The sequence below is a fragment of the Deinococcus carri genome (genome assembly GCF_039545055.1).
In the GTDB taxonomy this organism is placed as follows: domain Bacteria; phylum Deinococcota; class Deinococci; order Deinococcales; family Deinococcaceae; genus Deinococcus; species Deinococcus carri.
The window spans coordinates 1-57,671 of the sequence record NZ_BAABRP010000004.1; the positions used below are offsets into that span (position 1 = coordinate 1).

Annotated in this window: 43 protein-coding genes and 5 pseudogenes (1 of these 48 running past the window's edge); 26 read left to right on the top strand and 22 right to left on the bottom strand. The window is 67.9% G+C overall.

Going from position 1 to position 57,671, the window contains the following annotated elements; all coding sequences use genetic code 11:
• Window positions 1-169, bottom strand: a pseudogene (locus ABEA67_RS07450) (IS5-like element ISDge6 family transposase); the annotation flags it as partial.
• Between the two features lie 124 nt (window positions 170-293).
• Here ABEA67_RS07450 and ABEA67_RS07455 point away from each other — a divergent pair.
• Window positions 294-1,008 (top strand): annotated as a pseudogene (locus ABEA67_RS07455) (IS6 family transposase).
• Between the two features lie 157 nt (window positions 1,009-1,165).
• Here ABEA67_RS07455 and ABEA67_RS07460 read toward each other — a convergent pair.
• Together ABEA67_RS07460 and ABEA67_RS07465 are read right to left on the bottom strand one after the other, a co-directional pair.
• On the bottom strand, window positions 1,166-2,638 hold the full coding sequence (locus tag ABEA67_RS07460; RefSeq protein ID WP_345463217.1) for an eCIS core domain-containing protein: 1,473 nt from the start codon (window positions 2,636-2,638) through the stop codon (window positions 1,166-1,168).
• Window positions 2,639-2,815: 177 nt separating this feature from the next.
• The gene (locus ABEA67_RS07465) at window positions 2,816-3,460 is read right to left on the bottom strand and encodes a TetR/AcrR family transcriptional regulator (protein WP_345463220.1); all 645 of its coding nucleotides are present in this window, start codon (window positions 3,458-3,460) and stop codon (window positions 2,816-2,818) included.
• Window positions 3,461-3,661: 201 nt separating this feature from the next.
• On the opposite strand from ABEA67_RS07465, the gene ABEA67_RS07470 reads away from it, so the two are divergent.
• From ABEA67_RS07470 to ABEA67_RS07490, 5 genes and pseudogenes are all read left to right on the top strand, one after another.
• A complete protein-coding gene (locus ABEA67_RS07470) occupies window positions 3,662-4,366 on the top strand; it encodes a CoA transferase subunit A (RefSeq protein ID WP_345463223.1) in 705 nt (234 codons plus the stop codon).
• Entirely contained in the window at window positions 4,366-5,019 is a 654-nt protein-coding gene (locus ABEA67_RS07475) for a CoA transferase subunit B (RefSeq protein ID WP_345463226.1), read from the top strand. The genes ABEA67_RS07470 and ABEA67_RS07475 overlap by 1 nt, the downstream gene beginning before the upstream one ends.
• Window positions 5,016-6,317 (top strand): annotated as a pseudogene (locus ABEA67_RS07480) (acyl-CoA dehydrogenase family protein). The gene ABEA67_RS07475 and the pseudogene ABEA67_RS07480 overlap by 4 nt, the downstream one beginning before the upstream one ends.
• 62 nt (window positions 6,318-6,379) lie before the next feature.
• Window positions 6,380-6,628, top strand: a pseudogene (locus ABEA67_RS07485) (acetoacetate decarboxylase family protein); the annotation flags it as partial.
• Window positions 6,625-7,518 (top strand): diacylglycerol/lipid kinase family protein, encoded by an 894-nt coding sequence (locus ABEA67_RS07490; protein ID WP_345463229.1) that lies wholly within the window; start codon window positions 6,625-6,627, stop codon window positions 7,516-7,518. The pseudogene ABEA67_RS07485 and the gene ABEA67_RS07490, both read left to right, overlap by 4 nt.
• Before the next feature lie 39 nt (window positions 7,519-7,557).
• Here ABEA67_RS07490 and ABEA67_RS07495 read toward each other — a convergent pair.
• Together ABEA67_RS07495 and ABEA67_RS07500 are read right to left on the bottom strand one after the other, a co-directional pair.
• Window positions 7,558-7,977 (bottom strand): annotated as a pseudogene (locus ABEA67_RS07495) (transposase family protein); the annotation flags it as partial.
• Window positions 7,978-8,049: 72 nt separating this feature from the next.
• Window positions 8,050-8,418 (bottom strand): MerR family transcriptional regulator, encoded by a 369-nt coding sequence (locus tag ABEA67_RS07500; RefSeq protein ID WP_345463232.1) that lies wholly within the window; start codon window positions 8,416-8,418, stop codon window positions 8,050-8,052.
• Between the two features lie 134 nt (window positions 8,419-8,552).
• On the opposite strand from ABEA67_RS07500, the gene ABEA67_RS07505 reads away from it, so the two are divergent.
• The 3 genes from ABEA67_RS07505 to ABEA67_RS07515 are packed head-to-tail and all read left to right on the top strand — an operon-like array spanning window position 8,553 to window position 9,968.
• A complete protein-coding gene (locus tag ABEA67_RS07505) occupies window positions 8,553-9,020 on the top strand; it encodes a DMT family transporter (RefSeq protein WP_345463235.1) in 468 nt (155 codons plus the stop codon).
• Window positions 9,017-9,496, top strand: coding sequence for a DMT family transporter (locus ABEA67_RS07510; protein ID WP_345463238.1), 480 nt, complete (start codon window positions 9,017-9,019; stop codon window positions 9,494-9,496). The genes ABEA67_RS07505 and ABEA67_RS07510 overlap by 4 nt, the downstream gene beginning before the upstream one ends.
• Window positions 9,489-9,968 carry an NUDIX hydrolase gene (locus tag ABEA67_RS07515; RefSeq protein ID WP_345463241.1) on the top strand — a complete coding sequence of 160 codons (480 nt, stop codon included), beginning with the start codon at window positions 9,489-9,491 and terminating at the stop codon, window positions 9,966-9,968. Before ABEA67_RS07510 ends, ABEA67_RS07515 begins: the two co-directional genes overlap by 8 nt.
• 24 nt (window positions 9,969-9,992) lie before the next feature.
• On the opposite strand, the gene ABEA67_RS07520 is transcribed toward ABEA67_RS07515, so the two are convergent.
• From ABEA67_RS07520 to ABEA67_RS07530, 3 genes are read right to left on the bottom strand one after another with little or no spacing between them, the layout of a single operon-like run.
• Window positions 9,993-11,303, bottom strand: coding sequence for a sensor histidine kinase (locus ABEA67_RS07520; protein WP_345463244.1), 1,311 nt, complete (start codon window positions 11,301-11,303; stop codon window positions 9,993-9,995).
• A complete protein-coding gene (locus ABEA67_RS07525; RefSeq protein WP_345463246.1) occupies window positions 11,288-11,944 on the bottom strand; it encodes a response regulator transcription factor in 657 nt (218 codons plus the stop codon). Before ABEA67_RS07525 ends, ABEA67_RS07520 begins: the two co-directional genes overlap by 16 nt.
• Before the next feature lie 39 nt (window positions 11,945-11,983).
• On the bottom strand, window positions 11,984-14,143 hold the full coding sequence (locus tag ABEA67_RS07530; protein WP_345463249.1) for a glycoside hydrolase: 2,160 nt from the start codon (window positions 14,141-14,143) through the stop codon (window positions 11,984-11,986).
• A gap of 67 nt (window positions 14,144-14,210) precedes the next feature.
• Here ABEA67_RS07530 and ABEA67_RS07535 point away from each other — a divergent pair, with 67 nt between their 5' ends.
• The gene (locus tag ABEA67_RS07535; protein WP_345463251.1) at window positions 14,211-14,339 is read left to right on the top strand and encodes a hypothetical protein; all 129 of its coding nucleotides are present in this window, start codon (window positions 14,211-14,213) and stop codon (window positions 14,337-14,339) included.
• A 113-nt stretch (window positions 14,340-14,452) separates the two neighbouring features.
• Here the strand turns inward: ABEA67_RS07535 and ABEA67_RS07540 are convergent, their stop codons facing one another.
• Window positions 14,453-15,391, bottom strand: a complete 939-nt coding sequence (locus tag ABEA67_RS07540; RefSeq protein WP_345463253.1) for a cyclase family protein — start codon at window positions 15,389-15,391, stop codon at window positions 14,453-14,455.
• A 72-nt stretch (window positions 15,392-15,463) separates the two neighbouring features.
• Here ABEA67_RS07540 and ABEA67_RS07545 point away from each other — a divergent pair, with 72 nt between their 5' ends.
• Window positions 15,464-16,336 (top strand): LysR family transcriptional regulator, encoded by an 873-nt coding sequence (locus ABEA67_RS07545; RefSeq protein ID WP_345463255.1) that lies wholly within the window; start codon window positions 15,464-15,466, stop codon window positions 16,334-16,336.
• A 267-nt stretch (window positions 16,337-16,603) separates the two neighbouring features.
• Here the strand turns inward: ABEA67_RS07545 and ABEA67_RS07550 are convergent, their stop codons facing one another.
• Complete coding sequence (locus tag ABEA67_RS07550) at window positions 16,604-18,412, bottom strand: tetratricopeptide repeat protein (RefSeq protein WP_345463258.1); 1,809 nt, start codon at window positions 18,410-18,412, stop codon at window positions 16,604-16,606.
• 184 nt (window positions 18,413-18,596) lie between these two features.
• Between ABEA67_RS07550 and ABEA67_RS07555 the strand changes: the two genes are divergently transcribed.
• Complete coding sequence (locus tag ABEA67_RS07555; RefSeq protein ID WP_345463261.1) at window positions 18,597-19,457, top strand: IclR family transcriptional regulator; 861 nt, start codon at window positions 18,597-18,599, stop codon at window positions 19,455-19,457.
• 265 nt (window positions 19,458-19,722) lie between these two features.
• On the opposite strand, the gene ABEA67_RS07560 is transcribed toward ABEA67_RS07555, so the two are convergent.
• The 5 genes from ABEA67_RS07560 to ABEA67_RS07580 all read right to left on the bottom strand — a co-directional run bounded on the left by ABEA67_RS07560 (window position 19,723) and on the right by ABEA67_RS07580 (window position 28,077).
• A complete protein-coding gene (locus ABEA67_RS07560) occupies window positions 19,723-21,342 on the bottom strand; it encodes a S8 family peptidase (protein ID WP_345463264.1) in 1,620 nt (539 codons plus the stop codon).
• A gap of 774 nt (window positions 21,343-22,116) precedes the next feature.
• A complete protein-coding gene (locus tag ABEA67_RS07565; RefSeq protein WP_345463267.1) occupies window positions 22,117-25,521 on the bottom strand; it encodes a carboxypeptidase regulatory-like domain-containing protein in 3,405 nt (1,134 codons plus the stop codon).
• Between the two features lies 1 nt (window position 25,522).
• Window positions 25,523-26,095, bottom strand: coding sequence for a hypothetical protein (locus ABEA67_RS07570; RefSeq protein WP_345463270.1), 573 nt, complete (start codon window positions 26,093-26,095; stop codon window positions 25,523-25,525).
• A 2-nt stretch (window positions 26,096-26,097) separates the two neighbouring features.
• Window positions 26,098-26,949, bottom strand: a complete 852-nt coding sequence (locus ABEA67_RS07575) for a hypothetical protein (RefSeq protein WP_345463273.1) — start codon at window positions 26,947-26,949, stop codon at window positions 26,098-26,100.
• A 246-nt stretch (window positions 26,950-27,195) separates the two neighbouring features.
• On the bottom strand, window positions 27,196-28,077 hold the full coding sequence (locus ABEA67_RS07580; RefSeq protein ID WP_345463276.1) for a hypothetical protein: 882 nt from the start codon (window positions 28,075-28,077) through the stop codon (window positions 27,196-27,198).
• Window positions 28,078-28,651: 574 nt separating this feature from the next.
• Between ABEA67_RS07580 and ABEA67_RS07585 the strand changes: the two genes are divergently transcribed.
• The 5 genes from ABEA67_RS07585 to ABEA67_RS07605 all read left to right on the top strand — a co-directional run bounded on the left by ABEA67_RS07585 (window position 28,652) and on the right by ABEA67_RS07605 (window position 37,800).
• Window positions 28,652-30,934, top strand: coding sequence for a hypothetical protein (locus ABEA67_RS07585; RefSeq protein WP_345463279.1), 2,283 nt, complete (start codon window positions 28,652-28,654; stop codon window positions 30,932-30,934).
• Window positions 30,935-31,042: 108 nt separating this feature from the next.
• Window positions 31,043-32,767, top strand: a complete 1,725-nt coding sequence (locus tag ABEA67_RS07590; protein WP_345463282.1) for a S8 family peptidase — start codon at window positions 31,043-31,045, stop codon at window positions 32,765-32,767.
• Window positions 32,768-33,105: 338 nt separating this feature from the next.
• On the top strand, window positions 33,106-33,312 hold the full coding sequence (locus ABEA67_RS07595; protein WP_345463285.1) for a KGG domain-containing protein: 207 nt from the start codon (window positions 33,106-33,108) through the stop codon (window positions 33,310-33,312).
• 362 nt (window positions 33,313-33,674) lie between these two features.
• Window positions 33,675-34,679, top strand: coding sequence for an SDR family oxidoreductase (locus ABEA67_RS07600; RefSeq protein ID WP_345463287.1), 1,005 nt, complete (start codon window positions 33,675-33,677; stop codon window positions 34,677-34,679).
• 136 nt (window positions 34,680-34,815) lie between these two features.
• Window positions 34,816-37,800: an ATP-binding protein gene (locus ABEA67_RS07605; RefSeq protein ID WP_345463290.1), complete on the top strand. Its 2,985-nt coding sequence runs from the start codon at window positions 34,816-34,818 to the stop codon at window positions 37,798-37,800.
• Between the two features lie 4 nt (window positions 37,801-37,804).
• On the opposite strand, the gene ABEA67_RS07610 is transcribed toward ABEA67_RS07605, so the two are convergent.
• On the bottom strand, window positions 37,805-38,791 hold the full coding sequence (locus ABEA67_RS07610; RefSeq protein ID WP_345463293.1) for a sugar-binding transcriptional regulator: 987 nt from the start codon (window positions 38,789-38,791) through the stop codon (window positions 37,805-37,807).
• Between the two features lie 193 nt (window positions 38,792-38,984).
• Between ABEA67_RS07610 and ABEA67_RS07615 the strand changes: the two genes are divergently transcribed.
• From ABEA67_RS07615 to galK, 5 genes are all read left to right on the top strand, one after another.
• Window positions 38,985-39,821, top strand: coding sequence for an MIP/aquaporin family protein (locus tag ABEA67_RS07615; protein ID WP_345463295.1), 837 nt, complete (start codon window positions 38,985-38,987; stop codon window positions 39,819-39,821).
• Window positions 39,822-39,885: 64 nt separating this feature from the next.
• Window positions 39,886-41,394: a glycerol kinase GlpK gene (glpK, locus tag ABEA67_RS07620; protein WP_345463297.1), complete on the top strand. Its 1,509-nt coding sequence runs from the start codon at window positions 39,886-39,888 to the stop codon at window positions 41,392-41,394.
• 181 nt (window positions 41,395-41,575) lie between these two features.
• Complete coding sequence (locus ABEA67_RS07625) at window positions 41,576-43,132, top strand: glycerol-3-phosphate dehydrogenase/oxidase (RefSeq protein ID WP_345463300.1); 1,557 nt, start codon at window positions 41,576-41,578, stop codon at window positions 43,130-43,132.
• Between the two features lie 230 nt (window positions 43,133-43,362).
• The gene (gene galT, locus ABEA67_RS07630; RefSeq protein ID WP_345463303.1) at window positions 43,363-44,454 is read left to right on the top strand and encodes a galactose-1-phosphate uridylyltransferase; all 1,092 of its coding nucleotides are present in this window, start codon (window positions 43,363-43,365) and stop codon (window positions 44,452-44,454) included.
• A 242-nt stretch (window positions 44,455-44,696) separates the two neighbouring features.
• Window positions 44,697-45,755 (top strand): galactokinase, encoded by a 1,059-nt coding sequence (gene galK / locus ABEA67_RS07635; protein ID WP_345463306.1) that lies wholly within the window; start codon window positions 44,697-44,699, stop codon window positions 45,753-45,755.
• Between the two features lie 201 nt (window positions 45,756-45,956).
• On the opposite strand, the gene ABEA67_RS07640 is transcribed toward galK, so the two are convergent.
• Both ABEA67_RS07640 and ABEA67_RS07645 read right to left on the bottom strand, forming a co-directional pair.
• Window positions 45,957-47,543 (bottom strand): sensor domain-containing diguanylate cyclase, encoded by a 1,587-nt coding sequence (locus tag ABEA67_RS07640; RefSeq protein ID WP_345463309.1) that lies wholly within the window; start codon window positions 47,541-47,543, stop codon window positions 45,957-45,959.
• Window positions 47,544-47,581: 38 nt separating this feature from the next.
• Window positions 47,582-48,436: a VOC family protein gene (locus ABEA67_RS07645; protein WP_345463311.1), complete on the bottom strand. Its 855-nt coding sequence runs from the start codon at window positions 48,434-48,436 to the stop codon at window positions 47,582-47,584.
• A 95-nt stretch (window positions 48,437-48,531) separates the two neighbouring features.
• Between ABEA67_RS07645 and ABEA67_RS07650 the strand changes: the two genes are divergently transcribed.
• Complete coding sequence (locus ABEA67_RS07650) at window positions 48,532-49,401, top strand: tryptophan 2,3-dioxygenase (RefSeq protein WP_345463314.1); 870 nt, start codon at window positions 48,532-48,534, stop codon at window positions 49,399-49,401.
• An 84-nt stretch (window positions 49,402-49,485) separates the two neighbouring features.
• Here the strand turns inward: ABEA67_RS07650 and glf are convergent, their stop codons facing one another.
• From glf to ABEA67_RS07665, 3 genes are all read right to left on the bottom strand, one after another.
• On the bottom strand, window positions 49,486-50,622 hold the full coding sequence (gene glf, locus ABEA67_RS07655) for a UDP-galactopyranose mutase (protein WP_345463317.1): 1,137 nt from the start codon (window positions 50,620-50,622) through the stop codon (window positions 49,486-49,488).
• Window positions 50,623-50,668: 46 nt separating this feature from the next.
• Window positions 50,669-51,868: a glycosyltransferase family 1 protein gene (locus ABEA67_RS07660; protein ID WP_345463320.1), complete on the bottom strand. Its 1,200-nt coding sequence runs from the start codon at window positions 51,866-51,868 to the stop codon at window positions 50,669-50,671.
• Window positions 51,869-52,203: 335 nt separating this feature from the next.
• Window positions 52,204-53,433, bottom strand: a complete 1,230-nt coding sequence (locus ABEA67_RS07665) for a beta-glucosidase (RefSeq protein WP_345463323.1) — start codon at window positions 53,431-53,433, stop codon at window positions 52,204-52,206.
• A 165-nt stretch (window positions 53,434-53,598) separates the two neighbouring features.
• Between ABEA67_RS07665 and ABEA67_RS07670 the strand changes: the two genes are divergently transcribed.
• The 3 genes from ABEA67_RS07670 to ABEA67_RS07680 all read left to right on the top strand — a co-directional run bounded on the left by ABEA67_RS07670 (window position 53,599) and on the right by ABEA67_RS07680 (window position 56,707).
• Window positions 53,599-54,741 (top strand): GGDEF domain-containing protein, encoded by a 1,143-nt coding sequence (locus ABEA67_RS07670; protein WP_345463326.1) that lies wholly within the window; start codon window positions 53,599-53,601, stop codon window positions 54,739-54,741.
• A 322-nt stretch (window positions 54,742-55,063) separates the two neighbouring features.
• The gene (locus tag ABEA67_RS07675; protein WP_345463329.1) at window positions 55,064-55,513 is read left to right on the top strand and encodes a response regulator; all 450 of its coding nucleotides are present in this window, start codon (window positions 55,064-55,066) and stop codon (window positions 55,511-55,513) included.
• Between the two features lie 117 nt (window positions 55,514-55,630).
• Entirely contained in the window at window positions 55,631-56,707 is a 1,077-nt protein-coding gene (locus tag ABEA67_RS07680; protein WP_345463332.1) for a helix-turn-helix transcriptional regulator, read from the top strand.
• A 248-nt stretch (window positions 56,708-56,955) separates the two neighbouring features.
• Here ABEA67_RS07680 and ABEA67_RS07685 read toward each other — a convergent pair whose 3' ends face one another.
• Window positions 56,956-57,671, bottom strand: the 3' portion of a protein-coding gene (locus ABEA67_RS07685; RefSeq protein WP_345463728.1) for a bifunctional metallophosphatase/5'-nucleotidase. Its footprint extends 847 nt past the window's final position; the window shows 716 of its 1,563 coding nt (coding positions 848-1,563); its start codon lies beyond the right edge, outside the window; it ends in the stop codon at window positions 56,956-56,958.

Below are 57,671 nucleotides of genomic sequence, written 5' to 3' on the forward strand. Positions count from 1 at the left end.
TGCCCGCCCCGATACGCCTCACCCGTCCGGCGCGCAGCAGGGAACGGCGGTGGGCTTGTTCCCACAACGGCTCCAGTTCACTCAGGAGCTGGTCAAACTCCATCGGCGTTAGCCCCACCAGCCGCTCGAAGGAACGCGCTCGGGACTTCAGCTTCTCCAGCCGTAACACCCCTGAACCTACCTGCTCCTACCTCTACTGCGCAACGGGTCTTGAGAGCTCGCACCTGGATAGAGTGAGTGAATAGCTGTGCTGACGCGGTTGTGGGAAGTTGTTGGGGTAGGGTGACACAGTGTTGAGTGGCCAGAAGCTCCCTGGCTACCGGTTTCCCCTCGCGGTCATTGGCCACGCCGTGTGGCTCTACCACCGCTTCAGCCTCCGCTACCGATATATCGAAGAACTGCTGCTGGAACGAGGAATCGCCGTCACCTGCGAGTTCATCCGCAGCTGGTGCATCAAGTTCAGCGACCTGTTCGCCCAGGGCCTCCGTCATCGGGAACCACGACGTGGTTCCCGGTGGCACCTTGACGAGATGTACGTGGACGTAGGCAGTCTCAAACACTGGTTGTGGCGGGCCGTTGATGAACACGGCACCGTGCTGGACGTCTTCCTTCAGAAACACCGCGATACCGAGGCCGCCAAATCGTTTTTCCACCGGCTCCTGGGGGAATACGACGTGCCAGAGGTCATTCATACCGATAAGCTCTGGAGTTACGGTGTTGCCCTACGGCAACTTCCCGTGCTCCACACCGTGGAGCACATCCAGGTTGTCTCCACGGCGCGCTGCAACAACTTGATTGAACAGTCTCATCGGCCTACCCGGTGGCAGGAACGTCAGCAGTGCGGGTTCCGATCACGACGACGGACGGGCGCAAGGCTTTCTCGATCTGCACGCCCGCTTGGCGAACCTGAATCATCCTGCTCGCTCCACCTTTCCCCCTCGCCCTCGGAGTTCCCACCAGCAGGCTGCGTTCAAGTCCTGGCGGGAAGTGGTACAGCAGGTGGCCTGAGATGCAGGCCACCTGCCTTTTCAGGGCCTCCCGCTTTCTGCGCGCCGACAACTTGCCACAACCCTCGCCGGATACTTCTTCAACCAGGCCCCTGTTTCCGGCTTCCCGCTATCGTCGGTCAACAGCGCCTTGAATGTGCCGTAATGAACCAGCAAGCCTAGGGATAGAAGGCGGCTTGCAGGTCATTGTGCAGACTGCGGCCGGTACGCGACTGGTAGAGCTTGGCCGTCTCCTGGAGCTTCTGTGCGGTCTGGAGGGAATTGAGGGTCCGCAGCAGGTCAGTCAGCTTGTCCGCGCTCTGGCTCACGGTGGTGCGGGCAATCTGCTGTTCGAGGGAAGCCTCGACGGTCTTGGGCGTCTGGGCGGGCAGAGGCCCGCCGGGCATCACCCAGGGCGCACGGGGAAGCTTCTGCGTGGTGTCGTGGTTCAGGAGTGGTTCAGCGGCCTTGCGTTGCACGGCACTGGGGCCAGGCGACCCAGCGGACTGCGGGGAAGCTGTGGCGGGGACAGGCGCAGTCGCCAACGGGGCGCTCCCCAGAACTTCCCCTATTCGTCGGGCCTCCACCTCCAGCCCGGCGTCTGGGTCCACCCCAGAACTGACCTTGCCCTGCACCTGCTGAACAGTGTGCGTCGCTTCATGCGCGACCAGCTTTAGTCCGTCCGCACTCGTCGGGTCATAACGGTTGGCCCCAAAATAGATGTCCTGCCCGCTGGTGAAGGCTTCTGCCTGCACGCTGGCCGCCAGCTTCGCCGCCTCGCCATCGGTATGCACCCGCACCCGGCTTAGGTCGGCGTTCAAGCCCTGTTCCAGATGTCGCTGCACGGCGGCTGGGAGCGGCTCGCCGCCCCCTCTTCTGGCCTGCACGCGCTGCGTCACCGTGCCCAGATTCGCTTCCGTCTGCCGCTGCACCGCCTCGTCCAGCCGCCGTTGCAATCCCAGATGTGCCCGCTGCAAGGTGTACCCCTCGCGCACCTGGGCTTCCCGGGCTTCCTTCTGCCGCTGGAGACTGACCGCACGCTGCACCGCTTCCTGGTCCTGAGGCGTCCGGGTCAGTTCAGACAGTCGGTCATAGAGGGCCGGACCATCTGCCCCCTGCCCCACAGCCCGCTGAAGCGCACCCATCGCCAGCTCCGCACGGGTGGCTGCGGGGAGAACCTGGGCATCGCGCATGAAAGCCCCCGTGACCTGCTGCTGTCCCGTCTCGGTGGCGAGTTGACGCTGCAAGGCCGTGAGGACAGTAGGAGCGGGGGAGGGAGGTGGGACAAAGCGTTGCAGTGCTGTCTCACTCTCCGGACGTAAGCCGCGCTCCGCCAGGGCAATACGGGAGGCTTCCAACTCGGCCTGACTCGCCTGAACCTCTGAAGTGGCACGTTGCATAGCAGTCCTGTCAGCGGCGAGGAGGCCCGCTGCCGTCAGTGCGGGAGCGACGCGGGCACGCTGGACAGCGGAAGAAGCGGAACGGGAGTTGCTCAGGGTAAAGGGGTCGTGGTGCCTGGCCACGGGTGCGGCGACCACTGGCGCGGTGGCCAGCGGAGCGGGTGCCCGCAGCTTCACGCGCTGCACCGGCTGGGTTGTGCTGGCCGGGGCCGCTCGGCTCGACCCGGTCTTCGTCTTGTGGTCGAAGGTCATTACCCACCCCCTGCGGCCAGGGTACAGGCTGGCTTGTGACCATGTGGTGAAGATCTGCCCAGAGCATAGGCAAGTGGGCGACGGTGATGCCGTTGGCGTCCTGCTGGGCGACGGTTTCCTTGCCCTAGCCTCGACGCGGTGCCCGGAGCATTCCACCCACTCGGACACCACGAATCTTCACCCGGTGCCAGCTCGCTCGCCTGGCAAGGCCCCCCCGAGCAGCCCGACGACTTCCAACCGTACCAGCCAGCGGGCCACCTGGGCGCGCTCTGGCGTCAACCCGGAGCGCAACCACCACAACATGATCGAAATACCCATACTGGCCAGCACGGGCGCACACAACGCCGGCGGCACGGGTGCCCGCGACACATCCAGCAGGTGCTGCCCCAACAACCGATCCAGAAACTCCTCCAGCCGCCCATGCACCTCCAGAAAGAACGCGGGCATCCCGTTCGCGCCCAGCATCAGGCGGTAGAAGTCGGCGTTCTTCTCCACATGCTCCAGAAACACCAGCGCCAACTCGGGGGGCGCTGACGCCGGGTCCAGCCACGTCTGCGGTATCAGCGGGCCGCTCAACCGTCCGCGCGCCGCCTCCAGGCATTCGCTCAGATCATTCAGAACGTCCTGAACGATGTCGTACTTGTCCTGGTAGTAGCGGTAGAACGTCGTGCGGTGGACGCCTGCGCGCTCGGCGAGGTCCTGGACGCTCACGTTCGCGTACCCGCGCTCGCGCGTGAGATTCACCAGGGCCTGCCGCAGCGCCTGCCGTGTGCGGTCGCTGCGAACATCCTGCCGGGAAGCGCGGGGGGAACGGTCCACCATACCGCGAAGCACCATAGCGTTCCGGCGCGACAGAAGCTGCCCTTCTGTCGCGAAAGTAAACCGCCCACGTCCACCGCTGGACAGGCGAGGGTACAGTGCCCGCATTGGGCCTGGCCGGGTCAGGTGGCGGAGAAAGCGCCGAGCCGCACCGGGGAGCAGACGAGCCGTGCTCCGCGCCCGGCACACCCCGGAGGTCAACCCATGAACAAGGTGTATGAAACAGCCGAGGCGGCCCTGCGTGACGTGTTGCGTGACGGTGCGTCCCTCGCTGTCGGTGGCTTTGCGGCGGCGGGCGTGCCCACACTGCTGCTCGGCGCGGTGCATCGGCTGAATGTCCAGAACCTGTCCCTGATCTGCTGCTCCACCCAGCGCAGCGAGGACTATGGCGTGAACCGCTTGATCACCCACCGGCAGGTGGCGAAGCTCACCACCAGTTACCTCGGCCCCAACGACGCCGTGAAGGGGTTGTACGCCAGCAGGGAACTTCAGGTGGAGTTCGTCCCACAGGGCACCCTGGCGGAACGCCTGCGGGCGGGTGGGGCGGGCATCCCGGCCTTCTTCACGCCGGTCGGGGCGGGGACCGTGGTGCAGGAGGGCAAGGAGACGCGCGAGATCACGGGACGGGCCTGCATTCTGGAAGAAGCCCTCGTGCCCGATGTCGGCCTGGTCAAGGCCTGGAAGGCAGACCGTTCCGGCAATCTGGTGTACCGCCGCACCGCGCAGAACTTCAACCCGCAGGTCGCCGCCGCCGCGCGCGTCACCATCGCGGAGGTCGAGGAGCTTGTGGAGGACGGCGAGATCGACCCGGATCAGGTGCATACGCCGGGCGTGTACGTGCAGCGGGTCGTCCTGGACCCTCACCCCGACAAGACCATCCGCAACCTGAAGCTGAGGGAGGAACGCTGATGCCCTGGACCCGCGATGAAATGGCCGCCCGCACGGCGCAAGAACTGCGCGACGGCATGTACGTGAACCTGGGGATCGGCATCCCCACGCTGGTCGCCAACCACGTACCAGAAGGCATGCAGGTCTTTTTCGAGAGTGAGAACGGCATGCTGGGCCTCGGCCCCTACCCCATGCCGGGCGAGGTGGACCCCGACCTGCTGAACGCCGGGGGGGAAACGGTGACGTTCGTGCCGGGCGCGAGCTGCTTCAGCAGCGCGGACGGCTTCGCGATGATTCGCGGCGGGCACATCGACCTCGCCATTCTCGGCGGCTTGCAGGTCAGCGAAACCGGCGACCTCGCCAACTGGATGGTGCCGGGGCAGTTCGTGACGGGCATGGGCGGCGCGATGGATCTGGTGGCCGGTGCCCGGCGCGTCCTGGTCCTGATGGAGCACGTCAACAAGCGCGGCGAGCCGAAGATCGTGCGCGAGACGCACCTCCCTCTCACCGGACAGCGCGTGGTCAGCCGCATCATCACCGACCTGTGTGTCCTCGACGTGACGCCCGCCGGATTGGAACTGGTGGAACTCGCGCCCGGCGTGACCCTCGGGGAATTGCAGAGCAAGACGGCGGCCCCCATCCGCGTTCCCACCCCCTCCAGGAGTGCCTCATGACCCCCGGCGAAACGAACCTCGATGCCCTGCTCGCCCGCCTCTCCAGGCTCGGCCCCGCCGAACTGAAGCAGGTGCAGGCCCACCTCGCGCGGCAGCAGCAGGACGCCAGACCCGCACGTGAACTTCCCCCCGTCAACAGCGACTTCTACGACCTCGCCAGCACTCTGACGGAGAGGCAGCGCCGCGTGCAGGAAAAGGTGCGCGCGTTCATGCATGCTGAAGTCGCGCCCATCGCCAACGAATACTGGGCACGGGGCGAATTTCCCCGGCAACTTATCGGCAAGTTCCGAAAACTCGGCCTGGGCCGGGACCTCTGGCGTGAGGACGGCACCCGCGACCCGGAGGATGTCCTCGCCGGCTTCCTGGCGAGCATGGAGATGGCGCGGGTGGACCCCAGCGTCGCCACGTTCTTCGGGGTCCACAACGGTCTGGCGTCCCTCAGCATCCTGCTGTGCGGCAGCGAGGCGCAGCGCCGCGAATGGATGCCCCGGATGCGCGACCTCGACGTGATCGGGGCCTTCGCCCTCACGGAACCGCTGGTCGGGTCCGGCACAGCGGGCGGCCTCACCACCACCGCCCGGCGCGAGGGGGACACCTGGGTCCTGAACGGCGAGAAGAAGTGGATCGGGAACGCCACCCTCGCGGACGTGGTCGTGGTCTGGGCGCGTGACGTGGCGGACAACCAGGTGAAGGGCTTCCTGGTCCGCACCGAGAACCCCGGCTACCACGTCGAGAAGATCGAGGGCAAGGTGGCGCTGCGGATCGTGGAGAACGGCCACATCACCCTTACGGGTTGCCGCGTGCCGGAAACAGACCGCCTCCAGAACGCAAACAGCTTCAAGGACACCGCGAACGTCCTGCGCGCCACCCGCGCCGGTGTCGCCTGGATGGCGCTGGGCTGCGCGATGGGGGCCTACGAACTCACGCTGAAATACAGCCAGGAGCGGCAGCAGTTCGGACGCCCCATCGCGAAGTTCCAGCTCGTGCAGAACCACATCGTGAAGATGCTGGGCAACATCACGGCGGTGCAGACGATGGTGATGCGCCTCGCACAGCTTCAGGCGGAGGGCCGCCTCCGCGACGAATAGGCCAGCCTCGCCAAGCAGTTCGCCGCCGCGCGGGGCCGCGAGGTAGTCGCGCACGCCCGCGAGGTGCTGGGGGGCAACGGCATCCTGCTCGACTACGGCGTGATCAAGTTCTTCTGCGACGCCGAGGCGCTGTACAGCTACGAGGGCACCGAGGAGATCAACACCCTCGTCGTGGGCCGGGCCGTCACCGGTGTCGGCGCGTTCGTCTGAAGAAAACTGACCGAGGTGAAGCAAAGACGTGTTGAAGCAGGTCACGACGTACCGAGGCGGGACAGGCCATCCGCGTGAACTTCCAGAGCGAGGAAGGTGAGTCCCTGCACACGATGGACGTGGACAGCCACCCCGCCATCGCCAGTGGGCGCGAGGTGAGCGCCTACCCGAAACCCGACCTGTTCGTGGATGCAGACACCCCAGTCACCGTTCCGACATCTTGTGCAACCCTGCATAGTGGAGCTGGAAAAGCCATGACGCGAGTTCCCCGTACCCTCCCCGCTTCTCCTGCCCTCACGGTGCAGGAATGACCGGGCCTGATTGTGCCGTCAAGCTGCTGGTGAACATGCAGTCGCGTCGGGGGGCGGCCTCCCTCCCAGCGGCGGTGAAGGCCCTCGCGGCGGCAGGCCTTCCCGTGACCCCACTGCCCGTGCAGGAGCCTCACTCGGCGGAGGTCATCCTGCGGGCGGAGGTGGCGCGGGGTGCCCCCCTGGTGATCGTGGGGGGTGGTGACGGAACGCTCTCCCATGCCGCCGGGGTTCTCGCGCAGACGATAACGGCCCTGGGCATCCTGCCGCTCGGAACCGGCAATACCTTCGCCCGCAGCGTGGGGGTCCCTCTTGACCTGTCCGGTGCGGTGCGGATCATTGTGGAGGGAGAGACAGCGGCGGTCGACGTGGGGATGCTGAACGGGCGGCCCTTTTTGAACAGCGTGGCCCTGGGTCTCTCCGCCGAGATTGCCCGCAGCCTAACGCCCTCCCTCAAGCGTCGCCTGGGGCTGCTGGCCTGGCCCGTCGTGGGCACGCGGGTCCTGAGACGACACCACGCGCTCGACCTCACGCTCACGTCCCCGGAGGGCACGCTGCGGCTTCACACCCACCAGCTCCTCGTGGCGAACGGGCGGTATGTGGCCGGGCCCCTGCGCGCCGCCCCGCACGCCTCGGTAGCGGACCGGCAACTCGACGTGCTCGTGTTCGGCAAGGGCCGGCTCGTCAGCCTGCTCCAGGCGGGAACCCTGTGGACACTGGGGCGACCCGTCCTGGAGTTCTCGGCCCCTCAGGTTACGGTGCAGACGCGAGGAGGTGCCCGCTGGGTCAGCGTGGACGGCGAGGTGACCGCCTGCACCACCCTGAAGCTCTCGGTGGACGCTGCCGCCCTGCACGTCCGGGTGCCCGTTGGTTTCGACGCCCGGCGCGCGTGAGGGTCTGGGAACGGCCCAGCTCAAGACCTGTTGCGCAGGAGCTGAAGGGGCAGCGGGGCGACGTTGCCAGCGGAGATTGACGAGTCCAGCGGCACAGCCCCAGCTCACGCCATGCTGTGAGGGCTGGTTCCTGAAGAACTCCTTGCAGGCGCGGAACTTCTCGATCCGGTTGAGGGCATTCTCGGCGGTGCTCCGCACCTTGGACAGCAAGCGGTTGAGTTCACGTTGCTCCACTCGCCTTTCTTCGGGCGCTTGGCGGGCACGATGGTCTCTAGACCTTCTCCATTCCGGTGTACCCGCGGTCCCCCCACACCCGGACATGCCTGGGGAGCCGGGTCATCAGCCGGGAACGCCGCAGCACTTTCATGTCGTGGGTGCGACCGCCACCTGCGTTTTGAGGGTGTGGGTGCCCTGCTTGACGCTGTAGAAGCGCTTCTTGTCCTGAGGTCGCCCCAGCGCGTCACAGGCCTTCACCTATCACCGTGGTCAGGCCCCCATAAGCGACAAGCCCCCAGGACCACATCCTGCTTGTCACCCATTCCCTGGTGGTCGCACCGCCTTCAGATAAGCGTTCAGGGCGTCCTGATTGCGTTGGAGGCAGGCAATGCGCGCCGCGATGCGGTCCAGCTCCAGCTCCAGGCGCTCCAGCATCTCCGGCTGCACGTCCTTCAGGTGAATGGCCTGAGGCGTGTCGAGGAAGGGCAGCACCTCCTTGATCAGGCTGATGGGCAGTCCGGCCCCCAGCAGACCACGCAGTTGCAGGACATGGGGCACCACCGAGTCCGGGTAATCCCGGTAGCCGTTCGCCAGGCGCGTGGAGGTGAGCAACCCCTGTTCCTCGTAGTACCGCAGCAGGCGGGGAGAGACGTTCACGCGCCGGGCCAGTTCACCGATCCTCATTCATCACTTCCTCCGGAGGCCTTGACCCTCACATCAGTGTGAAGCTTTCAGGATGGGGGCATGTTGATGTCCCCGCCTCTCCAGCAGCCCCTGAAAACCTCTGGACCCACTCTCATTTTCGGCGGGAGGCACTCATGCTGAGCCGTCACAGCACCGGGCGCGCCTGGCTGCTGCTCCTGGCCGTGGGGGCTGGCCTGCTCCTGCCGATGCAGTTTGCCACGAACGGCGCGCTGGCAGCGTCCTTCCATTCCGTGACCCTGACAGGTGCGACCTCCTATCTGGTGGGCAGCCTGCTCCTGCTCGGCCTGCTGGCCTGGCAGCGGACACGGCCGAACTGGCAGGCCGCACGTCAGGCCCCGACCTGGAGTTGGCTGGGCGGGGTCGTCGGCAGCGCCTATGTGGTGGGCAGTGTCCTGCTGACCCGTGAACTGGGGGCCGCCCTGGCCACCACCCTGGTGATCGCCGCACAGATCCTCACGGCGATCCTGCTGGACCACTTCGGTGTTCTCGGGCTGCCGCAGCGCCGCCTCAACCGGGCGCGGCTGCTGGCCACGGGTTTCGCGCTCGCCGCCCTCGCCTTCCGCTTCTGGGGGATGAGGTGAACATCCTGATTCTGCTGGGGACCGTCGGGGCTGGCCTGGGTCTGTCCGCCGGGCTGGCCTTCAACCTCCGCCTCGCGGCGTTCCTGGGGATGCCGCTGGCCGCCACGCTGGTCAACTTCATCGTCGGGGCGGCCCTCCTCCTGACGCTCTGGGGCCTGGGCCTCGACCGGGCCTTCCCCGCAGCATTTCCGCCACTCTGGATGTTCCTGGGCGGCCTGTTCGGCGCGACCTACGTCGCCCTCACCCTGACGGTGGCCGCGCGGCTGGGTGCGGGAGTCAGCACCGTGGCGGTCACGCTGGGACAGGTGCTCGGTGCTCTGGTAGTCACGGGCCTGGGCTGGCTGGGGCAGGTCCCCCAGCCCGTCGACCTGACCGCCGTTCTCAGCGCCCTGTGCCTGCTGGCCGCTGTCGTGACGCTGGCCCGTGACCGGGAGCAGGTCACCGCCCAACCTCAGGCAGGATCGTCCCATGACTGAACGCCGCCGTTTTCGCATGTCCTCCACGGTCTTCATCGTCCTGCGCCAGGGAGATATGTTCTGCTCGCTGCGGCGGGTTGCCACGGGATGGATGGACGGCCACTTCAGCATTCCCGCAGGTGCTGTGGAAGAGGGGGAATCGCTGCTGGCCGCCGCCCTCCGTGAAGCCCAGGAGGAGGTAGGGGTCGTGATTGAGGTGGCTGACCTGCGGCACGCCCATACCCTGCACTGCCGAACTCGCGGGGAAGGATGGGTGGGGCACTTCTTTGTGGCGGAACGCTGGCAGGGGACGCCCATGCTGGGGGAGCCGGAGAAGCACAGCGACCTGCACTGGACGTCCTTTCAGGCCCTGCCGGAACCCTTCGTGCCGTACGTCCGCAATGCCCTATTGGGGATTGCCGCGGGTGAGACCTACTCGGAGTACGGCTATAACACGCATTTCCTCCGCCTCCTCCGCCCTGAACTGGGTTGACATAAAAGCCTGCGGAAGACCCGGTTAAGTTGCCAGAGCTGGCAGATTCAAGGTAGCGACTGTATACCCCGCCTCGTAGCTGAACTCGAGTGTCCCCTGAAGTTGCGTCACTAGCGTTCGCGTCAGGCTCAGGCCCAGGCCGTATCCCGGGCGGTCTCCCTCCGCACCGCGCAGGTAAGGCTCCCCGACCCGCGCCAGGAGCTCCACCGGAAAGGGCCGACCATCATTCCGGATGGTCCAGGCCGTCCACCCCCGTTGCTGAGCCAGGCTGACCTGCACGGTCGTCTCCGCGTACTTCCCAGCGTTCTCGAGCAGACCCCGCAGGACCAACCGCAGCACGTCCTCATTCGACCGCAGGCTCTGGAGTTCGCGGGGGGCGGTGAGCGTCAGCTGGAGGTGGGGCCGGAGTTCACGGAGTTCTTCCAGCAGTTGTGCGGTGAGTGGCAGAACCTGGAGGGGCTGCCGTTCAGCCGCCAGCGTCTCGGCCCGGAGGTGGTCCAGCAGCGTGTGCGTCAGGGCGGTCAGCTCGTCCACTGCCGTGAGCGCGAGGCCAATCTGCCCGAGGTTCTGCCGTTTCACGGCCCGTTCCAGCCGACCGCGGATCACGGTGAGGGGGGTGTTGAGTTCGTGTGCGGCATAGGCCACGAACCGGCGCTCCGTCTGCAAGGCTTCTTCCAGGTGGGTGAGCAGGGTGTTGATGGCCCGCGCCGTCTGCGCCGTCTCGTCGCGCGCGGTCGGCACAGCCAGCCGGGCGGACCAGTGTCCCTGTCGAGCGATGGTCACCGTGGCACGGGCCAGGCGGCGCGCGGGGGCTAAAGCAGCACGCGTGAGCCACAACCCGCTCAGACTGCACAGGAGCAGGACCAGTGGGCCGAAGGTCCAGAGGTTGCGACGGAGCCGGTGCAGCAGTCGCCGGTCCTGTCCCTGCCACAGCGCGACACGGACACGGGCACCGGCAGGCGTCTTCACGGTATAGAGCCGCCAGACACACGCGGCGCACGGTGCGGCCAGCGTCTGAAAGCCGGTTCGGTCGTCCGGGAGCGGCAGGGGCAGGGGCTGCACGCCCCAGTGGGCACGGCCAGCCGGGGTCGTGATCCAGACTTCGAGTTGCGGGGTACCCAGTTCCAGGAGGGCCTGGACCTCAGGGGGCGTTCGCCCGGCACCCAGCAGGTTCGTGATCCGGCCCGCGACTCCCCGGAGCTGGCGGTCCGCATTCAACGTCTGCGTTCGTTCGACCGCCTGGGCCACCCAGGTCCCCATCACCAGCAGGCACGCCCCCACCACCAGCGCCCAGACCAGCGCGAGGCGCACGCCCAGCGTCAGCCGACGAAACAATAGCCCTGCCCCCGGCGCGTCTCGATGGCGTCCCCGCTCAGCTTCTGCCGCAGCAGGCGGACATGGGTGTCCACGGTGCGGGCATCCGAGAGGGAGTCGTTGGGCCAGACCCGGGCGAAGATGCTCTCGCGCGTGAAATACCCCCCGGCGTTCAGGGCCAGGAACTCCAGGACGTCACGTTCCCGGCGGTGCAGATTCACCGGCTGACCCTCCCAGAGCGGTGGGCCGCCCGCCAGATCCAGAGTCAGGCGGCCCACGGTGAGGGTGTTGCTGGGCTGGTCGTGGACGCGACGCCACAGGGCACGCAGGCGCGCCACCAGTTCCTCGCCCGCAAACGGTTTGGTGAGGTAATCGTCCGCCCCGCTGTTCAGGCCTTGCACCCGGTCCGGCAGGGCGGAACGGGCGGTCAGGATCAGGACGGGCAACCGCCGCCCCTGCGCCCGCCACGTCTGGAGGATGTCGAAGCCGGAGTGACGGGGCAACATCAGGTCCAGCACGGCCACGTCAAAGGCGTAGGTGCGTTCCAGATGGAGGGCCTCTTCGCCGTCCCGTGCCCACTCCACCTGAAACCCTTCATCCTGGAGGAGATCGCGGACCAGGCTCCCGACTCCCTCATGATCCTCTACCAGCAGGACTTTCATGCTCTTCCTCCCCGTCTGGTTTGTAGGACGCTGGCACGTCTATCGGACATCCTCGATGGTCAGCACGTCCTGGGGGGCGATGGTGTGGCCCTGGTAAACAAACGGTGCACTGCGGAAGTTCGCCACGACGGTGAGTCGTTTGCGGCCCGCCTGGAAGACACTGCGCTGGACCTGACGGTCGCCGGTCAGCCACTGGAAATCGCTCAGCGGTGCCGTGCCGTAAGTGCGGTGGAGGGGGCTGAAACGGCGAGAGTAGGCGACAATCTCGGCGCGGTCCTGGGGGAACGAATCCCGCGAGATGTGGAATTGCAGGGGTTCCAGGTAGAGGAAACTGCGGGCGCGCATGGCCGCTTTCAGGTTGGAGAACTTGTTGGCGGACGTGAGCCAGTGGTTGGTGTTGATCACGCTGTCGTGCAGGGCGGCCTCGTACAGGGGGAGCTGGAACGCCGCGTTGCCGTAGCGGTCCATCAGGGAGGGCTTGAGGGGCACCGACTTGAAGAACACGTCGGGTTGCGCGGCGGGATAATACCGTCCCAGGAAATAAGGGGACTTCTTGTCCGCCAGGTCCGGGTCCACCCAGCGGCCCAGGGCTGGGGTCAGGTACCCTTCCCCCACGTGGATGAGGTCCGCGAACAGGTAGGAGCCGCCCTCGGAGCCGACCACCAGATGGCGGTCCGACAGCCCCTTCAGGCGCTTGCGCCGGGCTTCGACCTGCTCGGCCATGCTGCTGGGGTGCCGCGGGTTGTAGTCCTCCTGCACGTTGGCGGTGGCGTCCACATCCAGAAAGTAATAGTTGTAGGGTGCCGCCGCGAGGTTCTGTTGCACCCTCTTCTGAAAGAACGGGAAGGCGTAAGCCGCATTGAGGGTGCGCCCCACCCCCTGAAAGCCGGTCACATACTGGCCCTGCTTGTTCATGATGCCGCCTTCCTCGTAAGCGGGCGCGGGCAACTGCGCGGTGGGCCAGGTGCGGTCCGACCCGGCCCAAGACCTGGGGTGAACGCTCTCGTAGGAGTCGTAGGGTCCCATCAGGTACCCCAGGGCGCGGGCACGCTGAACCACGTCGGGATGCCTGGCGGTATCGCTGGCGTCCTGAACTGCCAGCCGTGCCCGGTCGATCCCAGCGGCTTTCAGGTCGTCCAGCAGGGCGAGGGAAGCTCCCTGCCCCCCACTTGTTCCCGGAACGAACACGCCGGGAAACAGGCGTTGCAGGGCGGTGAGGCACGCGGCGGCGGAGCGGTTCACGTAAGGCCCGCGGGTGGTGGCCTGATTGATTCCTTCCACCAGGGTCCGCCGGACGTACGCATTCATCTCACCGCTGGAGGCCGCCTGTTGGAGTTGATTTCTGGTATCCGCATCCATCAGCTTCAGGAGGGACTGGCCCGGCGTGGAGGTCGTGAGGCCCCTCAGCAATCTTGTCCACCCGTCAGGCCGCACATCTTGCGTCCCGATCACGCCGCTGCCCCAGAGATAGGCGAACAGCGCGCCCTTGAGCTTTTCCGCATCGGGCGAAGTGCGGACCTTGTCCGCGAAGCTGCGGAAATGGCCGCTGCGTTGCAGGGAGGCGCGAAAGACCAGCGCAGGTTCAATGGGCGTCTTGCCGGGGGTCAACGTGAGTTCGTACGTCTGCTCTTCCGGCCCCTGGCGGTTCAGGAACTCGTGTTGCAGGGCGAGCCGGGCGGGTTGGAGCTTCAGGGTGTTGTGGAAGGGCGTCCCGAGGTGCCAGGTCTGGATGCCCTGCACGCCCTTGAGCGCCACGAAAGGCATGTTGAGGTCCTCGGTGGTGTTCAGGCCGTCGATGTCCGCGAGGAGGTCTGGCCGGTTCAGGGGAATGAAACGACCGCTGCCCTGAGGCAGGATCAGGGCCTGCTGGTCCTGGAAAGGCAGGATGGGCCAGCGGAGAGTGGTGGGCTGCTCGGCGCGGACACGAACCTGCAAGGTGCCGTTCTGGACGCTGGCCTTGATCACGAGGTGACGTTCGGGCCAGCGCCAGGTCGAGGAGGTGGCCGACGTCTGAAGTGCCTGGATGGTGTTCGGAGACGTGCCCTGGGCCAGGAGAACCTGCCGCGCCCCCTGCCGAAGTTCGACGCGGAGCGTGGACGGCTCAAGCGCAACTGTTCCCCTGGGGGTTTGCAGGGTGATGGGGCGGGCGGCAGCCTGGGTTAGACCTAGAGCGGCGAGCAGGAGCAGACTTTTGCGCATGGCGCGAGTGTGGCGAGCAGCAGTGAACTGACGGTGAACTGCCTCTTTCTCGGGCCTGGCGGGGCGGGTGCAGCAGGTGCGCGACCTGATTCAGGGGGAGCAATGGGTGCTGTCGTTCCGTGAGGTGGACAGCGACCGTGCCGAGGTGATTCGGGTCGGGGACGCGCTGACGGTGTGGGACGATCCTGCTCCTTGAGGGCATCCCCTGATCCTGGGGACGAAATCCTCAAGGGTTCGAGGCTACGGCTGAAGCGGCTCCGTTCTTCCAGCATCCCTCCCCAGCCCAGGCGATTCCCAGACGCGCCCCCGTCAGTGGGGCAGCGTGGCAAAGGCGCGCACGGGGAATGTTCCCATGCCCCTGACCTTCACCGGCACGGCGCTGAACGTGAAGCCCGAGGTCGGAAGCTGCTCCAGACCGCGCAGGTGCTCGACGATCAAAATCTCCGCTCCCAGCAGGGTCGTGTGGACCGGGCGTGTCCCGCCGCTCGTGTCGTCGATGTTGAGCGAGTCGATGCCGACAAGGACAGCACCCTGCTCTTTGAGGTAGATGGCCGCCGCCGCCGTCAGGAAGGCGTGGCCCTCGAAGTATTGCTCAGTGCCCCAGTGCTGCGCCCAGCCGGTGTGGACGAGCACGGCTTTGCCACGCACGTCGGTGGCCAAGAAGGCGTCCCGGTCCACCGCCCGCTTGCCCATCCCCGTCACCCGGACCACTACGGCGTCGAGGTCGGCGAGCTGGGCGAGGTCGAGTTCGGACAGGTCCTTGCCGTCCGCGTAACGGTGGAAAGGACTGTCGATGTACGTGCCGGTGTTGCCGACCATCTCCAGCCTGTCGATCTGGAAGGTGGTCCCCTCCGCATAGTGCGACTGGGAAGCTTCCCGGCTGAGGAAGTCGCAGAGGATGGGGGCAGGCATGCCCTTGTACGTCACCATGCCCTCAACGATGGTGTGGCTCAGGTCGATGAAGCGCCCCGCTCGACCTGAAGGGTCCGAACTCTCCGGCAACGCTTCGGCACTCCGCTTGTGCCGCTCGAAAATGATCTGCTTGTTGAGGATACGGACCTCGCCCACCATCAGCAGGCGCAGGTCTTTCACGATGTAATCCGCGAGGTCCTGATCACTGAGGTCGTCTCCCGCGAGGTCGAGCCGGAAGTCCTGTCCCTGGAGGCCACCGCCGTTCGAGAAATCCACCTCGAAGTCGAACTGCACCCGCCGGTCCGTCGCTGGCCTCGTCGTCTCTTCTGTCGTCATGACTTGAGTGTACGAATGCTCCTTCAATGAATCAAATAAGTAGAAGTCATGACACCCATCTATTCTCCTTATGTGCAAATCCATCAGCTTGAAGCCCTCATTGCCATTGTGGAAGCTGGTTCGTTCACGCTGGCCGCCGAACGGCTGGGAGTCTCGCAGTCGGCACTGAGCCACGCCATCGCTACCCTGGAACGGGAGCTGGGTGTGACGGTGCTGGAGCGTGGACGGCAGGGGGCCCGGCCCACCGGGGTGGGCGAGCGGCTGCTTCCCCATGTCCACGAAGTTCTGGCGCGGCTGGAGCGTATTCGTGCCGAGGCAGCGGGCACCGCGCACCTCGTGACAGGCCGAGTTCGGCTCGGCTCAATTCCCAGCGCGACGGTGGACTTCCTGCCCCGGGTCCTCGCGGCCTTCGGACGGCAGTACCCGCAGGTCGAACTGGTGCTGCTCGAAGAACCCAGTCAAGGCACGGGACGGCTGCTGGAATGGCTCACCTCGCACACCATCGACGTGGCTCTTCTGGAATTACCGGTGACCGACTTCGAAACGGTGCCGCTGCTGCATGACGAGCTGTGTGCGGTCGTCCCTGCGACGTCACCTCTGGCGGGTCAACCAGACGTGCGGGTGCGGGAACTGGCCTCCGAGGTCTTCGTGCTGTCGAGGTACAGCAGTGAGCATCTGATCGAGGAGGCCTACCGACGGGAGGGCCTGACACCGAACATCCGCTACGAGGTGCAGGACCTGGGGACGCTGGTGAGTCTGGTGCGAGAAGGGCTGGGGGTCTCCCTGGTGCCGCGGTTGGCACTGCCCCGTGCGCCAGAGGGCGTGGCGCTGCTGCCCATCTCGCCCAGGCCAACACGGCAACTCGGATTCGTGGTGCGGTCACTCGCGGACGCATCCCCAGCGGTTCAGGCCTTGATCCAAAAAGCCAGGGCTTTGAGCGGCTGAGCCAGGGGGAGTCGGCGTCCAGGCGGCGAGGGCTTCGCGGACCGTGCCGCCCGGTTGCTCACGCTGCACGGGGAGGCCTGGTCGCTCGTGCAGGACCTCGTCGCCCAGTTGGTCGACCCGGACGAGTAAACGGCCTCTGTCGGGAAACCTGCGTCTGTTCGCACAACGGCCAGACGAGATGATGGGGCAGTGGTCCTTTCTGGCAGTGCCGAGCGTTCTGGGCCTGACCCGAAAATCCTCATCTGACCCCGAGTTCAGGGGAAAGTATCAAGGCGGCGTAACATCCATGATCAGGCAGTTGCGCCCAGCGGCTCTGGCCTGGTACAGAAGTTGTTCCGCCTGATACAACATATCTTCGGCCTTTGACCATGCCGTCTGGGTACAGATGCCTACGCTCATGGTGAGGTGGAGTTCGGGGAGAGTCGCCCAGTCGGCCTCGGCGACAAGGTGCCGCAAGCGTTCGCATACCTGCCATGCGCCCAAAGATTCCGTGTCCGGAAGCAGGAGGGCAAACGTCTCTCCAGTCATGCGGGCGATGAGGTCTGATGCCCGGATGTTGCTCTGTAGCATCTGGCCGACTTCACGGAGAATCTGGCTGCCCACGTCGTGGGCGTGCGATTCGTTGACGGCTCTGAAGTGGTCAAGAGTCAGGAGTGACAGTGCCAGAGGCGCATTGTTGCGGCGCGCCCGTTCGAATTCCGCCGTCAGCCGCTGTTGGAAGTCACGCTGGTTGAACAGGCCTGTCAGAGGATCCAGATCGGCCTTCTGCGCCAGTTGCTCTTCCTGGTCGTGCAGGCCGGACAGGAGCGCCCCCTTCTCTGGATACATCGTCTCCAACGTCGTGGCGGTCTGTTGGAGCTGCTCGATGATCTCCCGCCGTGCCGCTGCCACCTGCTGGCTTTTTTCGACTTCATGCTCGATGCCGAGTACGGCACTCTGCCGCTCGATCGCGGCCTGGTGCAGTTGTGACAACACCTGAAGATGCGCCCGCAGATGACTCAACGCCTGACTGAACTCCGCCCGGCTTTCGCACAGTTGTGCGAGGTGCAGGTGCGCCTGACCGGCGATTTCTGGCGCGTGCAGCCGTTCTGTCAGGGTCAGAGCGCAGCCGAATGCCTGCTCGGCCTGATCGAACTGTTCGCGCGCGAGCAGCGTTTCGCCCAGTTTGAGTTGCAGGCTTGCTTCCAGATGGAAATCCCCTATGGACGACACCACACCGAGCGCTGCCTGATAGGCGTCCGCGGCCTGAAGAAGCTGGCCGAAGCTGCAATGAGCGTTGCCCAGTTCAGAATAAATTTCGACCAGGTTCTCTCGGTCCTCGCTCAGCTCGGCCAGAGCGCGTGCCTCATGGAAAGCCGTCAGGGCCTCGTCACATTGTCCCAGTCGTGCCCGCAACGTGCCCAGATTAGTAAGAGCAACAATCTCATTATAAGGACTGTTGTGAAGTCTGGAAAGGCGCAGGGCCTCAGTCTGATAGGGTAGGGCTTCCTGGGGACGTTCCAGGAGCAGATAGATATCGCCGACATTATTGGTTGCGGCAATCTTGGTAATCGTATTATTAACGCCCGCCGCCATATTGAGTGCCCTGAGGTGATAGCCGAGGGCGGTCGGATAATAGCCCAGACGACGGTAAGCAATCCCAATATTATTTAAACAAGAACAGAAATACCATTCGTTTTCCAGTTGCTCGAAGAAAGACAGGGCCAAAAAGAAGGCTTCAAGGGCTTCGGGGAGGAGGCCCAGACTGGCGCGCACGTTCCCGATACCCATCCAGCTACGACCTAGGCCGAGGCGCTCGTCTTCTTTCTGGTGGAGAGCCACAGCCTGTTCGAAGACAGCGAGCGCCTGAGGGTAATCCCCGATCCGGTACAGGCTGCGACCCAGTTCCACCAAAGCGGTGCCCTTTGCGGCCTGATCACCGAGGTGGCTGGCAAGGTCAAGGGCTTCGCGGGCGATCTCTACAGCACGAGACGGATTCTTGTCCCAGAGTTGCGCCGCGAGTTCAATCAGGAGAGGCAACCGAGTTGGACCGGGGGTGACCTCAAGCTTGTCCTGCAAGCGTTGTGCAGTATCCATCAACACGCATCCTCATGGTTCTTTTCTCTCCAGCATCAACGGGTTGCAGGACGCTGAGGCGCATCCGGTTGGAAGAGGCCCGCTACTGCTCAGTGGAAATCTGAGCCGCTGCTCGCCTCCTGTTTCGCAGAAGAGAGTCAAGTATGTCACACTGACAATCTCCTGTGGAGTACCATAGCCGTGTGTGATCCCAGAAGACGCTCCGTCTCCGACTCGTGAAGCCGTCGATATCCCGACGCAAGAGCGTCCGCTGGTTCTGCTGAAGTTCTTCACACCCAAGCAGCCCACTTGGACCCTCACCCAGCTGGCCCGGGCAAGTGGGCTGCCCAAGGCCAGTTGCCTGCGCGTTCTTCGTGTGCTCGAAAAGTACGAGTTCCTCCAGCGCGACGGTGATCTCTATCGTCTGGGGATGGGTGCGCTCACACTGGGCACATATGCGCAACACCATGCACCTCCCCGGAATACGGCGCTGCCTCATCTGGAGCGCTTACGCGGACAAGTGGCACACACCATCTCCTGGGCTGTGCTTGACGGGGACGAGTGCGTGTATGTCGAGGTCCTTCCCGCGGCGAGAGACCAAAAGGAAGCGGTGCATCCGGGGCTGAGAGTTCCACTGCTCGCGGATCCCTCCGCGCGAATTCTGCTGGCATTTGCACCGCGAGACGTTCGCCAGGCAGTGTTCCGGTCCGGAACAGGAACGGTCGAGGGTGCAATGCCATCCCGCACCATGCCGCTGATAGAAACACTGGACAGTGTGGCGAGGAAAACATGGCTCGCCGGGCCGTTTCCCGCTGAGAAGGGCACATTGCAGTTTGCGGCCCCTGTCTTTCGTGCCAATGGTAGCCTGGTCGCGGCACTCGGCATGGTCTGCGTTGCCGCGCCGGATATTCCATGGCCCGAGTACAAAACAGAACTTGATGCATTGAACATAGCTGCACGGAAAATCTCCCAGGGGTTTGGCTATGAACGTGAGTGGTCGGGCGATCCAGAGTTTTTCCTCCAGATCTTGCAAAGTATGCCTATGCTTTCAATACTTCAGCCCTAAGTTCAAGAGTTCCCTCTTCATGGCGTAGGACGGCGTACGGCTTCAGTGTCGTCTGAAACTCGGGGAAATTTCACTGCTTGCCGCCCCCTTATCACCACCCGCGCTGAAGGATTTGCCAGAAGACAGCAAGCTTTCGGCAATTTGCCTCAAGAGGCCCTTCTTCTGTCCGAAAGACCAGCTCCCTCAGTCACAGTGGAGCAAGGCGGGCCGCACAGTTCCAATGCGGCCCGCCTCTCGTTGGCTTGAGAAAAGATGTCCTTGCGGGTTACTTGTTCTCTACCAGGGTGTATTGGCCGGAGCCGGAGTAGGCGTAGATCTCCCAGCGGTAGTAGCCGCTGGCGGCGTTGTAGGTGATGCTCTCGCTGTTGGTGGGGCTTTCACTGGCCGCCACGTCCTGCCAGCCGAAGCCGTTCCACTGCTGGAGGTAGAGGTCGAAGTCGGTGCCGTTGGGGCCGGTCAGCTTGCCCTTGATGGTGCCGCCCGCGTAATTGAAGTAGCCGGGGTTGCCGGGCTGGAAGCTGCTGGTGCCTTGCGTGCCCAGGCCGGTGTAGGTATTGCCGGGCTGGGGGTTGGGATTAGGGTTGGGGTTGGGATTCGTGCCGCCGGTACCGGTGTACAGCAGGAGGTTGGGGCTTCCGGTGCCGATGTTGCTGAGCTTGCCGCTGCTGGTGTTGTCGATGATGGCGCTGGTGACCTGAGCGGTGGTGGAGCTGGGGTTGCTCTGGAGGATCAGGGCCGCGGCACCCGCCACATGGGGCGACGCCATGCTGGTGCCGCTGATGGTGTTGGTGGCCGTGTTGCTGCCAATCCAGGTGCTGGTGATTTTGTCACCCGGAGCGAACAGATCGACGCAGGTCCCGTAGTTGCTGCCCAGGGGGGTGCCCGCCTTGGTGTAACCCCAATCGGTCCGGTCGGGGCGGCGATCAGTCTTCATGGTGGCACCGACTGTGATCGCATTGCGGGCACGTGCAGGACTGACGTTGCAGGCGTCCTGATCCTCGTTGCCAGCGGCGACGACCATGATCAGGTTCTTGCTGGCAGCATTGTTCACGGCGTCATCGACCGCCTGGCTGGTCCCACCACCCAGACTCATGTTCGCTACGGCCGGGCCCCTCTTGTTGTTGACGGCCCAGTTGATGCCCGCGATCACGTCCGAGTTGTCGCCGAAGCCGTCGCACTTCAGCACCTTGACGGCAACCAGGTCCGTGCCCTTGGCCACGCCCCAGGTGTTGCTGCCGATGGTGCCAGCGACGTGAGTGCCGTGGCCGTTGCAGTCGCGGTCCTGGCCGTCGCCGCTGGCGTTGGTGCCCCAAACCGCCCGGCCGCCGAAGTCGGTGTGGTTGATGTTGATGCCCGTGTCGATGATGTAGGCCGTCACACCCGCGCCGGTATTGGCATAGGTGTAGCTGCCGTTCAGCGGCAGGTCACGCTGGTCGATCCGGTCCAGGCCCCAGGTGGCGTTCGACTGGGTGGCGGTGGCATGCACGACGCCGTCCTGCTCGATGTACTTGACGCGCTTGTCGGCCTGGAGCTTGGCGAGGTTCTGGGCACTCAGTTTGGCGGCAAAGCCGTTGAGGGCCTGGGTGTAGATGTGCTGGACGGTGATGCCCTGGGGATCGAGGCCCAGGGTACGGACCAGGCCGCCCGCGTCCTGCGCACCCAGGTTGGTGGGGGCGGCACCGTCGCTGAATACCACGATGTACTGTCCGGGAATCGCGTTGGGGTTGTTGGTGCCCAACAGGCGAGCGGTTTGCTGGGCACGGTTGACGCCAGGCGCATTGCCCGTCGGAAGTGAACCGCTGGGACTTTGCACTGTGCCTTGTTGTCCACAGGCAGCCAACAGTGCGGTCAGAGTAAGGGAGCCGAAAAAGAAACGTACCTTCATGCATAACCTCCTCGGCACATGTGGAATGAGCCACATGTGGACTACCCAATGGAACTGGGTGGATGACATTGAGCAGACACTTCATTTGTACCTGTTTCACTGGGCGAAACAACGCACCGGACTAGACATGTTGCTTGATAAACACGCACGGCGCTTCCTTCGACTCTGATAGAAAAAACTGATAGAGCTTTTCAAACGTAAGCGTGCTTGACAGCACTCAGGTTTCGCCTGGCGAAACTTAGGGCCTAGGGATGATGTGGCTCCCGTTTCTCGCCCCACTCCGGCTGCAAGGAAAATGGCAGCAAGGGGGCTATGCAGGGGAAACGGTACAATGCACACGCCGCAGTTCCGTATCCGCTGGGTGAGCGCTCACCTCCACGGTGTGCAGCAGCAATTCCTCCGGGCCGCGCCCCCGCCAGTCATGCAGCTGCCGAGCGCGAGTTCCTTGCCATTTTCCACCCGTGACAAGGTACTCGTGCCGGGGCTGGTCGCCTGCGCCACCTCGCCGCCACAGTGGGCCTTGATGGCCGAAATGAATCCCTGCGTGTCAAATAGCGTTGCCGTCAAACACCTGTCCCAAACCTGAGAGCGTGTTTTAAAAGGGTCCCCATTACAGGCAGCGTGCGCTGGGAGAGCAGGCCCGTCCCCTCCTCTCCTGCAGAGCTGTACCAGTCCCAGTCTCCCCCGCAAGGGGACTCGCAGAGCTGCTTGCAGAGGAGCAAAAAGCTCGTGTTCCCCGGAAGCCGACCACCCGACCTCTCCCCGCTGGCCCCACTACGGGCGGCCCAGCACCAGGTACTCGGCCTCGGCGCGGGGCTGGCCGTCGACCAGCAGGGTCAGGGTGTGGCGGCCGGGGGCGGGACTCGCGGTAAAGGGCGCGGTGTACTCGCGGGGACCGCTGGCGGGGGGGGCCGCCGCCTGTGAGGTGGCTGCCTGTGGCTCGGCGGTCTGGGAGTCTGCCGCCTGGGGAGCCACGGGCTGAAGGGGCGTGAGCTTCCCCGTCTCGTCACGCACCTCCAGGCGGGTGCCGGGCACGTACAGGACGGTTCGCAGGGTCATCATCTGGCCGGGCAGGGCGTTGTAGGGGGCGACTTGCAGGGAGGCGGCGGGCAGGGCCGGGTCAATCAGCAGCAGGGCGCGTTCGCTGCCGCTCTCGGTGCCGCGCTGGGCCACCACCTGAAGCTCGGTGGTCTGCTGGGCCGCCGGGAGGGTCACGCTGGCAGTCCAGACCTGGCCGTCGGTGCTCGTCAGGGGCACGGGGTCGCCCAGCCCCTCCAGGCGCACGGCATCGGCGCGCGGCGTGACCGTGACCCGCACCGGCAGGGCCGCGCCCGGCGGCAGGGCCTCCTGCGGCAGCGTGACCTCGAGGTGGAGGTCGCTGGCCTTCAGCTCGGTGAAGGTGGCCGCGCTCGCCAGCTTCAGGTCCTGGGTGGGGAGCGTGTGGGCGGCGTCCACCGTGACCTGCACCGCTCCCGGCGCGCGGTACAGCGCGGGGTCGGCCTGTACACTGAGGGTGTACGTGCCGAAGTCCAGCCCGCCGATGCGGTAGTACCCGCCCATATCGGTGAGGGCGCTGGCCGTACCCTCCGGCCCCGTCACCTGCACCGGGGTGGCTGCCACGGGCCGCCCGGCGTCGTCGGTAAGCTGGCCCTGCACGCTGCCCACCTCGCGCACGGGCACCTTCACGGTGACGGTCTGGCGCAGCGGCACCGTCACCGCGGGCAGGTTGGGAATCAGGTACTGCGCCAGCACCTCGCCGCCCAGCTCCACGTTGTAGGCCCCCGGCGCGAGCAGCACACTGCCCTCGCCCGCCGCGTTCGTGGACACGTCCTGGCCGCCGACCAGAAAGCGGGTGGCGGCTCCCGGCTCGCCCGCGTCCTGCACGCCATTCTTGTTGCGGTCCAGGAAGGCCAGCAGCCGCAGCGTGCCCGCGTTGCGCCCGCCGAACAGGTTCACGATGCCGTCCGGCGTCCTGAAGGCCCCCGACGGGGTAAAGGTGCCCCGCAGCGCGAGGCGGGTGCTGCCTGCCGTGCGCTCGGCCTGGGCGGTGAGCTGGAGCGTGGGCAGCACCTGTCCGGTGACGCGCGCCCCGTAGGTGAAGGCCGGGGCCTGACTGCCCGTCACGCTGTAGCCCGCCAGCACGGACGCGGCCCAGCGGCCCTGGCTGTAGCCCACGCTGCCATACACGTTCTGCTGCCGCTCGGCCGGCACTGAACCCGTCTGCACGGCCCCCGTCTGCCCTGCTCCGGGCTGGATCAGGACGTAATCGGCGGTGGCGGTCAGGCCGTGCAGCGGTTGGTAGGCCGCACTGAGGGTCAGGCGCGTCTTTTCGGGGCTGCCCTGGAGGCCGCCCGCCACACTGAAGGCCCCGCGGGTGTAGCCCGCCCCCGCGCCGTACAGCAGGCCGTCCCGGTAGCCCAGCATGCCCTTGACCAGCACCAGCCCGGCCCCCGCCGGAATCACCCCGGTGGCCTGCACGCTGCCGCCTGCCCTGCCGCCCTGGTAGTCCAGTTGGCCGTCCACAAAGACGTCGGCGGCTCCCCAGCGCCATTCCTTGAGCGCCGAGAGCTGCGCGGCGAAGAGGTCGCTGCCGTAGCTGGCCTGCAAGGTTACGCCGAAGGTGCTGTCGGGGCGGTAGGTGGCGGTGCCCGTGAGGGCGTAGCGCCACGCGCCGCCGGTGCTGCTCACGCTCAGGCCGCCGCTGACGCTGAAGGGCGCGAGCTGGCGCGAAGTCACGCGGACGTCGAGCTGCTGCGAGCGGTTCAGGCTGTCGTAGCGGTAGGTCTGCTGGGCCAGCAGCACGCGGTTCTCGTAGTCGAGGCGCTCGCGCAGCCCCAGGCCCCAGCGCCCGCCGGACGTCAGGGCCTCCACCTCCACGCTGGGCGTGAAGGCCCCCAGCCGCCGGGTCCAGCCCACCCCCAGCGCGCTGCCCCCCGCCACGCCGAAGGTGTGCGAGGCCGTCAGATAGACGCCGGACGTGTGCCGCAGATGCCCCGCGACACTGAAGGCCCCGCCTCCCTCGGCGCGCGCGTCACGGTAGAGGCCCACGCCGTAGGTGTAGGCCCCGCGCTCGTATTCGGCCTCCAGGCCCAGCCGCCGGAAGAGGTCGCTGCTGCGGCCTGTGACGGTCAGGTTGCCCCAGTTCACTTGCGCCAGGCCACTGTCCACGAGCTGGCCGTCCTCCTGGCGGGCCACCGTATAGCTCAGCAGGCCGCGCGCGTAGTCGCTGAGGTCGCCCGCCAGCGAGGCGCTGAAGGCCCCGCCCCAGGCCCAGGCCGCCGCGTTCTGGTCCAGCGGGGCAGGCGTGGCGGTGCCCGGGGTGTCGCCGCTGCCGGGCAGGCCGGGCAGGGTGGGGACCGGTCCGCTGCCTGTCTCCCTGGCCTTCAGGGCCGTATTCCAGGCGATCTGGGGGGCCAGCGAGACGTTCCAGGCCAGTTGCGGGCCGCTGAAGTTCGCCACGCTGCTGCCGATGCTCAGCACCAGCAGGCTGTCGCGCTCCAGGTGGGGGTCCACGCTGCTGACGCCGATCAGCCGGACGGTATCGGCATTGCCCTGACTCTGCTGGGCGTAGCGGATCTGCACCTCGGCCCGTTCGCCCGGCGCGAGGGTGAGGTGGTCGGGCGTGACGGTCGCGCTGCCCTCCACTCGCAGGCGCAGGGTGTCGCGGGTATTGCCGGTGTTGGTGACGTAGCCGGTATAGCTGCGCCCCTCGCCGGGCCGCAGGCGGTCGGAGGGAGGCAGCACCAGCACGAAGTCGGGGTGCGCCGCGACGTTCACCGTGAGGGGCAGCGTGAGGGGGGCTGTGCCCTCCGGCCCCCGCAGCGTGAAGCTGAGGGCCTGTGGCCCGGCGGCCGCGTCGTCGGGGAGGTGCAGCGCCACGACCGCCGTTCCGTTCTCGGCGGTCGCCTCCTGCGTGAGCAGCGCCCAGCCCGCGGGCAGGGCCGCGCTGACCGCGTAGGTCGCGGAGCCGGGTGGCACGGGCAGGGGCAGCGCCAGGAACTCGCCCGGCTCGGCGGTGCGGGGTCCCGGCGCGCTCGCCTGGGCCTGCGCCGCGCCCCAGCAAACGCCCGTCCAGTGAACAACCCCGACCGGGAGACCAGCGGCCAGCAGCGCCGTCAGCAGCAGCGTGCGGGCAGCGGGGGCATACGCCCTGGAGCCAGAGACAGGAGGAACAGACACCTCACTGCGCCCCCTGTGCCGGTGTCCCCAGGGACTGTGCCCCCAGGGACTGCGGCTCCACGGTCCAGCTCAGCACCAGCCCGCGCTCTCCGGCGGGTTCGTCGCCCTCCAGGCGCAGGCGCAGGGTGATGTCGTAGGTGGCCTGGCCGCTGGCGGGCAGCAGGGCCACCACCTGCACGGCCCCGGTGCGCTGCCAGGGGCCGCCGTTCACGCTGTACTCCACCCGGTCGGTCGGGAGCGTCGGACCGCGCAGCGGCGGCACCGACTGCGCGCTCAGCACCAGCGCGGCTCTTTTCAGGACGGTAGATACCGTGAGCCGCAGCGGCCCGGCATTTCCATGCACGGCGTAGTAGGCGGGATTGGTCTTCGAGAAAGCGCCCAGCGGCGGGTAAGCAGGACCGCTGGGGTCGCCGGGCCGGAAGGCCACGTTCAGGCTGAGGCGCTGCCCGTCGAGCAGCAGGGCCGTCTGCGGCGTGGCCGTGCTGAGGGTCGTGCTGGCGGGCGGCGAGAGTTGCGCGGCGGCGGGCGGCAGCAGCACGAGCAGGGCGGCCAGGGTCCAGAGAGAGCGGGTCATGTTCACTTCACCACCAGTCGGGTCTGCCCGGTAAAGACCTTGCCCTTGGCGTATTGCAGGGCCAGCAGCACCTGATACTGCCCCGCCTTGAGGTCCGCGGGGGCCTGCCCGCTGAAGGCGCGGGTGTAGCCGGGCAGCGCCACTCCTTCCTCAATGGGCAGCGTCGCCACGACCTGCCCGCTGGCGTCGATCACCTGCGCCCGCCCGGCGGCCCGCAGCAGCGCGGTGCCGGTGTTCTTGATGCTGGCGCTCACGTTGAGCCGCCCCCCCGCGTACTCTGCCCCGATAGTGCTCAGCGCGGCGTCCAGCGTGGGCGTGCCCACCTGCACGTAGATGATCTGGCCCACGTCGATGTTGTACTGCACCGTCACGCCGCTTTGCGCTGCCTGGGAAACGGCGGGCGCGGCGGCCCCAGCCGTATCACTTTTAAAGAAGAGAACGCCCCAGTACAGGCCCGGAGGGGTTCCGGCGGGCACCTGGAGGGTATAGCGCACCTGCTGGTTCTGCCCCGGCCCCAGCGTGAACTCGGGCGGCGTGAACTGGAACCACTTCGACAGGCTGCTCTTGGTGCTGCCCGCATTCAGGAACTGCACCGCGCCACTGGTCGGAAACACGAAGTCGCGCAGGTAGGCGCTGACCTTCATGCCGCTGTCGCTGCGGTTGCCGGGGTTGCTCACGGTCACGGCGTGGTTCACGCTGCCGCCGGGCTGCACGCTCAGCTCCACGCGCGAAACGTCCACACTCACGCCGGTCGCGGCCAGGGCCGGGGAAGCGAGCAGGCCGGACAGGAGCAGCGCGGACGCCAGCACAAAGCGGGCCGGGCGGCGGCCAGGGCGGAAGGGGGCGTGCAGCATGGGTTGTCCTCCAGAAAAACCGAATGAAGCGGGGGGCCGGGGCGTGCGGACAGAAACGGAAGTCTGCTATTGGGGCCGGGCTGTTTGGGGAGAACCTTAAAGGGGCACCACAAAAAAAAGAGTTGGGAACGCGGCACGCCCCGCGACACGTTCCCGATATTTACGCAACTGAGGCCGCCTGCGGGGAAGGCGGGAAGGGTGGGGATGGGCGGGGCCGGAGTTCAGCCCGGCCCACCCCCGCCGGGGTCAGAACTTCCCGGTGAGCTGGAAGACCACGTCGGCGCTCTTGGTCCCGGACGTCTCGTTGCCGTCGAAGACCAGGGCCTCCAGGATGTAGTCGTCCAGCCAGCCGCCGGTGGTCATGCCCATGCCCGTGACGTTGGTGTTGTTGAAGGTGAGGCTCTTGGTGGTCTTGTTGCTCGCGTTGTAAAGCGTTTCGACCTTCTTGTAGCCGGTGTTCGCCACGCGGTCACCCAGCACCAGGGTCGGGAAGCCCGCGGTGACGTTCCTGGCCGAGATGTTCACTTCCCAGCCGTTGGCCCCGTTGGCGAACTTCTCCACGACCTTGCGGTTGAAGCAGACAATCGGTCCCTTCCAGGACACCTGGTTGCTGGTGCCGGAGGTGTACTCGATGCCGGGGTAGCGGGGGGCGGCGACCATGTTGCCGTTGTAGCTGCTGGCCCAGGTGAAGGTGCCCACGGTCGAGTAGGCGTTCTTGCTGTCCTTCACGCCGTCACCCGTCCAGCTCGTGCCGGAGTGGGTCATGAAGTCCGCGATGTTGTCGGTGTAGTCGCGGCCCGTGTCGGTGTTGTGCCCACCGGCGCGGTAGCAGTTGGCCGCCACGAACGCCTGGTCGCTCAGGTTCAGGCTCCAGCTCTTCTCGTGCAGGTGCATCGCCACGATAGAGGGAATGGACACCGTGATGTTCTCGGTCAGGCTGCTGCTGCCGCCGCCGGTCACGATGTTGACCGAGTCGCCGGTCGTGGGGGTGGGGTCGGGGCAGGTGATGCCGAGGATGGGAATGGGAATGCAGATGCTGGAAGCCTGGGCCGCGGGTGCAGCCCCCTGAGCGCCCGCCGTCCCCACTGCCGCAAGAACCATCGCACCGAGAATCCACTTGTAGGTCATGTTCTTTCCCTCCCTGCACTGAATGGGGCGTTCTGCCGCACAGCGGAGCCGGGTGCCCCGTTGCTGTACAGAGAGTAGTGAGAGGGGCGTTAACGTCACGCTAAAAAATGCAAGTCCTGTTAAAGGTCTGTGAGCAGCGGTGGTCTAGGCAGGGGCAAGAGAACCTAGGAATGATGTCCCAGTCGGTAAAACGTCGACTAAGAAAGCTAAGGAGAAATCCTTCTTTCCACCGCTTTCCATGAGAGCGGTGGTAGTTCCCTTTGCAGCCGTCTTTTCAGTTCGAGACAAAAACTGCGGCCAGAACATCACTTTCGTGAGGCTCCGGTGAGGTGAGGGCGCTTTTGCCCTGGCCGCCCAGTTCCAGCCTGGTCTGCTCACCACACCTGAGAAAAATGGTCTGCTGTAACGTTCGTTAACGTTTTAGGGCAGGGTGCCCCGGAAAACGCGGGTTCGTGGCTCATTTGACTTTCAGCTTTGCTATTCTTATCTCACGACGTTAAAGCACCGCACCTCACTTCCCTCCAGGGTCATCCAAACAGAAACGCCAGGCATACACGCAGGCATGGGAGAGGTCATGCTCACCGTCCAGCTGCTGGGACATGTCCATATCACTCATGAGGGCCAGGTGGTACCCACATCCAGCAAGGCGGCAGCGCTGCTGGCGTACCTGGTGCTGGAAGGCCGGGCGCATCACCGTGAGCATCTGGCCGGGCTGCTATGGGATACGGCCGACGCGCTGCGAAACCTGCGGGTCGAACTCGCGCGGCTGCGCGGGCAGGGCGTCTCTCCCTTCCCGGCACGGCTGCCCATGCTGACCCTGCACTGCGCCACCGACCTGCACGGCTGGCTACGCCAGCCCCTGCCGCAGCACGAGCGCGAGCTGGCCGCCTGGCTCTCACCGCTGCGGGGACCGGCGCTGAGCGGCCTGGAGGACCTGGGGACCACCGCCTTTCAGGGGTGGGTGGACCAGCAGCGCAGCGTGATTCATGACCAGATCGAGGAGCGGCTGGACGCGGCCCGCCAGCGCTTCGAGGGGCAGGGCCAGCCGGAAGCGGCGGCCCAGGTGCGCGCCCGCGCCGAACTGCTGGGCCTGCACCTCGGCCCCAGCCTGCCGGAGGCGAGTCCCCCGGCAGAGCGGCCCAGCGCTCTCTCCAGCGAGCCGCACCCTGTCCAGCCGCCCCGTGACCGGCCACAGGGGGGCGAGCTGCACTTCGAATGGCCCGAGCAGCTCTCGGCGCTGCGGCAGGTGCTGGAGCGGGGCAGGCAGACACCGCAACTGGTGCTGCTCCAGGGGCACAGCGGCACCCGGCGACAACTGCTGGCGGATGTGGTGCAGGACACCTCCTGGCAGGCGGTGCATGTGCAGGGATCGTCGCAGCGGCCCCTGCTTCAGGCGGCGCTGGCGCAGCGCATCCTGGGGCTGCTGCCGCCCGAGCTGCGCGCCCAGGCGCTGCCCGGCGACCCCGACGCCGCGCTGATCCGGCTGACGGAACTGCTGGGGCAGGCGGGGGTGCCGCTGCTGGTCGCCGTACATGACGTGCGCCGGGTGCCGCCCTGGCTGATGCCGGTGCTGAAGTTCCTGCTGGACCTGCCCTGGCCGCTGGTGCTGGTGCTGAGCACCACCTCGGCGCAGTACTTCGCGGACCTGCGCCGGGCGCTGGGGCCACTGGGCGGCCCGCACCAGCACGCGGTCACGCTGCCGCCCCTAAGCGTGCGCGGCGTGATGCGCGCGCTGGAGGCGCACGAACCACCAGAGGCCGCCGCCACGCGCCACACCCGCGCGGCCCGCCTGGTGCAGCGCTCGGAGGGCTGGCCCCTCTATGCCCGCGCGCTGATGCAGGAGGGCAGCGACCTGACCGGCCCGGGCGGCGACCTGCGTCTGCCCGCCCATGTCCGCGAGAGCCTGCTCTCGGGCCTGGGCGACCTGCGCCCCGAGGTGCGGGAGGCGCTGGCCCGGCTGGCGCAGCTGCATGACCGCTTTGCCCCCGACCTCGCGGCGGCGCTGCTGGGAGAACTGGCCCCCGAAACGCTGCGGGCGGGCATCCAGGCCGGGCTGCTGCTGCCCGCCGGAAGCCGCGAGGCGCTGGTGCTGCCGGACCTGCACCACCGCAGCAACGACGCCGAAACGTCCCTCGCCTTTGCCAGCGAGCTGCTGCGGAGCGCGGTCGCCAGCACCCTGCCCGCCGCCGAGCGGCACGCGGTCCGCTGCACGCTCGCAGCGCTGCTGCTGCCCACGCAGCCCGGTCTGAGCCACCTGTACGCCGAACGCGCCGGACTGCCCGACCTGGCGGCGGCGGCCCGCGCCGCGCTCCCGGCCCTCCCCGCCGCCGAGTTCCGCAGCGCCCCCGCCCTGCTGGTGGAGACGCCGCCTACGGCCCCGGGCCTGACGCGCCGCGAGTGCCTCACCCCCAACGGCTACCGCGTGGCGCTGGACGCGGGCTGGCTGGAGGTGCTGCGCCGGGGCCGCCAGGGACCCGCCCCCCTGCTGACCCTGACCCTGCCCGAGTCACCCGCCGGAGACTGGTCGCTCACGGCGCGGCTGGACGTGGTGGACGCCTCCCCGCCGCCGGGCATCTCCCCGCCCCCCTTTGCCCTGGGCGTGCGGACGGCTGTGGGAACGCGCCAGGTCTACAGCTCAGGGCCCCTCCCCGACCACGACGCGGACGGCATGACCCATACCTTCGGCGGCGTGCTGCCGCTGGGCCGCTGGTTCTGCCTCTCGGGCCAGGGCCAGGGTGGCCGTCCCGAACTCAGCGTGCGTGCCGTGGACGTGGCCCTGACCGTCGGCTCGCTGAACTGGGGAGGCCGCGACGCCCTGCCTCCCCAGCCACGCCAGACCGGGAGAGCGGCGGGGTAGAGGTCAGCCCCACGCCGGCCCCTTCCTGACGCGCGGCTGATGCCAGCATGACCAAATGCTTCACGCGGCAGTGACCCTCCAGGGGAGGCCGCCCCCCACACTGGAAGCATGAAAAAATACGCGGGTCTGATGCTGCTGGGTGCCCTGCTGGTCGGCTGTGGAACGCCCGGAGGGCCGGGTTCCGGCGGGTCCACCTACACGATCCGCGGCAACGTCTTGCTGCCCAGCGGGGCGAACACGTCGCTGGCGCTCACGGCACCCGGCCAGGGTGAGGGGTCGGTGGATGCCGCCCGTCTGGAAACCCTGTGGCAGCTCCCGCATGTGCGCGGGGAGGTGCTGGTGGAAGCCCTGCCCACGGACGGCCTGGGCAGCCAGGCACTGTCGGTCCTCTCCGGCGTGCGGCTCCAGGCGGTCGAGGGGACCGACCTGCAAATCGCTGCCACCCCGGCGGGCGAGACAGACGAGGCCTTTGCCCGGCGGCTGGCGCAGGCCGGGCTGCATGTCCAGCCCAACTTCGTGTATGAGGCGCTCTCCACGCCCAACGACCCCGGCTTTCCGGGCGGCAACCGCCCCGGCGTGGTGGTGCGCGGCACGGCCTACGATCAGGATTACCTGACGCGCATCGACGCGCTGGGGGGCTGGAACCGGCTGGAGGCGCTGGGCAAACCGGTGTCGGGCGTGCTGACTGCCGTGCTCGACACGGGCGTGGACACCAGCCACCCCGAGCTGGCCGGACGGCTGCGGCCCGGCTTCGACTTCTGCTCGCGTCTGGTGGGTGACACCTGTCAGGGCACCGACGCCAACCCCAGCGAGGTCACCGTGGGCGACGTGGGGCACGGCACCAGCTCGGCGGGCCTGATCGCCGCCAACACCAACAACGGGATCGGCATCGCCAGCCTCACCTGGCGCGGCACCGTGTTGCCCGTGAAGGTGTTCGGGGCGGACACGGCCACGAACACCTCCAGCGCCACCAGCGCCAGCCTCACGGCGGGCCTGCGCTACGCGGTCCAGCAGGGGGCCAAGGTCATCAACATGAGCCTGGGCTTCGCAGGCCAGAACGGCCAGCCCGCCCAGGCTGACCCCGCGCTGGCCCGCGCCGTACAGGACGCGGCCAATGCCGACATCGTGCTGGTGGCGGCCGCGGGCAACACGCCCAACCAGGGCCTGTACTACCCTGCCAGCGACCCCAACGTGCTGGCAGTGGGGGCCGTCTCGAAGGACGACAACGTGCTGTCCTGCTTCAGCGCGCGGCCCCTGCCGGGGCAAAAGGCGCTGGACCTGGTGGCACCGGGCGGTCAGGCAGGCACCGGCACCTCGAACTGCTACACGACCAGCCCCTTTGACATCCTCACGCTGGCGCGCGTGCAGGACGGCAGCTATACCCTCCGCGCAGGCACGAGCGAGGCCGCCCCGCAGGTCAGCGGAACGGCCGCCCTGCTGCGCGCCGCCTTCCCCGACCTGAACGCCAGCCAGATTCGCCAGGCGCTCAAGGAGGGGGCCAGGAACACCGGGGCCGGGGCCATGCTCAATGTCCTGGGGGCCGTGAACCGGGCCGCCAACATGACGGGCACCACGCCGCCGCCCAGCGGGTCGGCCTACACCCTGACCGTGCAGGCCCTGCAAGGTGGGCAGCAGATCACCGCCAAGACCTTCAGCGGCACCCTGGCGAGTGGACAGCGCGCCGCGCCGTATGTCCTCAGCGGCCTCCCGGCAGGCACCTATGAACTGCGGGCCAGCATCAACCTCGCGGGCAAGACCTACACCGGCAGCGCGCAGGCGACCGTTCCGGCGGGCAGCAGCGGCAACGCCACGCAGGACATTCAGACGCGCTGAAGCTCCAGGCAACGACCCCGGCGAACCTTCCAGGGCCTCGTCGGGGTCGTTGCTTGCGTGGGGCGGCTCTTCCCTCCCCCACCAGAACGGCCGACGAATTCGGGCAGCATTGAGCCGGACTTGCGGGGGTTGCAGTCTGCTCGGGACCTCCTCCGCCTCATCCCCGGGCCTTTATGAAGGAACCTTCATCGCACTCTGGGAGGAAACCCAGACTGCGCCCCAGGGCATTCACGGTTTCACCAGAAAGAACGGTCGAGCTGGGCCGCAGAATCTGGGGTACCAGACCACCCGTCCAGGGGAGTGCGATTCAGGTGGCTGAGAGAAACGGGAGGCCAAGGATGACGGGAGAACAGAGAGACACCAGCCGCAGAAGAGGCTTTGCCGCGATGGACCCGGTTCGTCAGCGCGAGATCGCCAGCCAGGGGGGGCGGGCAGCCCACCGCAGCGGCAACGCCCACCAGTTCACGTCCGAGGAAGCGCGCGAGGCCGGACGCAAGGGCGGCCAGGCGGCCCACCGGACACGCAGCGGCACAGCCGAGAGCTGAGGCCAGCAGGCTCAGCTCGGCCCTGACTTACATGGTCGGGGCCGACTTTTTGACGGGTGAGGGCGAAGAGGTTCCGCGGGAGCGTTCTTCGGTGGCCGAACCGGAACAAGGCTTCACCGACCAACTTCATATGGGCTGAGACGGCACGGCCCCGCTTCCCAACCCTCTGAAAAACCCCAGAGGGTCATTCAACTTCGCCCCGTCACGTCTTTTTTCCTGCTTGCTCCACCGGGTCGCTTCTCGCACAGGGGCGCAAGTTGGTCTGACCACGGCCTTGAGGAAGCGTTGAGGGGCGCAGGGCTTTAGCTGAATCGAAACAAACCTACCCGCGCGGGCCGCGACACTCCGGCCAGGAGGCAGACATGGTCAAACTCAAACCCCTGAACGAGCAGGTGATGGTGCTGACGGGCGCGTCGAGCGGCATAGGCCTGTCGACTGCGCGGATGGCGGCCCGGCAGGGCGTGCGGCTGGTGCTGGCAGCACGCAGCGAGCAGGCCCTGCGGCAGCTCACGCAGGAGATCGTGGACGGCGGCGGGCAGGCGGTCTTTGCCGTGGCCGACGTGAGCCGCGAGGAAGACGTGGAGCGCATCGCGGAACTGGCGCGGGCCACCTACGGCGGCTTCGACACCTGGGTGAACAACGCGGGCGTCGGCATGTACGGCGAGCTGATGGACCTCTCGGTCGAGGACATGCGCCGCCTCTTCGACATCAATTTCTGGGGCGTGGTGTACGGCTCGCGGGCGGCGGTGCGGGGCCTGCGCGAGCGGGGTGGGGCGCTGATCAACATGGGCAGCGTGACCTCCGAGCAGACCATTCCGCTGCAAGCTCTGTATTCGGCCTCCAAACATGCCGTCAAGGGCTTCACCGACGGCCTGCGGATGGAGCTGGACCATGACGGCGTGCCGGTCGCGGTCACGCTGATCAAACCCGGCCCCATCGACACCCCCTTTCCGCTCAACGCCCGCAACTACCTGGACGCCGAACCGCAGCATGTGCCGCCGGTCTACGCCCCGGAAACGGTGGCGCGGGCTGTCCTGCACGCGGCCACCACGCCTACCCGCGAAACGTATGTGGGCGGCGGGGGCAAGGGCATCGCGGCCTCGGGCGAATTCGCGCCGCACGCCACCGAGCAGGCGCTGGCGGCGGTGGCGATTCCGCGCACCCACAGCGACAAGCCACCGCTGCCGCCGGGCCGCAGCATCCTCTACCACGCCTCCGAGCGGCTGGAGGAGCGCGGCGATTATCCCGGCATGGTGCAGTCGGTGAGCCTGTACACCGAGGCCGCCAACCACCGCAAATGGCTGGGGGCGGGCCTGATCGGGGCAGGGCTGGCGGCGGCCCTCTGGCGCAGAAGTCAGCGCGACTGAGCAGCCGGTTCACCTGACCGGTGCTGGCTTCTCTTTCCGGCAGCACCGGTCAGGGTGCTCTTAACATTCTATTTATCTGGACAAGCTGACCGGTCGTTCACTCCGTCCGCCGCGTACCATCTTGCGAAGGCACAACGTGAACCCCGATCTTTCCCTCTCTTTCCAGCCCGGTGCCCAGACCCTCCTTGACGGTCTGCTCGACCCGCTGTTCGTGGTGGACGGCCAGTGGCGCTACACCTATGTCAATCCACCGGCCGCCGCACTGGTGGGCCGGCCGCCGGAGGACCTGCTGGGACGGGTCCTCTGGTCCTGTTTTCCGGGTATGCGGCCGGGGGCGCTCGACCCTGACCTGGAAAGCGAGTTCCGCCGGGTGATGCAGACACGGCAGGGGCAGCAGTTCGAGCTGTCGTCCCCGGCCCTGGCGCTGTGGGCAGAGGTGTGGGCCTTTCCGCAGGGAGACGGCCTCGCCGTTCATTTTCGGAACGTCCGGGAGAGCAAGCTGACCGAGGCCCGCCGCGGGGCACTGCTGGAGATGACGTTGACCCTCGCCTCGGCAGGCTGCGCGCAGGACGCGGTGCAGGCGGTGCTGCGGCTGAGCGAGGCCGCGCTGGGGGCCAGCGGCGGAACCGTGTGGCGGCAGGAGGAGGATGGGCTGGTTCCCTGGCAGAGTGTGGGAGACGGGGAGTGGCCCGCCCAGGCTCCCCCGCTCGCCGGGGTGCTGGCGCAGCCGGACGGCCTGTTTCTGCCCCTGGGAACGCTGACGCTCGCGGCCGTGCCCCTGGGCCTGGGAGAGCAGGCGTATGGCGTGTTGACCCTGCGCTTCGGCGGTGGGTGGCCCCTGGGCGCGGCGGAACGGGGCTTTGTGCGGCTCCTGGCCGCCCAGCTTGCCCAGACGCTGGACCGACTTCAGGCGGCCGAGACGAGCGCGCGGGCGCTGGCCGAGCTGGGGCAGGAACGGGCGCGGCTCTCGGCCATCCTCGACCAGCTTCCCGCCGCCGTGTGGATCGCGGAACTGCCGGAGGGCCGCATCATCACGGGGAACCGGGCGATCGAGCGGATTCTGGGGGTGCCGTTCGTCGCCAGCCAGGGCATCGGCGAGTACAGCGAGTATCTGGGCTTTCACCCGGACGGACGGCGCTACCAGGGCCACGAATGGCCGCTGGCACGCACGGTCCTCACCGGCGAGTGCGTCGAGAACGAGGAAATCGAGATGCAGCGCGTGGATGGCACCCGCAGCTTCGTGCAGTATTCCTCGGCGCTCATCCGCGACGAGCGGGGCGACCCCGACCTCGCCGTGGTGACGGGCGTGGACGTGTCCGAACTGCGGGAGCTGCGGCACCGCCTGGAACAGCGGGTGGAGACGCGCACCCGCGACCTGCTGCGGCGCAACGAGGAGCTGGCGGCCGAGACGGCGGCCCTCCAGGCCTTTGCCAACTTTACCGAGCTGGTGGGGCAGGAGACGGAGCGCGGCGTGCTGACGCGGGCGGCGGCGAGCGTGCTGCAACACGCCCTGGGTGAGGGCAGCACCGGATATTACGAACGCGCGGGCGACCTCTGGAAGCAGGGACCCTGGGCGGGCGACATGACCCCCGGCACCCTGGCGGCGGCACAGGAGGGCTTCCCGGCCGAGCTGCCGCTGTTTGCCCAGCCCGCCACCACCCAGCAGCCGCTGTTCGTGGAGGACTGGCGTTCGTCCGATCATGCGCTGGCCCCCCATACACCGGAATACGGGGCCATCGGCATCTATCCCGTGACGGTGCAGGGCCACACCGTGGGGCAGCTCGCGGCGGGCCTGCGCGAGAAGACGCGCTGGAACGAGCGCGACCGGGCCGTGTTCCGCGCGGTGGGGCGCGCCCTGAGCCTCGCGGCGGAGCGGGTGGAACTGGCCCAGATGCTGAGCGTGCAAAAGGATGAGCTGGCCGCCCGCACCAGCGCCCTGGAAGCCTTTGCGGAACTGGGCCGCGACCTGGGTCTGCACAGCGACCCCCAGCGGTTGGTGCGCCGCGCCCAGGAAATCCTGCTGGCCCGCCTGCCCGCCGGATACGCGCTCTACAGCGAACCCGAGGAGGACAGCTGGCACGTCCGGGCGCAGGTGGGTGAGCTGGGGAGCGCCGCGTGGCAGGCCGAGGTGGAGGCCGGTCTGCCCGCCGACACCCCCCACCTCGCTGTCCCCTGGCAGAGTGGGGAGCCGCTGTACCAGACCGCCGGGGAGGAGCCGGGGCTGGACACGCTTCCGCATATCGCTGCCAGGGCGGCCCTGCCCGTGCGGGTCGGGGGCGCGCCGCGCGGCGTACTGGTGGTCGCGCTGTTCCGGCAGGAGGCAGGCGGGGCGCGGCCCTGGACCCGGACCGAGCGGGTCATTCTCGAAACGGTGACGCAGAGCCTGGGGCTGGCGCTGGAGCGGGCCGAGGGCCAGCGGGCACTGGCGGCCCAGCAGCGGCAACTGGAACAGGCCAACCACGACCTCGAAGCCTTCGCCTCCACCGTCTCGCACGACCTGCGCGCCCCGGTGCGCCACATGGGCAGCTTCGCGGGAATGCTGCGCCGGGTGGTCCCAGAAGACGCCCGCGCCCTGCGCTACGTGGACGTGATCGAGCAGAGCGCCGCGCGAATGAACACCCTGATCGAGAGCCTCCTGACCTTTGCCCGCCTGGGCACCGGGGAACTCCAGAAGACCGACGTGTCCCTGAACGCTCTGGTGGAGGCGGTCCGGGCCGAGCTGGCCTCCGAGACGGGCGAGCGGCAGATCGACTGGCGGGTGGGGCCGCTCCCGGTCGTGCGGGGCGACGTGACCCTGCTGCGGCAGGTGGTCCAGAACCTGCTGGGCAACGCCGTGAAGTACTCGCGCACCCGCGACACGGCGGTCCTTGAGGTCTGGGGCGAAACGGCCGGACACGAACACCGCATTCACGTCCGCGACAACGGGGTGGGCTTCGAGCCGGCGCAGCACGAGCGCCTCTTCGAGATTTTCAAGCGCCTGCACCGCCCCGAGGATTTCGAGGGCGAGGGGGTCGGCCTCGCCAGTGTCCAGCGCATCGTGGCCCGGCACGGCGGGCGCGTCTGGGCCGAGGGCCGCCCCAGCGAGGGCGCGACCTTCACCTTCACGCTTCCGGTGGCGTAGGAACCTACTCCTCCGCGTCCGGCCCGCCGGGCAGCAGGAGGGCGCGGGCGGTCATCTCGTCGGTGATGAGGGTGTTCATCAGGCGGCCGGCCAGGGCGGCACGCAGGGCCGCGACCTTGCCCCGCCCGCTGGCGACGCAGATCGCGTGCGGGGCCTGCTGCATCAGGCTGAGGGGAGGACCGCTGGCGCGCTCGTTGAGCGGAATCGCACCGTAGCTGCCGTCGGCCCGGTAGAACACGGTGGCGATGTCGCCCACCACGCCCTCGGCGTCGAGCTGGGCCAGGTCGGCCGGGTCGAGCGCGCCCGAGACGTACACGTGGCTGGGGTGGTGCGCCTCCCGGCTGCCGACCGAGTACAGCAGCACGTCGGCGCGGGCTTGCAGGTCCAGCACGTGCCTCACGCTGCGCTCGCGCCACATCGCCCGCTTGGTGGCCGGGTCGTCGAAAAAGGTGGGGACGGGAAACAGGTGCGCTCGGCCCGCGTAGTTGCGGGCAAAGCGGGTGATGGTATCGGTCACGAAGCCGCTCATGAAGTCCAGCGCGCTGGCGCTGCCGTTGAGCTGCACGAAGTCCAGGTTGCTGATGCGCCGGGGCTGGAGGGCACGCGACACGGCGTCGAGGGTGTTGCCCCAGGCCAGGCCGACCGTCTGGCCTGGCCGCAGCACACTGCCCAGCAGGCTGGCGGTGGCAATCGCCACCCGCTCCAGCCAGGCGTCCTCGGGGCTGCCCGCCGGCACGCTCACGACGTGGGCGCGCAGGAAGGGATAGCGCGCCTGCAAGCGCGCCTCCAGACTCTGGGGATGGGCCTGGGGGTCGTGAATCCGAATCTCGACCAGGCCAGTACGCCGCGCGAGCGTCAGCAGGCGGCTGACCTTGGGCCGCGACAGGTTCAGTTCCCGCGCGATGGCGTCGGTGGTCAGGCCCTGGTGGTAGTACAGGCGGGCCACCTGAACGGCCTGCGCGGCCTGATCGTCGGTTACGGCATCGGTCACGGCACTCAGCATACGGCGGACGACCCCACCCGGAGTCTGAACATCTGTTCGCTCCCCCTTGACAATTGTTCACCGGCTTCCGAAGATAGGCGCACCGACAATTCGGTGCAGAGCGGTGCCGACGGGCTGGTGTGCGGAGGGGTCACGGGACCTGTCCTGCGCGGCCACGACCGGGGCGACCGGAAGGGGGAGTATGAAATTCAGTGTCGGTCAGGAGTTCATGGCGGAATTGCTGGGCACCATGGTGCTGATTCTCTTTGGAGTAGGCGTGGTGGCGATGGTGGTCATCTTTGCCAGCACCAACCCGCCGATTGCGGGCCAGGTCGTCAACGGCGGCTACACCAACATCACACTGGGGTGGGGCTTCGCGGTGCTGATGGGCATTTTTATCGCGGGCACCATCAGCGGCGCGCACCTCAACCCGGCCGTGACCATCGCGCTGGCGGCCACCGGGCGCTTTCCCTGGGCCAAGGTGCTGCCCTACATCGTCGCGCAGTTTATCGGCGCGTTTCTGGGCGCGGCTATCGTGTTCGCCGTGTACCACGCCAAATGGCTGGGCTTCGACCCCGAACTCTCCCGCACCGCCGGAGTCTTCAGCACCTTTCCGGCGGTGCCCGGCTTCTGGCCCGGCTTCATCGATCAGGTGGTGGGCACCGCGCTGCTGATGGGCCTGATCCTCGCCATCGGGGACAAGCTGAACAACGCGGCGGGGGCCGCCTGGGGCGGTCTGGCGGTCGCCTTTGTCGTGATGGCGATCGGCATGAGCTTCGGCGGCATGCACGGCTACGCCATCAACCCGGCGCGTGACCTGGGGCCGCGCCTCTTCAGCGTGGTGGCGGGCTTCAAGAACAACGGCCTGACCGACGGCAGCGGGATCTGGATCGTGCCCGTGGTCGGCCCCATCGTGGGGGCCATCGTGGGGGCCTTCATCTACGACCTCTTCATCGGCCGGCCTCTGGCCCGCGCCGGGGAAGCCGCCCAGGGTGAGCAGGGCGTGGACCCGGCCTTCAACCTGGAACAGCAGCGCTGAAATGGGTCCAGGCGTCTCACCGTCAAACGGTCTGACGGCCCACGCCCCCCCCGAAGGAGAAAGCATGACCCAGTACATCCTCGCCCTCGACCAGGGCACTACCAGCAGCCGGGCCATCGTGTTCGATCAGGGCGGCAACATCCGCTCCGTGGCCCAGAAGGAGTTCCGGCAGTACTTTCCGCGGCCCGGCTGGGTGGAACATGACGCCAGCGAAATCTGGAGCACCCAGAGCGGGGTGGCGCAGGAAGCCATCACCCGCGCGGGCCTGCGGGCGGGCGACATCGCCGCCATCGGCATCACCAACCAGCGCGAGACGGTGGTGGTCTGGGACCGGCAGACGGGCCAGCCGATTCACCACGCGATCGTCTGGCAGGACCGCCGCACCGCGGGCTTCTGCGACAGCCTGCGGGCGCAGGGCCTGGAGGCCACCTTTCAGCAGAAGACCGGCCTGATCATCGACGCCTACTTCAGCGGCACCAAGGTGCGCTGGCTGCTCGACAACGTGGAGGGCGCGCGGGAGCGGGCCGAAAAGGGCGAGCTGGCCTTCGGGACCATCGACTCGTGGCTGGTCTACAACCTGACCGGGGGCGAACTGCACATCACCGACGCGACCAACGCCAGCCGCACCCTGCTCTACAACATCCACACCGGCGACTGGGACGACGAACTGCTCCAGATCCTGGGCGTGCCGCGCGCCCTGCTGCCCGAGGTCCGCAACAGCAGCGAGGTCTACGGCGAGACGGCGGAAGGCCTCCTGGGCAGCCGCATTCCCATCGCGGGGATCGCGGGGGACCAGCAGGCGGCCACCTTCGGGCAGGCCTGCCTGGAACGCGGCATGGCGAAAAACACCTACGGCACCGGCTGCTTCATGCTGATGAACACGGCAGGCGAGGCGGTGCCCAGCGGCAACAAGCTGCTGACGACCGTCGCGTGGCAGCTTCAGGGCCAGCGCACCTACGCCCTGGAAGGCAGCGTGTTCGTGGCGGGCGCGGTGGTGCAGTGGCTGCGCGACGGCCTGGGCATCATCCGCTCCAGCAGTGAGGTGGAGGCGCTGGCAACCAGCGTGGACTCGTCGGAAGGGGTATTTCTGGTGCCCGCCTTCGTGGGGCTGGGGGCACCGTACTGGGACAGCTACGCGCGCGGCACCATCGTCGGCCTGACGCGCGGCACCACCAGCGCGCACATCGCCCGCGCGGCGCTGGAAGCCATCGCCTACCAGTCGGCCGAGCTGCTGACCGCCATGCAGCAGGACAGCGGCGCACCCCTGACCGAACTGCGCGTGGACGGCGGCGCGAGCAACAACAACCTGATGATGCAGTTCCAGGCCGACATCCTGGGCGTGCCGGTCGTGCGCCCCAAGGTCACCGAGACGACCGCGCTGGGGGCCGCCTACCTGGCCGGGCTGGCGGTGGGCTACTGGGCCGGGCCAGAGGCCATCACCGAGCAGTGGCAGGTCGACCGCACCTTCGAGCCGCAGATGCCGGAGGCCGAGCGCGAGCGCCTGATGGCCCGCTGGCGCAGGGCCGTCGAGCGCAGCCGCGCCTGGGAGGAGGCCGAGGAGGCGCAGGCCTAGCCTGCTTCCCCGCCCCGCAGACGCGCCCGGAGACCCCTGCTTCCGGGCGCGTCTGCTCTGCCTCCCAGGGGCAAGGCCCGAGCCAACCGTGTGCCCCACTGCTGAACATTCGTTCAGGATGTGCGAACATCTGTTCAGAGCGCTGTCTTCTCCCCTCCCCTCTTTCCCGAAAGGATCACCCATGCCTCAAGACCCCCGCTCCTCCCGTCTGGCCGCCGCCACCTCGCCCGAACCCTGGGACGTTCTCGTGATCGGGGGGGGTGCGTCGGGGCTGGGGACCGCCGTGGAGGCGGCCACGCGCGGCCACCGCACCCTGCTGCTGGAAGGCCACGACTACGCCAAGGGCACCAGCAGCCGCAGCACCAAGCTCGTGCACGGCGGCGTGCGGTATCTGGCCCAGGGCAACGTGTCGCTGGTGCGCGAGGCGCTGCACGAGCGCGGGCTGCTGCGCAAGAATGCCCCGCACCTCGTCCGCGACCTGGGCTTCGTGGTGCCCGCCTACGAGTGGTGGGCGGGGCCGTTCTACGGCATCGGCCTGAAGCTGTACGACATCCTGGCCGGCAAACTGAACCTGGGCAGCAGCAAGTACCTCAGCCGGGAGGCGGCGCTGGAGCGCACCCCCACCCTCCAGCCGGAAGGGTTGATGGGCGGCATCCTGTACTTCGACGGCCAGTTCGACGACGCCCGCCTCGCCATCACGCTGCTGCGGACGCTGGAGGATCACGGCGGCGTGGCGCTGAACTACGCGCCGGTCGTGGGCCTGCTCAAGGAGGACGGGCGGGTCGTGGGTGCCCGTTTCCGCGACCTGGAAACCGGCCAGGAACACGAGGTCCGTGCCCGCGCCGTGGTGAACGCGACCGGGGTCTGGGTGGACGACATCCGCCGCATGGAGGACCCGGCGGCCAAACCGATGCTCTCGCCCAGCCAGGGGGCGCACGTGGTGGTGGACCGGCGTTTCCTACCCGGTGACAGCGCCATCATGATCCCGCGCACCGACGACGGGCGCGTGCTGTTCGCGGTCCCCTGGCACGACCACGTGGTGATCGGCACCACCGATACCGCCGTGCCCGGCACCAGCTTCGAGCCGCGCCCACTGGAGGAGGAAATCGAGTTCATCCTGGGGACCGCCGGGCGGTACATGAATCCGGCCCCGACGCGGGCGGACGTGCTGAGTGCCTATGCCGGGCTGCGGCCCCTGGTCAGCAACGAGAAGACGGACGGCGTGGGTTCGACGGCGTCGCTCTCGCGCGACCACGTCATCCGCATCTCGCCGGGCGGCCTGATCACCCTGACGGGCGGCAAGTGGACCACCTACCGCCGCATGGGCGAGGACACCGTGAACCGCGCCGAGCATCTGGCGGGCCTGCCCGAGCGCCTGACCATCACGCCGGGGCTGCACCTGCACGGCTGGTCGGAAGAACCCCGCGAGGACCACTGGAAGGTCTACGGGACCGACGCCGAGCGGATTCAGGCCCTCTCCGGTGCCGATATCCGGCTGCACCCCGAGCTGCCCTACACCGAGGCCGAACTGCGCTGGGGCGTGCGCCACGAGGAGGCCCGCACCGTCGAGGACCTGCTGGCCCGCCGCACCCGCGCCCTGCTGCTCAACGCCCGCGCCAGCATCGAGGCCGCTCCCCGCGCCGCCGCCATCCTGGCCGAGGAACTGGGGAAGGACGAGGCCTGGGCGCGGGCGCAGGTGCAGGCGTACCGGGACCTGGCGCAGGGCTATCTGCTCTGAGCGCGTGTCCGGGGGGAGGGCCTGCTCCCCCACCTCTACCCCTCTCCCCCACCAGGAGAGGGGCTTTTTGCTGCCGGGAGCGGTCTTTCTGAATGGCCGGCCGCCCGACCGGAGAGTGTGTCGCCGCCTCTCGCTCGCCACGACCCCGTATGCTTTGCTTCTCGCCTCGCCCGGATGATTCCGGCGACTTCCCGCAATCTGTTACCGACCCCAGGCAGGACAGGTGAAGCATGTACAAGGCAGAGTTTCTGAAACCGGATGGCCGCGCCCTCACCCTCTACGGCACCGCGCCCGTCACGGTCAGCGGTCCCATTCCCAGCCCCGGTGACGCGGTGGAGGCCCGCCCGCAGATGCGCTGGCATCCGCTGCGCGGCGAGTGGGTGATGTACGCGGCACACCGCCTGAACCGCACCTTCCTGCCGCCGCCCGAGTACAACCCGCTGGCCCCCACCCACGACCCCGAACATCCCACCGAACTGCCGCAGGGCGACTACGACATCGCCGTGTTCGACAACCGCTTTCCCAGTCTGACGCTGGACGCGCCCACGCCGGACCCGGTGCCCGGCACCGATGTGCGGGCGGGTATCGGCAAGTGCGAGGTCGTGGTCTTCAGCCAGAACCCGACCGGCACGCTGGGCGGGCTGCCCGCCGAACAGGTGCGGCTGCTGCTGGACGTGTGGGCCGACCGGACCACCGAACTGGGGCGCGACCCGCGGCTGAAGTACGTGCTGCCCTTCGAGAACCGCGGCGTGGAGGTGGGCGTCACCCTGCAACACCCGCACGGGCAGATTTACGCCTACGACCACCTCCCCCCCGTGCAGGAGCGGGCGCTCGCGCAGATGCGGGCGTATCACGAGCAACATGGGCGGCCCTGGCTGGAAGACTTCGTGCGCCAGGAACGGGAAGCGGGGCTGCGGCTGGTGCGCGACGGAGGAGAGGCGCTGAGCGTGGTCCCGCCCTTCGCGCGCTTCACCTACGAGACGTGGGTGCTGCCCACCCGCGCCGTCTCGCTGCTGTCCGAGCTGGAAGGCGGCGAGCGGGACGCGCTGGCGGCGGCCCTTAAGGACGCGCTGCTGCGGCTGGACGCCCTTTTCGGGGTGCGGATGCCCTACCTGCTGACCGTGCAGCAGGCCCCGGTGGACGGCCAGGCCTACCCCGAGTGGCCGCTGCGCATCGAACTCTCGCCCTACCTGCGCGCGCCGGGCCGCATGAAGTACCTGGCCGGAACCGAGCAGGGCGCGGGCGAGTTCGTGAACGACGCCCTGCCCGAGCAGAAGGCCGCCGAACTGCGGGAGGTGAAGTATGAAACCCATTCCGATTAGAGCATTTGTCCGAATTACGCCCTTGGAGGAAAAGTGCCTCCAACGGCTCCATTCTCCCAAACGCTCTCCTTATTTCGCTCGCTCCGCTCGGTCAAAAAGAAGGTCTCTTTTTGACAAATGTTCTAAAAGGTGTCGCCGACACCTTGAAATCCGACCAGCGGGAGCAGGAAAGAAGACTGACTCCGGGAAATGGATGAACATCCGGCGCTTTCCCGGATGGTCAGGAATTGGACGGAGACCGTATGACGGGCAGTGAGGCGGGCAGCACCACCTTCGCGGACCTGTTCGGCCGCTCCCCCGAGGTCACGGCGCAGGCCCCCGGCCGGGTCAACCTGCTGGGCGAACACACCGACTACCAGGGCGGCTTCGTGCTGCCGAGCGCGATTCCGCAGCACACCGTGGTGGCCCTGGGACGCAGCGGCGGCGAGCGGCACCGCCTCTATTCGGTCAACTACGGGCAGATGCTGGAGGTGACGCCAGGCGAGACGGGCACAGAGTTCGCGCCCTACGTGACCGGCTGCCTGGCGCTGACGGGCGTGCCCGACGTGCTGGACGTGTGGATCAGCTCGGATGTGCCCTCCGGCGGCCTCAGCAGCAGCGCAGCGCTCGAAATTGCCACCCTGCGCGCGCTGCGGGAGCTGTACGCCCTGCCGCTGAGCGACGTGGATCTGGCCCTGCTGGGGCAGCGGGTCGAACACGAGTTCGTGGGGGTCAAGAGCGGCATCATGGACCAGATGGCGAGCAGCCTGGCCGACACGCGGCACATGCTGTTTCTGGACACGCGCACGCTGGAGCGGCGCAAGCTGCCCCTCCCGGCGGGCGGCGAGGTGCTGGTGCTGGACAGCGGGGTGCCCCGCCGCCTCGCGGAGAGCGGCTACAACACCCGCCGCGCCGAGGTGGAGGAGGCCGCCCGGCTGCTGGGCGTGCCCGAGCTGCGGGACGTGGCCGACGTGGAGGCACTGGCGGACCTGCCGGAACTGCTCCTGCGCCGCGCCCGCCACGTGGTGAGCGAGAATGCCCGCGTGCTGCGCGCGCTGGACGCCCCCGCGCCCCTCTTCGGGGAGCTGATGAACGCCTCGCACGCCAGCCTGCAAAGCGACTACGAGGTGACGGTGCCGCGCGTGGACGAACTGGTGGCGCTGCTCCAGGCCCACCCCGACGTGTACGGTGCCCGAATGACCGGCGCGGGCTTCGGCGGGGCGGTGGTGGCCCTGGCGCGGACGGATACGGCCCAGCGGGTGGCGCGGGACGTGCTGGCGCAGTACGGCCCGGATGGAAAGCAGGTGGTGCCGCAGCCCTGAAGGGCTGGGGCTGGAGACGACCGCTTCCGGCCTCCCAGGGCATTTGACGTAAAAAGAACCCCTCTCCCCTTGCTTCGCAAGGCCCTCTCTGCTCCGCAGCTCTACGAGTCCCGCGAGGGGAGAGGGTCAAAAAAAGCAGCCATCTTTACGACAAATGCTCTGGGCAGCAACTCCACTTCACGCCGCCCTTATCACGGTTTCTCACTTCGTTCGGCCCAGAAAGGTTGCCGAACCTTTCTGGGCACCGCCCTCACCCACCCCACCCGCCCGGCGCTGGCGGAAGGCCGCGCGCCTGCGTTTGTCGGCGTACATGCGCTCGTCGGCCAGGGCGACGGCGGCCTGGGCGTCCGTGACCTCCGCGGGCCACAGGGCGATGCCGAAGGAGGCCCCCACCTCCTGAAAACCGGCGCTGCGGGCGGCACTGACCGCCACGTCGAGCGCCTGCAAGACCTCGTCGTGCAGCGGGGGCGGCTGGGACGCTTCCGGGTACAGCGCGACGAACTCGTCGCCCCCCAGTCGGTACAGGGTGGCCTCTGCGGGAAGTTCCGCCGCCAGGGCACCCGCGAACAGGCGCAGCAGCACGTCGCCGCGCAGGTGGCCTTCCCGGTCGTTGACCTGCTTGAACCCGTCGAGGTCGAGCACCGCCAGGCCCCCGCCCGCAGGGGCGGTCAGCAGGGCCGCTTCCAGGGCGCGGCGATTGCCCAGGCCGGTCAGGGGGTCACGGGTGGCCTCGTGGGCCAGCCGCTGCTCACGCTCTTGGCGCAGCAGCGCCCCGGCCACCGTACGGGTCGCCACCTGGTACAGGTCGTGGTCGGCGCGGCTCCAGGATTTCGCGGTGCGGCGCACGGCGGCCAGCAGGTATTGCGTGTCCTCGAAGGTGCCCAGCGAGGCCAGCACGGCTCCCCGCAGCCCGGCCCGGGCCAGCTCGGGACGCGCGCCGGGCTGCGCCGGATAGTCCTCCACGAACCAGGGCACCTCGCGGTCCCGCACCTGCCAGATCAGGCCCTCCCCATCTGCGGCCGGACGCAGCAGGTGGGCCAGCAGGTCCGGCGGCACCTCCGGGCCGCGCCAGGCCGTCTGCACCTGGAGCCTGCCCTCCCGCAGCACCCCCACCCCGGCCCAGTCGAGCTGGCTGACCTGCGCGACAAGCTGCACCGCTGTTCCCACCAGCTCGGGGGGGTCCAGGTTAAGGTCGATGAGGGCGGAGATGGCCGCCAGCGTCTCGGCGTAGGCAGTGGTGCGGCGCAGCTCCTCGACCAGTTGTTGCCGTGCCCGCGCCTCGCGTTCGGCTTCCAGTCTGGCCCGGCGCAGTTCCAGGCCCTCGACCGCCAGGGCCGCCAGGTTCACCAGCGCCTCCCGCTCCACGGCGCTGACTTCGGCGCGGGGGGCGTAGTCCAGCACGCACAGCGTCCCGATGTTGAATCCCTCGGGCGTCCGCAGGGGCGCGCCCGCGTAGAAGCGGTAGCCGCCCGGCGCGCGCACCAGCGGGTTACTCAGAAAGCGGCTGTCGCGTGTCAGGTCGGGGGCGACCAGCACACTGTCCTGCTCGATGGTGCGCGCGCAGAACGAGAGCTGACGGTCCACGCGGGTCAGGTCCACACCCACGCAGGCCTTGCTCCAGGTGCTGTCACTTGTCACGAAATTCAGCAGCGCGACCGGGGCGCGAAAGATCTGCGCGGCCAGTTCCGCCACCCGGCGAAACGACGCTTCCGGCACGCCCTCGACGATGGCGTAGCGGGCCAGCGCCTCCAGGCGGGCCAGTTCGGTGGGGGCGGGCAGCACCGTCATGCTGCCTCCACGTTAGCCGGGACGGCCCCTCCGGATTCTTACAGCGCTCCGCCCCGGCGCGGCGGCAGGAACTCGAAGACGTGCCCTTCCGGGTCGCGCACGGCCAGCCGGCCTTCCTCCAGCACATGCGGCAGCCCCTCTTTCCGCACCCGTTCCAGCACCGCCTCCATGTCCGCGTAGAACTGCACCAGCGCGTGGTCGCCGCCGAACATGTCAGCCAGCCCCACCTGGGGGTCCCAGGCGTACAGCCAGCGCCGGGGGGTGCCATTGCCGTCCGGCTCGGGGCCGGGGCCGAGGGTGAACTGCGCGAAGTCGCGGTCCTCCTGCTCCTTGGCGTAGGCAAAGCCGTAGGCACGGGGCAGGCGCTCCTTCATCGCCGCGTAGTCCCCGAAGGCCAGGGCCACCTCGCGCAGCCCCATCACGGGGAGGGCGTGAGCGGGGCGGGACGCGGGGGTGGGCGGGTAGGTCGGCTGGCGCTCGTCGAGCAGGTCCACGCCGCGCAGCTCCAGCCCGTGCCCGAAGGGGTCGAAGAAGTACACGGTGGGGTCGGGCCGCTCGGGCGTGCCCAGGTCGATCTCGGTCCAGGGCAGGCCCTGTTCGTCCAGCAGCGCCTTGCTGCGTTCCAGGTCGCCGGGCTGAATCTGCCAGGCGTAGTGCAGGTGCGAGGCCCCGCGCGCCCGCAGCGGCGCGAGGCGGGGGTCGTTCGCCTGCCGCGTGAGTGGCTTCCAGAGCGTCAGGGTCTGGGCATCGTTGACCCGGAAGTGGGCCACGCCCCGTTCCTCGTCGTGGGCCAGCAGGTCCAGGCCCAGCACCTGCTCGTAAAAACGGACACCGCGCGGCAGGTGGTTGACTTCCAGCGTGATCCCGGCGAGATCGAGAATGGGCGAGGGCATGTGCCCAGGCTAAGGGGCCAGCCCCGGCCGCCGCGCCCGGCACAGATGAAGGCGAGTGAAGCGTTGGGCCGCCCGCTTCCGCTACTCTTCTAGACATGGCAGAAGGCCCAGACATGGCAGCGCAGGAGCGCCCCGACGAGCAGGTCCATTCCCCCGAGCAGGCGCAACTGGACTTCCGGCAGCGCCTCAGCTACGGCGACTACCTGCAAACGGACGTGCTGCTGAGTGCCCACCGGCCCATCACCGGGGCGCACGACGAACACCTCTTCATCACGGTGCATCACGTCTCCGAGCTGTGGCTGGGGCTGATCATCCGCGAGCTGGGGGCCGCGATGGCGCTGCTCTCGCAGGGCGTGACCGACACGCCGCTGAAGATGCTCTCGCGGGTGGTGCGGGCGCAGCAGCAGCTCACGGCGGCCTGGGAGGTGCTCAAGACCATGACGCCCGCCGACTACCTGGCGTTCCGGGGCGCATTCGGCGAGGCGTCGGGCTTCCAGTCGGCGCAGTACCGCATGGTCGAGGTGCTGCTGGGCAACCGCAATCCCACGCTGCTGCGGCCCCATGAACACCGCCCGGACCTGCACGGCCCCCTGCTGGCGGCGCTGCACGCGCCCAGCGTGTACGACCTGACGCTGCGCCTGCTCGCCGCGCGTGGCCTGCCCATCCCGCCCGAGGTGCTGGAACGGGACTTCACCCAGCCGCCCCAGGAGAACGCGGCGGTGCTGGACGCCTGGCTGACCGTCTACCGCGACCCCGACCGGTACTGGGACCTGTACGAACTGGCCGAGAAGCTGCTGGACGTGGAGGACAACTTCCGCGCCTGGCGCTTCAACCACCTCACCACGGTGGAGCGCACCATCGGCTTCAAGACCGGCAGCGGCGGCACCAGCGGGGCGGGTTACCTGCGGCGGGCGCTGGGGATCGTGCTGTTTCCGGAGCTGTGGCAGGTGCGGACGGCGTTGTAGGAGCGATCAGCTTCCAGCGGCCAGCGGCCAGCAAAAAGCCCCGGCGCTGTGGCCGGGGCAGAGGGAGAGGGGGTGTGGGGCGGCTCAGCCGGCGGGCGTCGCCTCGGGCTGGGTTGCCGCGCCCGTGAGTTTGCGGTAGGTCGTCAGGGCCTGCGCGACCACCTGATCCATGTTGTAGTAGCGGTAGGTGGCGAGGCGGCCCACGAAGGTCACGTCGGGGCGGGCGTCGGCCAGGACGGCGTACTTCTTGTACAGTTCCTGGTTTTCGGGGCGGGGCACCGGGTAGTAGGGGTCGCCCTCGGCGCGGGGGTACTCGTACACCACGGAGGTCTGCGGGTGCTGCTGCCCGGTGATGTACTTGAACTCGCTGATGCGGGTGTAGCCGTAGTCGTTAGGGTAGTTCACCGTGCCGGTCGGCTGGAACTGCTCGCGGGCGTGCGTCTCGTGGACGAACTCCAGGCTGCGGTAGGGCAGCTTGCCGTAGCAGTAGTCGAAAAAGGCATCCACCGGCCCGGTGTAGATCATGTGGCGGTAGGGGATGAAGTCCGCGATCTCGCGGTAGTCGGTGTTCAGCATCACCTTGATGTTCGGGTGCGCAAGCATGTTCTCGAACATCCGGGTGTAGCCGTGCAGCGGCATCGCCTGGTAGGTGTCGGCAAAGTAGCGGTCGTCGCGGTTGGTGCGGGTGGGCACGCGCGCCGTCACACTGGCGTCGAGTTCGCTGGGGTCCAGGCCCCACTGCTTGCGGGTGTAGCCCCGGAAGAACTTGTTGTAGAGGTCGCGCCCCACCTTGCTCACCACCACGTCTTCCGACGTGCGAACCTGATCCACCTTTTCCGCGACCGAGGCGAAGAAGTCCTCGACCTGGAAGGAGGTGAGGTTCAGGCCGTACAGCCGGTTGACGGTGTCGAGGTTGATCGGGATGGGCAGCAGCTGGCCGTCCACACTTGCCAGCACGCGGTGCTCGTAGGGCCGCCACTCGGTGAAGCGCGAGAGGTAGTCGAACACTTCCCTGGAGTTGGTGTGGAAGATATGCGGGCCGTAGGGGTGAATCAGGATGCCCGCGTCGTCGTAGCGGTCGTAGGCGTTGCCGGCGATATGGGGGCGGCGGTCCACGATCAGGACACGCTTGCCGTCACTGGCGAGGCGCTCCGCCAGTACGCTGCCCGCAAAGCCCGCGCCCACAATCAGGTAGTCGAAGCCGGAAGAGGAATCGGTCATCGGTTCCAGCATAGAGCCGGTGTCCCGAGGGCCGGACTGGAGGGGTTCAGTCATCGGCCACCCCGGCCAGCGGCAGCGCGCTGCGTTCGGTGGCAGCCCGCTCGATCAGGGCGCTCATGTCGGCCCAGGTCCGGTCCCAGGAGAGGGTGGAGAGGTGGGCGTCGGCCCGCTCGCGGCGGTCTTCTCCCGCCGGGGTGTGCCGCTCGGCCAGGGCCGCCGCGCAGGCCGCCTCGAAGGCGTCTGCGCCATCGGCAATCCGGACCAGATCGCGCTCGCCGTAGGGGCGAATCACGTCGCGGATACCGGTCGAAACCACCGGTACCCCCGCCGCCAGGTACTCGGGCGTCTTGGTGGGGCTGATGAACTCGGTCGCCTCGTTCAGCGCGAAGGGCAGCAGCGCCACGTCCCAGTGGGCCAGGTAGGCGGGCAGGTCGCGGTAGCTCTTCATGCCCAGGTAGTGCAGGTTCTCGCCGCGCGGCAGGTCGGCCGGGTCGATCTTGACCACCGGGCCGAGCAGCACGAACTGCCACTCCGGACGGCGGCGGGCCAGTTCCCCGATAAGCTCGATATCGAAGCGCTCGTCAATCACGCCATAAAAACCCAGGCGCGGGCGGGGCAATTCGGCCTGATCCACCGGGTCGGCCAGACCCGCGCGGGCCTGCGCGAAGTGCGCGGTGTCCACGCTCGACGGGAAGGGATAGGCCCCCGCGTGCCGCTCGCGCTTGGCCTCGTAGAGCCGGTGGCCGCCGGTAAAGACCAGATCGGCCTGCCCGAACAGCTGCTCTTCCCGTTCGCGGAGCTGGGGCGGCGCACCCTTGAAGTTGGCGAGTTCATCCATGCAGTCGTAGACAGTGACGCGCGGATGCAGGCCCGCCGTCACGGGCAGTTCCATCGGGGTATAAACCCACAGGTCGTACTCGACCAGCCCTTCGGACTGCACCAGCCCGGCCAGCAGGCGCGCGGTGCTGGCCTGGGACTGTTCGGGGGTGCGGCCCTCCTCGATGTGGGGCGTGACCACCATCACGCCGCTGTCGTCCCGCCGGACCTCCAGATGGTCGCCCAGGTGCTCGGCAGACGGCACGAACTGGGGTTCCTCAATGTAGTACACGGGCCGGGTCCGGGCCGCGCGGGTCATCAGATGCTGCGGGCGCTGAAACACGAAATCCCAGCGTAGATGCGACAGCACCAGCAGGGCCGGTGTGGCCGCTTCGCCCACCGGCTTCCAAGCAAAATCGATACGTTTCAAGGTCTGTTCCCTCCCCCAGGGTTCAAATAACGAGAGTGTCGGCCATTCCCCCCGACACTGAAACGAAAAGTGGTTCTCTGATTGAGCCAGGCGGCGAGGCCTGGGAGGTCAGCGGGTTGTACCCCAGTCGAGCAGCAGGTCAGGACGCTCCTGGGAACGCCCGTAGTCTAGCGTCAGCCTCTGGCGCTGCTCCTGAACAATCCTGAAGCTATCCCAAGATAAAACTTCATATACTCGTCTAACTTCTCTCACCATTGGGTCAGGCTGACCCGACAGTCAATTTGTGAAGAAAGGGAAGTCTCTCTTTCCAAGCCATACAGTACCGGACTGCCTGCTCAGGGCACCAGTTCGGGGACAGACGGGTCCACGTCAAGCCGCGCGAGCTGGTGCTGCGCCGCGCGCAGTTCGGACAGCAGGGCGGGGTCGGCCTCCCGGTGGCCCTGGCGGTCGGGATAATCCCACAGGCCGTTGTGACAGTGCCGGTCGTCGTCCCAGCCGGGGTGGTTGACCACCGGATAGAGGCAGACGCCGTGGAGAGGGATGCCCGCCGCCCGTGCCGCCAGCGCCTCACGGGACACCATCCGGAACCAGGCCGGGCGCTCCTCGTCCTCGGTGCCGGTTTCGGCGATCAGGAGGGGACGGTGGTAGCGGGCGGCCACCTCGGCCAGCAGCTGCCGCAGCGGCCGGTAGGCGGGGTGGTCGTAGGGCACGCGCTCGCGGCCTTCGCGCTGCGGGTGGTGACGCCACTGGTTGTAGGGATAGAAGTTCAGGCCAATCACGTCCAGATAGCGCGCGGCCCCTCCCAGCTCGGGGTGCAGGCGGCCCGCCAGCATGTCCAGCGCCTCGAACTGCGCCTCGTTTTCCTGGCGGGCGGCGGCCGCCTCCCAGGGCCGCTCGGGATGGGCCGTCACGTGCAGCAGCGGCTCGGCGTGCAGGAAACGGGCGTCCGGACAGACCTCGCGCACGGCGTCCACCGCGCAGATCGCGGCGCGGACCAGTTGCCGCTTGAGGACCATGCCCCGACCCCGTTCGAAGGGATTGAGATAAGCCACCTCTCCCCCGCCCCAGGCCAGGAAGGAGATCTCGTTCACGGGGCACAGCCACAGCGGCCCGTCCGTCTCCGGGGCGAGGGCCAGCGCCGCCGCGCGGGCAAAGCGGGCGAAGACCTCGGGGAAGTCGGGGGCAAACAGGTCCACGTGGTCGGGCGTGCCGTAGTGCAGCAGGTCCCACACCACCTGCACGCCCGCCGCGCGCGCGGCCCGCACCTGCGACCCCACCGAGCCGAAGTCGTACACACCGGGCTGTTCCTCGATGCGGTGCCAGCGCAGACCGTCGCGCGCCGCCAGCAGGCCCTCGGCGGCCAGGCGGGCGTAGTCCTGTGCGGCAAAGCGGTCATGGCCGGTCGCATCGATCACGTCCACCCGGCGGCCCGAGGGACGGCGGTGCGAGGAACACTCGAACCCCCCCAGAAAGAAGGACCGGAAGGGCGAAGGCGCTTCCTTCCCCAGCGCCTTCTCTGCCCCCAGCGGCGGCCCGCCCGGCACCGTTCCGGGCCATGTCGGCACGTTTCCCCTCCCCTGTGCTTCCGTCATCCCCGAACCATAGCTACCCGGTGACAGGCCCAGATGCGTCTCCTAGACGATGCCCTGAGAGTTTCTTTACACAGACGTGTCCTTTTCGCCTAGGGGCGTGCCCCCCATTCCGGCCTTCTGCTAGGTTGAAACGGTTCCATGCCCACCCCCGAGCGCCGCCAGTCTTCACTCCGGCGTCCCGCACCCCTGACTGAAGTTCCGGCAGGTGGCGAGGCGCTGCGGCGGCGCGTGTATCTGTGGGCGACGGGGCTGGGCGGCCTTATCCTGCTGCTGCTGTGGGTCTTGCAGCTTCGCCGCCCGGCCCCGGACCTCTTTGCGCTGTACGGCTATCCGGTGCTGCTGCTGGAATGCCTCTGGGGCCTCTTCTGGCTGCTGGGGCACCGGTCCCTGCTGGTGGCCGAGCGGGCGACGTTCCTGCTCAATGCACTGGCGGTACTGGCCCAGCTTTTCCTGGCGGTGCTGACCGGGGATGGACAGGCGCTGACGCTGTCCGGGAACGCCTACTGGCTGCTGGTCGCCGTCTCGATTCTCAGCTACCTGATGTTCAGCGCCCGGCAGGGGGTATGGCTCTCGGCGGGTTTCTATACGCTGGGGGTCGTGCTGCCCTGGGTCGCCCTGGGCCTGCGCGGCCAGCCGCTGCCGGGGGCGGCGGACCTGCTGCGGGTGCAGCTCTCCTGCGGCGCGATCCTGGTGCTGCTGTACAGCCTGGCGTGGTACCGCGAACGCTTCCTGCTGGAACGCGGCCACCGCCTGACGCTGGAGCAGCTCGTCAACACCGACCCCCTCACCCACCTGCCCAACCGCCGCGCCCTGTACGCCGCCATCGAGCGGCTGCTGGAGGAGGTGCGCCAGGGCACGCCCGGCTGCCTGATCCTGCTCGATCTGGATCACTTCAAGCGCATCAACGACACCTTCGGGCACAACGCGGGCGACGGCGTGCTGCTGGAAAGCGCCCGGCTGCTGCGCTCGGCCCTGCGGGACAGTGACGACCTGGGACGCTGGGGCGGCGAGGAGTATCTGATTGCCCTGCCTGGAGTCACGCCCGAGCAGGGCCGGCAGATCGCGGGGCGGCTGCGGGACCGGCTGGCCGCCCACGTCTTTCCCGGCGTGGGCCAGGTGACGGCCAGCTTCGGCGTCACCCCCTGCACGCCGCACGACGACCTGGGCAGCAGCATGGCGCGGGCCGACCTGGCCCTCTACGCCGCGAAAGCCGCCGGACGCAACCAGGTGGCCCTGCGGGAGGCGAACCTGATGCAAGAGAACCCGGTGCAGGAGAGTTGATACGGGCTTTGATCGGCTTCCAGAAGTTCCGGAGAGACCATCATGTGTTCTTCCAGCGCCCCCAGCCGGCCGTTTCTTCTTTCAGCGTCCGCGACCCCCCTCAAGCGAGGTGGACGCGGCGGCGGGACAGCCCCTGGGGCAGTGCCGTGACCGGTTGCCGAACCTTTCCGAGCCGAAACGAGAGAGAAACCGTGATGAGGGCGGCGCGCCGTGGAGGTGCCGCCCCGGACCTGCGCCGCCCTAGAATGCAGCCGGATAGAGACCAGTTCACCGGCAGCGGCACCGCCGTCGCCCTCCCCGATCTTCAGGAGACTTTCCATTCATGACCACCGACACCAAGGCCATCCAGATTCTGCTCGTCGAGGACAACCCCGCCGACATCCTGCTCACCGAGGAAGCCTTCAGCGAGGCGCATTTTCCCCACCACCTGCACTTTGCCAAGGACGGGGTCGAGGCCCTGGGGTTCCTGCGCCGCGAGGGCCAGTACGCGGGGTCGCCTGTCCCCGACGTGATCCTGCTGGACCTCAACATGCCGCGCATGAGTGGCCTGGAACTGCTGGACGTGCTCAAGGCCGACGACGCCCTGCGCAACATCCCGGTTGTCGTGCTGACCACCTCGCGCGCCGAGAGCGACATCTGGCGCAGCTACAACCTGCACGCCAACGCCTACATCCCCAAACCCGTGACGATCGCGGAATTTGTAGACGTCATCAAATCCTTCGAGAACTTCTGGTTCTCCATCGTAGCCCTCTCGCCCAAACAGCGACCCTGAGGCACAGGGACAACCTGCGTCCCTTCGGCGCAAGGTTTCTGCTGACTGGCTGGTCTGCCCCGAGGCTGCGACAGATGTGCGACACGCCCGCGCCATCCTGCCTGCCGGAGGACCACCGTGGGCGACCCCGAACGGCACGAGACCGAAGCGCTCCCGCAGCGCGAACCGCATTCCCCGCGCCAGGCCGAGCGCCTGCGCCGCCTGGAGGCCGACCTGCGGGTCCGGCCCCAGACCAGCCGCGAACTCGCCGCGCTCTACGGCGTGCCGCTGCGCACCGTTCAGCGTGACCTCCAGACCCTGCGGAAGCTGGGCCGGGGCGTGGAGACACACGCGGGCCGCTCTTTCATTCCCGATCCCCGTCCGGCCCTGGGTGCCGTCGAGGTGCTGACGGCCCATGCGGCCCTGCGCCTGCTGTACCACCTCGCGCCCGCGCACCATCCGCACGCGGTCGCCATCCTGCACAAGCTCGCGGGACAGCTGCCCGAAGCGAACCGCCACCTGCTCGACGCCTCGGTGAGTGCCGCCCCGGAACCGCGTGGTGACGACCGGACACTGGAAACCGTCGCCCAGGCCTGGAACGAACGGCGGGTGCTGCGCTTCGACTACCGGCAGCCCGGCGGCGAGGTGGAGCGGGGCAACGAGCTGTGCGTGTACCTGCTGGACATCCACCGCAGCACCCTGGCCCTCTCCGTGACTGGCCTGGAACGCCGCCACGACCACGCCCTGCGCACCTTCAGGCTCAACCGGATGGAGTCGGCGGCGCTGTTGCCTGACCGCTACGACATCCCCGAGACCTTCAACCCACGCGAACACCTCACCGACGCCTGGGGAATGGCGGGCGCGACCCCCCCGGTGACGGTCCGCCTGCGCTTTACCCCCGACGCGGCCTACGCCGTGCTGGAGGGGGGCTACCCCCAGGCCAGCGAGCCGCTGATCTATCCCGACGGCAGCGTCGAACTCGACCTCCAGGCCGGAGCGGATGCGGGAGGCGTGCCCCACGAACTGCTCCCCTGGCTGCTCTCGTGGGGCGCGCGGGTGGAGGTGCTGGAACCGGAACCGCTGCGTCGGCACTGGCTAAACGAACTGCGGCTGGCCGTGCTGAGATACGACCCCGAGGCCTCGCGGCGCGGAACAGACAAGCCCGAGCAGGGCAGCCACGCGGAGAAGTTGCTGTCGCTCAGGCAGGCGACCTGATCCTGGCCTCGCGTTCGAGCAGAACAAGCAGAACAGGGAAGGGGACGTCCATAGCACGCCTCCTTCCCTGTTCTGGCCCTGTTCTGGCGAAAGCCTAGCTCCTGCCTGGGGCTACGAGATGAAAATGAGTCCTTGACATCTTGGGGACAGGCAAGCCCCTCCGTCACCCCCTCACCCCAGCCCTCTCCCACGAGGGGAGAGGGGGTAGGCAATTCATCTTGATGTCAACAAAGCAGCTTAATCCCGTATTACTTCGGCTCGTTCTGAATCACGATGCGGCCCTCGGGCTGGGCATCGACCGTGGGGTGCGCCTTGAAGTAGTTGACCAGGATGTCGATGTCGAGGGTGCCGGTGTCGAGGCGGCGGCCCTTGGCGTTCTTGAACACGTCGAAGCCGTCGCCGCCATTCGCGGTGAAGGTGTTCATGGCGACCGTATAGGTCTTGTTGTCGTCGAGGGGCTGACCATTGAAGGTGACGGCAGTCACGCGGCTGCCGGCGGGCTTGGAGAGGTCGAAGGTGTAGCTCATGCCCTTGGAGACGTGCAGGAACTGGCCCTTGTTCTCGCTCCAGGTGGCGACGCCGTGTTCGAGCGCCCGCTTGATCTCCGCGCCGGTCAGGTCGAGCACCGTCAGGGTGTTGCCGAAGGGCTGCACCGTGATCGCTTCCTCGAAGGTGATCGGCCCCGCGTCGATGCTGGAGCGCACGCCGCCGCCGTTGACAAAGGCGATCTGCGCCCCGGCCTTCTGCGCGGCCTCCAGGGCGGCGTCGGCCAGCACGTTCGCCATGCCGCTCTCGCGCTTGCGGACGATCTCGCGGTTGCCGTTGAGGCCCTGCACAGTGTTGCCGATCACCTGACGGCGCAGGTTGGCGATGGGCACGCTGAGCGTCTCGATCATGCGCTTGGCGGTGGGGTCTTCCGGCAGGTCGGCGGACACCGCGATGGGGTTGCCCTCGTAGGCCGTCA

Coding starts and splice junctions, on each gene's coding strand:
- ABEA67_RS07570 (WP_345463270.1), bottom strand. CDS start 26,095: ATGACCCGCTCTCTCTGGACCCTGGCCGCCCTGCTCGTGCTGCTGCCG.
- ABEA67_RS07640 (WP_345463309.1), bottom strand. CDS start 47,543: ATGACGGTGCTGCCCGCCCCCACCGAACTGGCCCGCCTGGAGGCGCTG.
- ABEA67_RS07670 (WP_345463326.1), top strand. CDS start 53,599: ATGCCCACCCCCGAGCGCCGCCAGTCTTCACTCCGGCGTCCCGCACCC.
- ABEA67_RS07460 (WP_345463217.1), bottom strand. CDS start 2,638: ATGACCTTCGACCACAAGACGAAGACCGGGTCGAGCCGAGCGGCCCCG.
- ABEA67_RS07550 (WP_345463258.1), bottom strand. CDS start 18,412: ATGGATACTGCACAACGCTTGCAGGACAAGCTTGAGGTCACCCCCGGT.
- ABEA67_RS07475 (WP_345463226.1), top strand. CDS start 4,366: ATGCCCTGGACCCGCGATGAAATGGCCGCCCGCACGGCGCAAGAACTG.
- ABEA67_RS07465 (WP_345463220.1), bottom strand. CDS start 3,460: ATGGTGGACCGTTCCCCCCGCGCTTCCCGGCAGGATGTTCGCAGCGAC.
- ABEA67_RS07500 (WP_345463232.1), bottom strand. CDS start 8,418: ATGAGGATCGGTGAACTGGCCCGGCGCGTGAACGTCTCTCCCCGCCTG.
- ABEA67_RS07490 (WP_345463229.1), top strand. CDS start 6,625: ATGACCGGGCCTGATTGTGCCGTCAAGCTGCTGGTGAACATGCAGTCG.
- ABEA67_RS07560 (WP_345463264.1), bottom strand. CDS start 21,342: ATGAAGGTACGTTTCTTTTTCGGCTCCCTTACTCTGACCGCACTGTTG.
- ABEA67_RS07515 (WP_345463241.1), top strand. CDS start 9,489: ATGACTGAACGCCGCCGTTTTCGCATGTCCTCCACGGTCTTCATCGTC.
- ABEA67_RS07590 (WP_345463282.1), top strand. CDS start 31,043: ATGAAAAAATACGCGGGTCTGATGCTGCTGGGTGCCCTGCTGGTCGGC.
- ABEA67_RS07645 (WP_345463311.1), bottom strand. CDS start 48,436: ATGCCCTCGCCCATTCTCGATCTCGCCGGGATCACGCTGGAAGTCAAC.
- ABEA67_RS07600 (WP_345463287.1), top strand. CDS start 33,675: ATGGTCAAACTCAAACCCCTGAACGAGCAGGTGATGGTGCTGACGGGC.
- ABEA67_RS07575 (WP_345463273.1), bottom strand. CDS start 26,949: ATGCTGCACGCCCCCTTCCGCCCTGGCCGCCGCCCGGCCCGCTTTGTG.
- ABEA67_RS07505 (WP_345463235.1), top strand. CDS start 8,553: ATGCTGAGCCGTCACAGCACCGGGCGCGCCTGGCTGCTGCTCCTGGCC.
- galT (WP_345463303.1), top strand. CDS start 43,363: ATGTACAAGGCAGAGTTTCTGAAACCGGATGGCCGCGCCCTCACCCTC.
- glpK (WP_345463297.1), top strand. CDS start 39,886: ATGACCCAGTACATCCTCGCCCTCGACCAGGGCACTACCAGCAGCCGG.
- ABEA67_RS07470 (WP_345463223.1), top strand. CDS start 3,662: ATGAACAAGGTGTATGAAACAGCCGAGGCGGCCCTGCGTGACGTGTTG.
- ABEA67_RS07585 (WP_345463279.1), top strand. CDS start 28,652: ATGCTCACCGTCCAGCTGCTGGGACATGTCCATATCACTCATGAGGGC.
- ABEA67_RS07650 (WP_345463314.1), top strand. CDS start 48,532: ATGGCAGAAGGCCCAGACATGGCAGCGCAGGAGCGCCCCGACGAGCAG.
- ABEA67_RS07580 (WP_345463276.1), bottom strand. CDS start 28,077: ATGACCTACAAGTGGATTCTCGGTGCGATGGTTCTTGCGGCAGTGGGG.
- ABEA67_RS07595 (WP_345463285.1), top strand. CDS start 33,106: ATGACGGGAGAACAGAGAGACACCAGCCGCAGAAGAGGCTTTGCCGCG.
- ABEA67_RS07530 (WP_345463249.1), bottom strand. CDS start 14,143: ATGCGCAAAAGTCTGCTCCTGCTCGCCGCTCTAGGTCTAACCCAGGCT.
- ABEA67_RS07675 (WP_345463329.1), top strand. CDS start 55,064: ATGACCACCGACACCAAGGCCATCCAGATTCTGCTCGTCGAGGACAAC.
- glf (WP_345463317.1), bottom strand. CDS start 50,622: ATGACCGATTCCTCTTCCGGCTTCGACTACCTGATTGTGGGCGCGGGC.
- ABEA67_RS07525 (WP_345463246.1), bottom strand. CDS start 11,944: ATGAAAGTCCTGCTGGTAGAGGATCATGAGGGAGTCGGGAGCCTGGTC.
- ABEA67_RS07615 (WP_345463295.1), top strand. CDS start 38,985: ATGAAATTCAGTGTCGGTCAGGAGTTCATGGCGGAATTGCTGGGCACC.
- ABEA67_RS07540 (WP_345463253.1), bottom strand. CDS start 15,391: ATGACGACAGAAGAGACGACGAGGCCAGCGACGGACCGGCGGGTGCAG.
- ABEA67_RS07625 (WP_345463300.1), top strand. CDS start 41,576: ATGCCTCAAGACCCCCGCTCCTCCCGTCTGGCCGCCGCCACCTCGCCC.
- galK (WP_345463306.1), top strand. CDS start 44,697: ATGACGGGCAGTGAGGCGGGCAGCACCACCTTCGCGGACCTGTTCGGC.